Source organism: Pseudomonas sp. Irchel 3F6 (assembly GCF_900187595.1).
Classification (GTDB): Bacteria; Pseudomonadota; Gammaproteobacteria; order Pseudomonadales; family Pseudomonadaceae; genus Aquipseudomonas; species Aquipseudomonas siliginis.
In genome coordinates this window covers 854,792-911,910 of record NZ_FYDP01000002.1, presented here as the reverse complement: position 1 = coordinate 911,910, position 57,119 = coordinate 854,792, and the positions used below count along the sequence as shown (strand labels likewise).

Here is a 57,119-nt window from a genome sequence, read left to right as displayed (position 1 = left end):
GACGGTTGGAGCTGGAAGTGCCGGCGTCGGCGGCCAGCAGTGCATCGATGTCAGCCTGGCCGGCGTCACCGGTTTCTTCCAGGGCCGCAGCCCATTCATCGGCCAGTGCCTGGTCGTCCTGCGCGTTCATATCGTCGTTCATCATGTGTCCTCGGCGGGCAACAATTCGGTTAAATACGGGGGTGAAAAGCGCCGCCTCAGCGACGCTCGATCGGCTCGATCACCTGCAACGCGAGGTTGCCTTTGTGCGAGCCCATCTTGACCTTGAAGGCCGGCACGCCGTTGGCGCGCATGATCATGTCTTCCGGCATCTCGACCGGGATCACATCCCCCGGTTGCATGTGCAGGATGTCGCGCAGCTTCAACTGGCGGCGGGCCACGGTGGCGCCGATCGGCACGTCGACATCGAGCACGTCCTGGCGCAGGGCGTTGACCCAGCGCTCGTCCTGATCGTCGAGGTCGGACTGGAAACCGGCGTCGAGCATCTCGCGCACTGGCTCGATCATCGAGTACGGCATGGTCACGTGCAGATCGCCGCCACCGCCATCGAGTTCGATGTGGAAGGTGGAGACCACAATTGCTTCGCTCGGGCCGACGATGTTGGCCATGGCCGGGTTCACTTCCGAGTTGATGTACTCGAAATTGACTTCCATGATCGCCTGCCAGGCTTCTTTCAGATCGACGAAAGCCTGCTCGAGCACCATGCGCACTACGCGCAACTCGGTCGGGGTGAACTCACGCCCTTCGATCTTGGCGTGACGGCCGTCACCACCGAAGAAGTTGTCCACCAGCTTGAACACCAGTTTGGCGTCGAGGATGAACAGCGCGGTGCCGCGCAGCGGTTTGATCTTGACCAGGTTGAGGCTGGTCGGCACGTACAGCGAGTGCACGTATTCGCCGAACTTCATCACCTGCACACCACCGACAGCCACGTCCGCCGAGCGGCGCAGCATGTTGAACATGCTGATGCGGGTGTAGCGGGCAAAGCGCTCGTTGATCATTTCCAGCGTCGGCATGCGTCCACGGACGATGCGATCCTGACTGGTCAGGTCGTAGCTTTTGACACTGCCGGGTTCGGCAGCATTATCGGTCTGTACCAGACCATCATCGACGCCATGCAGCAGCGCATCGATTTCATCCTGGGACAGCAGATCCTGCACGGCCATGTCGTGTTCCTACTGCAGTACGAAATTAGTGAAAAGCAACTGTTCGATGACCACTTTGCCCAGTTCTTTCTGCGCCACTTCCTGGACGCTGGCGGTGGCCTTCTGGCGCAACATCTCTTGGCCGACCGGTGTCGCCAGTGTGGCGAAATCCTGACCGGAGAAGAGCATTACCAGGTTGTTGCGGATAACCGGCATGTGCACTTTGAGCGCGTCCAGATCGGCCTGATTCCGCGCCAGCATGGTGATGCTCACCTGCATGTAGCGCTGACGGCCGTTCTGGTTGTAGTTGGCCACGAAGGCCGGCGCCATCGGCTCGAAAATCGCCGCCTGCTTGCCGACCGGCGCTGCTTCAGCGGCCTCGGCAGGCTTGCTTTGCGCGCCGTGCATGAAGAACCAGGTCGCCCCGACGGATGCACCAATGGCCACCAGCAACGCCAGCACGATCACGATGATCAGCTTGAGTTTGCCTTTGGTTGCGGGGTCTTTTACTGCTGCAGCTTCGCTCTTCGCCATGCCAATAATCCGTCACTAATCGGGGGTTTCACAGTCGCACGGCAAGGCAAGAGCAAGTGTTATGCCAGAAGTGTCGGAGGTCGAGAACGACGCTAAAGTCAAAAGCACCCTCACCCCAGCCCTCTCCCTGAGGGAGAGGGGGCCGACCGAGATGTAATGGGGCTGGACATCGACCTGCACAACCGAGGTGATTGCAAGTTCAGGGCGGGAATCAACAGGTCGCCGAATGTCGAACGGATTCAGCGATGCTCGTTCAGGTCGGCGTAGTTCTTCAAGATTCCCCAATCGGTCCCCTCTCCCTCTGGGAGAGGGCTAGGGTGAGGGGGCTCTTGATTTTCTCAGGCGTAATAGTCGACCGCGCTGCTGCCAATTACGCTGGTAGTCTGCGCCGCCACTTCAGCGACAGTAGCCGGTGCCAATTCCTCATCCGCCGAATCCAGGCGGCCACCCGCAGCGCTGGTCCGGCCACTCTGCCCCTGCTGCGCCTGTTCCTGACCTTGCTGCCCCTGCCAGCCACGGTTCTGGTCGGCGACATTGACATCCACCTGGCCCATGCCCTGCTGGTTGAACATGTCGCGCAGGCGGTGCATCTGGCTGTCGAGCGCTTCACGCACGCTTGGGTGTGCGCTCATGAAGGTGACCTGGGTCTGCTGATCGGGAACCATGTTCACGCGGATATCCAGACGCCCAAGCTCCGCCGGCTGCAACTGAATGTCGGCGGCCTTCAGGTTGACGCTGGACAGGTACATGACGCGGTTGACCACTTCTTCGGTCCAGCCGCTCTGGTGCATGGCGATCGGCTGATTCACCGGCAGCGCATTGGCGGTTTTCGGCGTAGCGGCCTGGGTCAGTGCCGCCAGACGGTTGGCGAAGTCATCGACGCGAGTGTCGCTGGTAGCCGATTTCAGATCCTTCAGACCATCGTCGATCAGCCCGCTGAAAGCTTGTTCGCCGCCCTGACTGGTGCTGTCCTTGTCGGCCTGCACGTCGAGCATGCTGGCCATGCCGGCGGCAAAGTTCTGCGCGGCGGTCAATTCACCGTCAGCCTGAGCTTGAGCAGGCGTGGCTTTCGGTTGCGCCTGACTGGCGGCGGAAATATGCCCGCCCTGCTCCATCGCCATGCGCACGGCCGGCATCGAGTCGAGCGGGTCGGCCGATGGATCGAAATCGCTGTCGGTTGCCGCCGGATCTTTGACCATGCCCGACACGACCGCCAGTGCAGGCGTTTCGGTTTCCGGCTGGGCTGGCGTGGCGACTGTTGGCGTTTGCACCACAGGCGCTGCCACCAACGGCTGAACGACTTGCGCCAAGGCCGGATCAAGGGCCGGGTCTACAGGCGCGGCATCGGCCACAGGGGGTTGTATGGTTTCAGCGGTGTCATCGGCAGTGGCAGTCGCGTCGTCGCTCGCCGCCGCTTTGTCGGCAGGCAACGCTTTGCCGCTATCGGCAACTGCTGGCTGGGGCGCGGCAGATTGATCTTTGCCGATATCCTTTTTGCCGCTGCTGTCCGCGACCTTATCGCGTGCCGGCCTGACTGAATTGTCAGCGCTCACGGCGGGCTTGGCCGGCGCCTGATCGGCAAACACTTTGGCGAAGCTGGAGGCCTTGTCCCCGGCGTCTGCGGCCATTGCCGACGATTTGGCAGAGGCGGCTTGCGCCTTGGCCTGAGCGGCGGTCTGAAGAAGAATGTTGGGGGTCGCAGGCATGACACGGTCTCCGCTGCACTGGGATCGTAGGTACAGTTGAGCAAGTTGACTGCAAGTGCCGGGCCAGTTTGGCCAGACACTTGCGAAAAGCGCCGGACGGCAGCTTCAGTGGATGTGGGCGTGGTGCTTTTCGCTTTCGTACACCGGACGTACTTCGGCGAATTCAGAATGGATATCGGCGACTAGCTGAGCGAGCGCTTCCGGGCTTTTGTCCTTCGCGTTCGACTCCAGGTCCTGGCACAACTCGGCCAGTCGAACCGCGCCCATGTTGCTGGCGCTGCCCTTGAAGCTATGCGCTACATCGGAAAGCGCTTTGGCGCTGGTGCTGTCCTGCAACTCGTGCAGGCGGCTTTGCGAATCTGCCAGAAAAGTCTCCAGCAATTCCGTATAGCCGTCCTCCATCACCTCGCGCAAAGTATCGAGGACTTCGCGATTTACATGTGGGTCTGTCACTTGCTCACTCCTTGATCAAGAATGGGCGGATTATGCCTCAATCTCCCAGAAAAACTCCACGCTGGCACTACGACCTTGGTCCGACCAACTGGCGTTGCGCCCCAGTTGCCGGACCAGGCTGATGCCGCGACCCGACAAGCGGACGTGATCCAGCGGGCGATCCATGACCCGCGTTACATCGAAGCCCTTGCCGCTGTCCTCGACCCGAATGACCAGGCGCCCACCCTCGCCTTGCGGTTGCACCTGCAGATGCACTCGCACGAAACCGTCTTGCAGCGCCTCCAACCGCGCCGCGCGCATTTCATAGTAGCGGGCGAAACCTGCCGCATCGCGTTTGAGGCTCGAGTCCAGCCCGAGCACGCCATGCTCCAGGCCATTGGAATACAACTCGGCGAGCACGCTGTACAGCGCCCCGCTTTGCGCGCGCAGGCCATGCACCTCAAGCAGCAACTGCAAGAGGAACGGCAATGGATTGAAGCGCCTGAGCGTGGCGCCGCGAAACTCGAAACTGGCCGACCAGTCCAGCGGGCACGACTGGCCGCTGTCGGAATACACCGGCGCTGCGCCGTGGGCCTGCGCCGACTCGAGCAGACTGACTTCGACCATGCTCACATCATCACGGGCCTGCCCACGAAAATCGCGCAACGCTTGCTCGATATCCTCGAATAACCGATCCGGCTCACGGTTCGCCGCAAACACCTGCTGCAAGCGTTCGACGCCGAACAACTGGTCATTGGCATCGCAGGTATCGATCACGCCGTCCGATAACAGAAACACTCGATCATCGACGGCCATCGGATACACATCCGTACGGTCATCGAAGGCTTGCGCGCTGAGAATCCCAAGGGGCAAATGCCGCGCCGGCAAGGGCACACGCTCGCCGCTGGCCATGCGGTGCAGGTAACCGTCGGGCATGCCACCATTCCACACCTCCACCGAACGGCTCTGGAAACTCAGACTGAGCAAGGTGGCACAGCAGAACATGTCCACCGGCAGGATGCGCTTGAGCTTGGCGTTCATCTCGCGCAGGGTTTCGGCCAGGCCATAGCCCTTGGCGGTCATCCCATAAAACACTTCGGCCAGCGGCATCGCCCCCACCGCTGCCGGCAAGCCATGCCCGGTGAAATCGCCGAGCATGACGTGCATGTCACCGGCAGGCGTGTACGCCGCCAGCAACAAGTCACCGTTGAACAGCGCATACGGCGATTGCAGGTAACGGATGTTCGGCGCACTCAGGCAACCGGAATGTGCGACCTTGTCGAACACCGCTTTGGCCACGCGTTGTTCGTTGAGTAGATAGTCATGATGTTTTGCGATCAGATCACGCTGCTGCAGGACCGTTGCCTGAAGGCGCCGCAAGCGATCCATCGCCTTGATTTTGGCGGCAAGGATCACCTGGTTGTACGGCTTCGCCAGAAAATCGTCGCCGCCAGCCTCCAGACACCGAGCCAGCGCTTCACTCTCGGTCAGCGACGTGAGGAAAATGATCGGCACCAACGCTTCACCCGCCAGCGCCTTGATCTGCCGCGCCGCTTCGAAGCCGTCCATCACCGGCATCAGCGCGTCCATCAACACCAGATCGGGTTGTTGCTGCTGGAAGCATTCGACCGCCTCCGCACCATTGGCCGCCGTCAGCACCTGATGACCTTGACGGCGGACAATGGTCGACAGCAGCAGCCGGTCGGCGGCGCTGTCTTCGGCGATAAGAATGGTCAGCGGCTCTTGCGCCTGCATGGGCGTCAACTGATGTCGAAGAGTTTGTCGAAGTTGGAAATCGCGAGGATTTTCTTCACATCGGAGCTGCTGTTGACGACACGGATATCCGAATTGTCGCCACCGGCGTGATCACGCAGCAGAAGCAACATGCCCAGCGCGGAGCTGTCGAGGTAAGTGGCCTCTTTGAGATCGACCACGATGGATTCGGGTTTGTGTGGGAGCCGTTCATACGACTCGCGAAATTCCTGATGGCGACCGAAATCGAACCGGCCTTTGACGGCGATCGTGAGCTTTTTCTGGTCTGGAGAGACTTCTGTAACGACTGACATTGACTGGCTTCCTTGTCATTGACGAACCTGTACAAGGTTTAGCACCTGGATAGGCTTGGGGCAAGGCGCAACAGTGGAACAAGTGTGGGAGCGAGCCTGCTCGCGAAGGCATTCTGTCAGTTGACTACAGGATTGACTGACACGGCGCTTTCGCGAGCAGGCTCGCTCCCACAGGGTTTGGCGGTGAGGTTTAGAAGGCATCACGCCTTGGCAACCGCTGCGACAGTTCATCGAGCAGCTTCTGCTCCCGCTTGTCTTCCAGGCGTTGCGCTTCATCACGATAGCGCTGCACCAGTTTGCGCAAGCCCTCGACGCGGGCGAATGCCTGTTGCCACTCTTCACGCGCCTTGTCGAGCTTGTTCTGGTGCCAGACCAGGCTCTGCCGTTGCTGGTCGACGGCGGTGTCGAGTTGCGCCAGGAAACCCTGAAAGCCCAGCAGCCATTGCCCGGTCACGCCGGTGCTGCCGCGCACGATCCACTGCTGCGAGTAATCCAGACGAAAGGCATTGAGGTCGGCCAGTTTGCTTTCGGCAACTTTGACCTGGCCCTGAAAGTAGGCGAGGCGCTGCACGGCGGCTTTCTCGGCCTTCTCGGCCATGTCCACCACCGGTGCCAGGCGCGCAGCGCGGCTGACGGCCATGGCCGGTTACCCGCCCGCCGCAGGGGCGAACAGGGTTTCCAGATAGGCCTGGCTTTCACCCAGATTGATTTTGTCGTTGAGGCCCTGGCGCTGATACCTGACCAATTGCGGCTGCAGGGAAATCGCCAGATCGGTCTCGCGATCACCACCGGCCACATAGGCACCGACGCTGATCAAATCACGGCTCTGCTGATAGCGTGACCAGAGCTGTTTGAAATACTGCGCGCGCTGCATGTGATCCGGCGAAACCACTGCTGGCATTACCCGGCTGATCGAGGCTTCGATGTCGATCGCCGGATAGTGGCCTTCCTCGGCCAGGCGCCGCGACAGGACGATGTGGCCGTCAAGCACGCCCCGCGCCGAGTCGGCAATCGGGTCCTGCTGGTCGTCGCCTTCGGACAGTACGGTGTAGAACGCCGTGATCGAACCGCCGCCCTTCTCCGCATTACCGGCGCGCTCCACCAGTTTCGGCAGTTTGGCGAACACCGAGGGCGGATAGCCCTTGGTTGCTGGCGGTTCGCCGATGGCCAGCGCGATTTCCCGCTGGGCTTGGGCGAAACGGGTCAGCGAGTCCATCAGCAGCAGAACGTTCTTGCCCTTGTCGCGGAAATACTCGGCGATGCGCGTGCAATACATCGCCGCGCGCATACGCATCAGCGGTGCATCGTCCGCTGGCGAGGCAACCACTACCGAGCGTTTGAGGCCTTCTTCACCGAGGATGTGCTCGATGAATTCCTTAACTTCGCGACCACGCTCACCGATCAGGCCGACGACGATGATGTCGGCTTCGGTGAAGCGGGTCATCATGCCCAACAGCACCGATTTACCGACACCGGTACCGGCGAACAGACCCAGACGCTGGCCACGGCCGACCGTCAGCAAACCGTTGATGCAACGGATGCCGACATCCAGCGGTACGCTGATCGGATCACGGTTGAGCGGGTTGATGGTCGGGCCGTCCATCGGCACCCAGTCTTCGGCCTTCATGCCGCCCTTGCCGTCCAGCGCGCGGCCAGCACCGTCAAGAACACGGCCAAGCATGCTCATGCCCATCGGCAAACGACCGGTATCGGCCAGCGGCACCACGCGCGCGCCCGGGGCAATCCCGGCGACGCTGCCGACCGGCATCAGAAAGACTTTGCTGCCGGAAAAACCCATGACTTCCGCTTCCACCTGAGACGGATGGTAGCTGTCGTCATTGATCACCATGCAGCGGGTGCCCATGGCGGCGCGCAGGCCTTCGGCTTCGAGAGTCAGGCCAACCATGCGCAGCAGCCGACCTTCAAGGATCGGCGCGCCGGCAATCTCGGTGGCCTCGGCGTAGGTGCTCAGGCGCTTGGCGAAACTGGTGCGTTCAAGGCGCATCGCTGGCGTCCGCGCGCGGCTCGTCAGAGTCGACAGCCGCTGGGGTGTCTTCGGGGATTTCCAGACTCAAGTCAGGTGCTGCCGGATGCAGGGCTTGCTCGTGCAATTGGTCGAACAGTTTGGCCATGACCTGGGTCACCCGCGATTCGACACTGGCGTCGATGCGGCTGTGTTCGGTTTCAACCCGGCAGCCGCCCGGCAACAGCGACTCGTCTTCAACGATGCGCCAGGTTTCTTCGTGGCGTTCGCGCAGGGCTTTGACCTGGGCGAAATCCTGCGGATTGACGTACAGGCGCACGTTTTCCACGCCCAGCGGCAATAGCTTGAGGGCATCGCGCATGACGTGTTCGATCTGCGTTGAATCGATGGCCAGTTCGCGCTTGATCACCTGCTTGGTGATGTGTTGCACGAGGTCAACCAGCGACTTTTCAATCTGGGTGTCTTGCTCGGCGATCGGTTCGAACAGGTTGGCCATCAGCAGCTCAAGGCTGGCGATTTTCGCCGCCAGCGCTGTTTCAGCCTCCTGACGCACCTTCAGCGTGGTGCTGTGAAAACCTTCCTTTTCACCAATGGCGAAGCCCTCGTTGTAAGCCTCCTGACGGATGCTTTCGAGTTCTTCCAGGGTCAGTGGCTGGACTTCTTCCAGCGGCACTTCTTCCATTTCCGGCGGTTCGGGCTCGGGTTCCGGCTCGGGTTCCGGTTTCGGCGGGTCGAAGCTGGGCAGCGCCCAGGATTCGAAACCACGAACATCGCGGGCGCGGATCAGATCCGTCACAGACTCGTCAGGCTTATCCATGGGCTTAGATCATTTCCTCGCCGCCCTTGCCACCGAGCACGATCTCGCCGGCTTCGGCCATACGACGGGCAATAGTGAGGATTTCCTTCTGCGCGGTTTCGACGTCGCTGACGCGCACCGGGCCTTTCGCCTCGAGGTCGTCGCGCAACAGTTCGGCGGCACGCTTGGACATGTTCTTGAAGATCTTTTCCTTGACGCCCTCGTCCGAGCCCTTGAGGGCCAGCACCAGCACATCGGAAGAGACTTCGCGCAACAGCGCCTGAATGCCACGGTCGTCGACGTCGGCAAGGTTGTTGAACACGAACATGAGGTCTTCGATCTGACCGGACAGGTCTTCGTCGACTTCGCGGATCGAGTCCATGAGCTGGCCTTCGATCGAGCTGTCGAGGAAGTTCATGATGTCGGCCGCACGCTTGATGCCACCCAGGGTGGTGCGCGAGGCGTTCGAGTTGCCGGAGAACTGTTTCTCGAGAATCTGGTTGAGTTCTTTCAAGGCGGCCGGTTGCACGGTGTTCAACGACGAGACGCGCAGGATGATGTCCAGACGCACTTTATGGTCGAAGTTGCCGAGCACTTCACCGGCCTGATCCGGGTCGAGGTACGCGACCACGATTGCCTGGATCTGCGGGTGTTCGTAACGGATGACGTCGGCGACTGCGCGCGGCTCCATCCATTTCAGGCTGTCGAGGCCACTGGTGTTGCCACCGAGCAGGATGCGGTCGATCAGGCCGTTGGCCTTGTCTTCGCCCAGGGCCTGGGTGAGCATCTTGCGTACGTAGTCGTCGGAACCGACGCCGAGGCTGGTCTGATCGCCGACGATGTCGACGAACTCGCTCATCACCTGCTCGACCTGTTCGCGATGGACGTTGCCCATCTGCGCCATGGCCACGCCGACGCGCTGAACCTCTTTGGGCCCCATGTGGCGCAACACTTGCGCAGCATCGGTCGAACCCAGGGACAGCAGCAGAATCGCGGCTTTGTCGACCTTGGTCAGTTTGACGGTGGCGGCTCGGTTATCACTCATCTGCGTTAATCCACTCTTTCACGACCTGAGCCACGCGACCCGGGTCTTCAGCTACCAGACTCTTGATTGCATTCAGCTGCGCGTCATAACCCTCGCTCGGGCTCGGCAACAGAATGCTCTGCGGACCACCGAGGCTCACGCGGTCGTTGGCCAGTTCGCCGTCCAGGCCGCCCATGCCACCGAGTTCCACGTCGCTGCCCAGACCGGCCAGCTCCTTGCCTTTGCCACCGCCGGTGATGTTGTTGAGCACCGGACGCAGCACACCAAACACCAGTACGAGGATGAACAGCACACCCAGCACTTGTTTGACGATGTCCCAGAACCAAGGCTGGGAGTAGAACGGAATATCGGCAATCACTTCGCCGCGCTCGGCGGAGAACGGCATGTTGATCACGCTGACGCTGTCGCCACGGCTGGCGTCGAAACCGACGGCGTCCTGCACCAGACGGGTGAAGCGCGCCAATTCGTCGGCGCTCCACGGCGCACGGCTGGTTTCGCCGTTGGCCGGGTTGATCTTGACCTGATCGTCGACCACGACCGACACCGACAGGCGATTGAGACGGCCCTGCTGCTGCTTGGTGTGGCTGATCGAACGGTCGAGCTCGAAGTTCTTGGTGGATTGTTGACGCTTGTCCGCCGGGTACGGTGCGAGCATCGGCTGGCCGGTGGCCGGGTCCATGATCTGCTGACCGTTGGCGTCAACCAGTGGCTGACCCGGCTGGATCATCCCGGCCGGTGCGGCGGTGCCACCGGTGGTCTGCGGCGCCGAGGCAGGCGACGGCGGCTGGTTGCTCAGGGCACCCGGCACACCTTGCGGGCCATTGCTGGCGGTACGTTGTTCGTTGACCGACTGCTCGCTGCGCAACGCCGGTTGGTCCGGGTTGAACTGCTCGGCAGTCGATTCGACGGCACTGAAATCGACGTCGGCGGAGACTTCAGCCTTGTAGCGATCGTTGCCCAGTACCGGTTGCAGAATGTTGTGCACGCGCTGGGTGAGCATGCTTTCCATGCGGCGGCTGTAATCGAACTGCTTGCCGGCCATGGTCATTTCCGAGTTCTCCGCCTGATCGGAGAGCAGGTTGCCCTTTTGATCGACGACGGTGATCTGCGATTTGCTCAACTCGGGCACGGAAGTCGCGACCAGATTGATGATCGCCACCACCTGACCCGGCTCCAGCGAACGCCCGCTGTACAGCTCGACCAGTACCGAAGCGCTCGGCTTGCGCTCGTCACGGACGAACACCGAACTCTTCGGAATGGCCAGGTGCACGCGGGCACCCTTGACGTTGTTCAGGCTGGAGATGGTCCGCGCCAGTTCGCCTTCGAGGCCGCGACGATAACGGGTCGCTTCCATGAACTGGCTGGTGCCCAGACCCTGTTCCTTGTCGAGGATTTCGAAACCGATATTGCCGTCGCTGGGAGTGACACCAGCGGCAGCGAGTTTCATCCGCGCACGGGACAGGTCGTCGGCCTTGACCAGCAAGGCGCCGGAATTGGGTTCTACGTTATAGGGAATGTCAGCGGCGGCCAGGGTTTCCATGACCTGCTTGGCGTCCATGCCGGCAAGGCTGCCGTACAGTGGACGGTAATCCGGCTGCTGCGACCACAGCACCACGGCAAAGCCAATCGCCACGCTCGCCGCCAGACCGACCAACAGGCCGACCTGACGCAGCACGGTCATCTGGGAAAGGTTTTCCAGAAAGGACAGGCCGAACAGCGGCGGTTTGCCGTCGATCGGGGTGGCCTTGGCCGGAACGTTATCAGCGACTGCTTCTGCCATGACTTATTTCGCCCTTAAACCGGCATCTGCATGATGTCTTGGTAAGCCTGGACCAGCTTGTTGCGCACCTGGGTCAGAGCCTGGAACGACACGCTGGCTTTTTGCGACGCAATCATGACGTCAGTCAGGTCGACACCGCTCTTGCCGATCTCGAACGCGTTGGCCAGTTGAGTCGACGCCTGCTGGGTATCGCTGACTTTATTGATCGCCTGACCGAGCATGTCGGAAAAGCTGCTGCCCGCGATTTCAGGGACAGCGGCAGTCGATTTACGCGCAGACATGGCATCCACTTTCATGGCCTGCATGTCCATCATCAACCGATTAAATTCAATACCTTGGCTCATGGTCTACTCTCTTGGGCGGCCCGCAATTTTTTGACACTCACTCGGCGGGTACACAGGTATTAGCAACAAGGGTGCCAGCTAGTGGGCACCCTCCTGAGAAAAGCATCTGGAATGTTTTGCAGCATCGATCAGGTGGCGAACAGATAACCTTCGACATCCATCCCGGCATCGCGCATTTGCGCCAGTTTGTAGCGCAGGGTGCGCGGGCTGATGCCGAGCTTTTCGGCAGCTTCCTTACGGCGGCCACGCTCGGCGCGCAGGGTGTCGATGATCATCTGAAACTCCCGGCGGCGCAGGTCATCGCCCAGCGCGCCGGAAGAATCCGCCTCGATTTCCACCTCGCGGATCACCGGTGCCGTGATCGGCAACGGCGCAAATGTCACCGCACCGCTCAGGCAGAAATCCTGCGGCTGAATCAAACCGCCCTGCTGCAGAATCAACGCGCGCTGAATGGCGTTGTCCAGCTCCCGCACGTTGCCCGGCCACGGGTACGCGGTCAGGCAAGCTTGAGCTTCGGGGGACAGCTTCGCTGCTGCGTGCTTCATTTTATTGACGTGTTTGGCCAACAATTTTTCCGCCAGCGGCAGGATATCGGCAGTGCGCTCGCGAAGTGGACGCCAGGCCAAGGGGAAAACCGACAAGCGGTAAAACAGGTCTTCGCGAAAACGCCCCGCCGCCACCTCGCCGGCCAGATCACGATTGGTCGTGGCGACCACGCGAATATCCAGACTGATCGGCTTGCGCGCGCCCACTCGCTCCACTTCACGCTCTTGCAGAACGCGCAGCAACTTGGCTTGCAGGGCCAGGGGCATTTCGGAAATTTCGTCGAGCAGAATGGTGCCGCCGTCCGCCTGCTCGAACTTGCCGGCCTGCGAAGCGATGGCGCCGGTGAACGAGCCCTTCTCATGGCCGAACAGTGTTGCTTCGAGCATGTTGTCGGGAATCGCCGCGCAGTTGATCGCAATAAACGGCTGGCTCGCCCGTCGCGATTGCTGGTGAATGTAGCGCGCCAGCACTTCTTTACCGGTGCCGGACTCGCCGGAGATCAACACAGTCGAGTCACTGCGCGCGACCCGTGCCGCCAGCTCAAGCAACTGCGCACTGGCCGGTTCAACGGCGACGGGGCCTTCCGCTTCGCCAGCATCAATGCAGCCCAGCGCATGCCGCGCCACCAGATCGAGCAATGCCTTGGGCTCAAACGGCTTGACCAGATAATCCGCCGCGCCTTGGCGCATCGCATCGACCGCACGCTCGACGGCGCCGTGGGCGGTCATCAATAGCACCGGCAATTGCGGCTGGCGTGCGCGCAGCAACGCAAGCAATTGATGACCGTCCATGCCCGGCATGTTGACGTCGCTGACCACCAGGCTGAAAGCTTGCTGCGCGACGGCCGTCAGCGCTTCTTCGGCGCTACCGACGGCGTGATAGTCGTGGCCGGCGAGCAGCAGCGTATCGGCCAGCGCCTCGCGCAACGAACGGTCATCCTCGACCAGCAACACCTTGATGCCCATGACGTTTATTCAACTCCTTGTGCAGCGGAAAACAGCGGCAGACTGACCTGCGCGCAAGTGCCTCGCCCGACTCGCGAACGCAGGGTCAATTCTCCCTGATGCGCACGGACCACCGCTTTGACCACGGTCAGGCCGAGGCCGGTGCCGGTGACTTTGGTAGTAAAAAAAGGCTCGCCGAGGCGCGCCAAAACTGTCGGCTCAATGCCGCCGCCACTGTCGCTGACACACAGACGCAGGGTGTTGCCTCTGGTGTAGCAATGCACTTTCAGGCGCGCTTCGCCGGCGCTGGCCTGAATGGCGTTTTCAATCAGATTCAGTAATGCCCCGACCAGTGTGTCGCGGTTGCACAGCAGCTCACCGGCATGGCTGTCGCACTGCCAGCGGATCGGCAGATCCTGCACATGGGTCAGCGCCGCTGCCTGCAGCGATTGCATCAAGGCATTGGGCGAAATGCGGTCGGTCAGCGGCAATTCACCGCGAGCGAACACCAGCATGTCGCGCACTTGATGTTCGAGTTCGTGCAGACGCTCTTTCAAGCGGCCGGCAAAGCGTTGCTGGGTTTCCACTGGCAGTTGCTGTTCAGTCAAATGACTGGCGTAGAGCAAAGCGGCGGACAGCGGTGTTCGAATCTGGTGGGCCAGCGAGGCAACCATGCGCCCCAGCGATGACAAACGTTCGTGGCGCGCCAACTGGTCTTGCAGATGACGTGTTTCCGTCAAGTCGTTGAGCAGCACCAACTGCCCCGGCTCAGCATCCAGCGAGCGGGTGGAAATCGACAGGCGTCGACCGTTTTTCAAGGAGATTTCATGACCGTCGTCTTCACGGGGAGCGAAGCAGCGCGCGATCACATGGCGCCAGAGTTCGCCCTCGAGTGGTGAGCCGAGCAGATCGATGGCGGCAGGATTGGCTTCGCGCACCAGACCGTGGCCGTCAATGACGATGACGCCGCCGGGCAACAGGTCGAGAAGGTTTTGCAGGCGATTGGCCAGGCGTTCTTTTTCCGCCAGTTCCTGCATGCGCTGGGCGCTGACCACGGCCAGCTCACCCTTGAGCTCGGTGACCCGCGCTTCGAGCAGGCTGTAGGAGTCGGTCAGCTGGCTCGACATCTGGTTGAACAGCTGGAAGGCCTGCTCAAGTCCCTGACGACTTGCCTGCTCTACGGACGAGGGTTGCCCCACGATATTGGAGGCAGAAGAGATCTGGGCGGCTTGGGGCATTGGGCTCTCTCGCTTGGCTGACCGTCAGTGAAACGGAACGTTGCGAGGGCTATAGCAATACCCGTGCCTAAAAAAAACCGCTTATAAATGAAGCGCTTGAAAAACAGGCGTCAATCATCCGCCTGTTCATCTCCTCCAGCACGGCTCATGCCGTACTTGCGCATCTTCTCGACCAGGGTGGTGCGACGAATACGCAGACGCTCAGCGGCACGGGCGACAATGCCATTGGCATCGTCCAGCGCTTGCTGAATCAGGCCCTGCTCCAGGCCCCCGAGGTAGTCCTTGAGGTCGAGACCTTCCGGCGGCAGCAGTGCATTGGCGCTGAAGTCCGGCGTATGGCCGTTGATGGCCACGCGTTCTTCCAGATCGCTGCGCAGGCTGTCGACCATCTGCTCGTCTTCGTCGTCGACGTAGCGGAATTTCTTCGGCAACTCGACCACGCCGATCACCCCGTACGGATGCATGATCGCCATGCGCTCGACCAGGTTGGCGAGTTCGCGGACGTTGCCCGGCCAGCCGTGACGGCACAGCGACATGATCGCCGCCGAGTTGAAACGGATCGAACCGCGCTTCTCGTGCTCCATGCGCGAGATCAGTTCGTTCATCAGCAGCGGGATGTCTTCGACGCGCTCACGCAGTGGCGCCATTTCGATCGGGAACACGTTCAGGCGATAGTAGAGGTCTTCGCGGAACGAGCCGATCTCGATCATGCTTTCGAGATTCTTGTGCGTTGCGGCAATGATGCGCACGTCGACGCTCTGGGTCTTGTTGCTGCCCACGCGTTCGAAGGTGCGCTCTTGCAATACGCGCAGCAGCTTGACCTGCATTGGCAGCGGCATGTCGCCGATTTCGTCGAGAAACAGCGTGCCGCCATTGGCCAGCTCAAAGCGCCCGGCACGGCTGGTGATCGCGCCAGTGAAGGCGCCCTTCTCGTGGCCGAACAGTTCGCTTTCCAGCAGTTCCGCCGGAATAGCGCCGCAGTTGACTGGTACGAATGGCGCGTCGCGGCGTTTGGAGTGATAGTGCAGGTTGCGCGCGACCACTTCCTTGCCGGTGCCGGACTCGCCGAGGATCAGCACGCTGGCGTCGGTGTCGGCCACTTGCTGCATCATCTGCCGGACGTGCTGAATCGCACGGCTGGTGCCGACAAGACTGCGGAAAAGATTGGGTTCGCGATGACGGCCGCGTTCGCGGGCTTGGTCGTACATTTCGCGATAGACCTGGGCGCGATGCAGCGAATCGAGCAATTTGCTGTAGCTGGGCGGCATTTCCAGGGTCGACAGCACGCGGCGACGCTGGTCTTCAGGCAGGTCAACGGAAGAATTATCGCCCATTAACAAAACCGGAAGGAACTCATCCCAGGTTGCGAGTGTCTTTAGCAAGCCCAAAAGCGCGCCAGGAGCATTAACGGTCCCGATCAGTACGCAAATGACTTCACGACTAGACGACAAAGAGCCGACTGCCTGCTGCCAGTCATGGCTGCCGCAGGGTAAATTTTCTTCGCCAAGAAAATTTAGAATCACCGCCAGGTCGCGGCGGCGGACGCTATCGTCATCGATCAGCAGAATTTTGGTTTCACGCCACATGCAATAGCAACTTCCCTAGTCAACTCAATGCCCGAAAAATGGGGCAAGCGAGACGCTTGCAGGACACCTTGTGCCTGTAGACGCCCTAAACCTGATAATAGCCACTAGTTAAGTCAAAAAACCGTGCACAGTCAAATTTATGGCGCACATCTCTGGTTCAACTGACGGTTAATCAACCAAACAGATGGTAAACCTTTGCAGCCTTTTGCGCTTGGGTGATCTGCGACATCTCGTTGGCTATCGCCTGCCGCTCGCCCATTGCCACCTCGAGAAGCTCTTTGTAGACGAATAGCAGCTCTTCAAGGTTATCGCGTAACGCAACTTCGTCCAGCGAAGCTTCCGCCATGACGTCTTCCATGCAGGAACGGCAAGCCAGATCCAGCTCGCCAATGGCTTCCCAGTTTCGCTCGGCCAATGCTCCGACCAACGCTTCACGGGTATCGGCAATTCGCTGCAATACAAGACTCATGGTGATCTCCTTCAGAACTGCGGAGCCGGCACGGGCGCGATGGCGTCCCAACCTTCTTTGACCGTGGTCAGCAGGCCGGCGACTTCGTCGAGTACACGGGGATCGCTGCTGATGTTCGCCTCGGCGAGGCGCTTCATCATGTAGATGTACAGGCCATCCAGATCGGCCAGTGCCTCTGCATTGTTTTCAAGGTCGAGACCTTCACGCAGGCCACTGACAATGCCGATGGCCTTGCTGATCGCCGTGCACTTGCCGGGAATATCCTTGCGCTCAATGGCGCCCTTGGCCTGCGCAATCCGGGCCAGGCCACCTTCCATCAACATTTGCACCAGGCGGTGCGGGCTCGCTTCGGACGTCTGCGCATGGGCGCCGACTTTCTGGTACTGCCGAAGGGCTAACATCGGGTTCATGTTCTACCTCATTGCCACGTTGACTCGTATAACCAGTGTATCGCCAACCGGCCCGAAAACTTTAGATCAAAAGACAAAAACCCGGCGCACGCCGATAAAGCGTAGCCGGGTTTTTGTCGTTACTGACTGTTACTTCGCCGACTGCTGAGCGTTCAGCGAGCTGAAGAACGACGTGATGTTGCTCGCCGTTGCCTTCATCTGCCCTACCAGCAAGTCCATGGCGTTGTACTTGGCGGTCAATGTCGACGTCAGGTTGGCAACCCGCAGATCCAGCGCCGCCTGCTGCTTCTGCAAGCCGCTCGTCAGACTCGCCAAGTTGGAGCTGCGCTGATCCAGCAGCCCACCGGTCTTGACGTACGGATCAACCGCCGCAGTCATACGCGCCAACAGACCATTCTTGGCGTCGGTGCCGCTGAAGAGCTGCTGAACCTGGCCAGCCATGCCTGGGATTTCCATACGCTTGTTGAACACTGCAGTATCGAGCGTCAGCAAACCGGTTTTACTGTCAGTCAACACACCCATCTGTGAAAGCACGGACAATTGGCCTGCTCCGCCCGCCCCTGGATCTGTCAACTGAGCGCGCACGTCCGCCATCAACGAACGCGGCAGAGCGTCACCAGTGAACGCCGCCGAAACGGTCAGATTGCCATCGGCATCCGGCGTTGCCTTGGACAAGGTGTCGATGGTTTTCTTCAGGGTGTTATAGGAATCGATGAACGATTGCAGCGATGTCTGGATGCCGGCGGTATTGGTCGCAACCGATACAGTAGCCGGCGTTGGCACGCCGCCCACGACGGGACTCGCAGTGACCAGATTCAGCGTCATGCCGCTGATCGCACCGGTGACGGTGTTGGTCTTGCTGGTAACGGCCAGTCCGTCGATGGTCAGGCTCGCGTCCTTGGCCACATCACCGACCGCACCGGATGCCCCTGCCGCAGGACTGTCACCCATCTTCTGGGTGCCATCGATCTCGAGACCGGCGATACCGCTGACCTGCAGGTCCATGCCGGCGCCCGTCTTGTTGGAGCTCAGTACCAGACGCGAGGCGCCGGTACTGTCAGTCACGATGTTCGCGGAAATGCCATTGCTGGACTGCGCGGTGTTGATCGCATCGCGCGTGGACTGCAAGGTGGCATTGGCCGGAATCGCGACATTGTAATCAATGCCATTCTGACTGATTTTCAGAGTACCACTCGGAATGGCACTGGCGGCCCCGCCGGCAAAGGCGGCACTGGCAACTTTGGAGCCGGTGGCCAGGTTTTTCACGACTACGCTGTAAGTACCCGGCACGGCGGTTTTATCCGAAGTGGCACCGACGACAGTTGGCGTATCCGAGGTTGCAGTAAAACCGGCAAACGCCGGGCTTGTTGCCTTGTTCAGATCACCCATCGCTTTCTGATAGGCCGCCAGTGCACTTTTCAGCGAACCAACGCCGGAAATCTTCAGGCTGTTGCTTTTGGTCGCGGTATCGATCTGCGTCTGCTTGGCAGACTTGTCGGCGTTGACCAGCGCGGTCACGATCGCGCCGATGTCCAGGCCGGAACCCAGTCCGGAACCCGGTAAAATTGGACTTGCCATGTGCATCTCCCTTCAGATTGCTGCCATTCTTTTGACCGTTACACGCGTCCTGAGAACGAACAAACACTATTCATGCCATTTATCAGACCTTGGCGTCGAACAATACATGACTTGCATTGGCGAGGCTGTCGGCCAGTTTGAGGGCTTCGGCGGAAGGAATCTGTCGAACGACTTCACCCGTCTCGCTCGCGATCACCTTGACGATGACCTTGCCGGAATGCTCGTCAATCGAGAACTCCAGATTACGCTTGATCGACTGGACGAACTTTTCGATCTCTTGCACCGCCAGCTTCAACTTGGCGCCGTCCGAATCCTGATCCTTGGCAGCGACCGGTGCTTCAGTCTTTTGGACTTTAGGCAGCTCTGACGGTTTGTCAGCAACCGGTGTCACTGGCTTGGGAGCCGGATAAGACACGTTAAGCTTTACGCTCATGTCCATGCCCATCACCTCTTAACGTAAAAAAGCGAGAGAGCACGACAAGCGCACTCCCCCGCCTAAACTTGTTCCGGATTACTGAAGCAGCTTCAGTACAGCGGAAGGCAGTTGGTTGGCTTGAGCCAGTACGGAGGTCGAAGCTTGCTGCAGAGTCTGCTGCTTGGTCAGGTTAGCAGTTTCTGCGGCGAAGTCGGTGTCCTGTACACGACCCTGAGCAGCGGTGGTGTTTTCAGTGATGTTCTGCAGGTTGGAGATGGTGCTGGTCAGACGGTTTTGCGAAGCACCCAGGCTGGCACGGGTTGCACCGATTGCAGCGATAGCGGCGTCGATTGCAGTGATCGCGTTGTCGATGTTCTGCGAAGCAGAACCAGCACCAGTACCCGAAGTACCGGTCAGAACTACAGTACCGCTACCTACCGACAGGCTGACGGCGTCGAACTTGGAGCTCAGTACCAGGTCGATGTGGTTAGCCGAACCGGTGTTTGCGCCAACTTGCAGGGTCACAGTACCAGCCGAACCGTCCAGCAGGTTTTTGCCGTTCAGGTTGGTAGCAGCCGAGATACGGGTGATTTCGTCAGACATCTGAGCGAATTCAGCGTTGGTAGCGGTCTGGTCAGCGGTGCCGTTGGTACCGTTACGAGCTTTAACAGCCAGTTCACGCATACGCTGCAGGATGTCGGTCGAAGCTTGCAGAGCGCCTTCAGCGGTCTGGGCAACGGAGATACCGTCGTTGGCGTTCTGGATGGCCTGGGTGTTACCGCGGATCTGCGAGGACATACGGTTGGAGATCTGCAGGCCAGCGGCGTCGTCTTTGGCGCTGTTGATTTTCAGGCCGGAAGACAGGCGCTGCATCGAGGTGGACAGAGCGTCGGAAGCGCGGTTCAGGTTTTTCTGAACGTTCAACGATGTGGTGTTGGTGTTTACTGTTAAAGCCATGACGAATTCCTCGTTGGTTGGGTACTGCGGCTTCCGGCCCTGGCAACCGCCGGGTATGGCCTAGAGAACCTTCGTAATAGTTATCGTCGGGTTTGCAGGTTGCTTGAGGGCTTTTTGAAAAAATTTTGCCATCACCACGCCACCCCCGAGAAAACAAAGACTTAGCAGCACATCCAGCGCGAAAAAATGACGTCATAAAACCGCCTGTAACGCAAAGCCGCGGGCCAGCGCTGCGCAGCGGTTCAGCGCCTGGCACTTTCCAGCAATTCGACCAGTTCGTATTCCATATAGTCAGCCAGGCCCAACCAGTCCTGGCGCTCCTGACAGTCGAGCATTTGCGTGAGCACCTGTGCCCACGCTTGCTGGATATCCACTGAGGCAGACGACAGACATTGCTGGGCCTGTTCGAACACATCGACCATGGTCAACGCCGCCTCGACATCACGCCCCAGGCGAAACAAAGCCGCGCACTGACGACACTGATCCTGACACTGACTCAGCGCACTCATTGCACGAACTCCGGATTGAAAGCGGTCCCGGCAATCGATGCACCGGCGCGGCTGCTGTTGAGAAACTCGACCTGCGGATGCGCAGCGATATAACGCTCAAGCACACACAGGTAACCGCGAAAATTCAGCTGAGTGCTGACGCGCTGACCATGACCATCGCGCACCCAGTGCCGCGCCTGGGCCAGCGGCGGGCCTAAATCGCCGTCGTCCCAACCGGCGTGGGTCTTGTTCATCGGGAAGGCGAAGTCAGCGCCAAACAAAGTGATTCGGCTCGCGCCCATTTTTACCGCGAGATCCACCGCCGGATGAATCACGCTGCCGCCGACGTGCAGCTCACCACGTGGATACTGTTCTCGCAGGTCGCTGTAGATCGGGCTGGCCGAATAGCCGCCATAACGCTTGCCCTTCCATGCCTTCAATACCTGCGGATCGCTCATTGGCAAGTACACCAGCGCAATGTTCTCGGACGCCTCGCACGGCAGATGCCGAAAGCCGATGCGCTGATCGATGCTCACCACCAGATCAGGCTCGATGCCGTGCTCACGCAATGGCCGATAGGCCGTATCAACGCAGATGAACAACGGCCGCTCAGCAAGCTGACGGATCGCCGCCAGACGTTCGAAATGCTGCTCCAGTGTCGGCCCGGTGGCGATCACGTAGATTTCACGTCCAGCGCAACTGCCGAACAGCTGCGCGGCATCGTTATCGCCAAGCAGCACCGGCAGACATTCCTGCAAGCGTTGCTGGATTTCTGGCGACTGCGGATCGAAATCGCGATTGTTGAATGTCAGGTGTACTTCATTGATCAGCCGGTCGCGGATCTTCGCGTTGAAGTCATCGGCCAATAACATCTCGGCCGGCAGGGCAAAGAACGGGGTGAAAAAGTCCGGGTGATCACCCGCGTAAAACAGTTCGACCCGGGGATCCTGCAGCCACTGGCGCTGATCGAGCAGTTGCAGTACCAGCGCGAACAGCGCGCCGTTGAGAATGTGCACGTACAGACGCTCCAGCCCTGCGCGCTCAAGCAGCACACCGGGCAAATCGCCGAGGCCAGTGCCATAGACGTGAACATGCGGTTTTTCCGGCAGGCTCGCCGCCTGGATTTGCGCCTCATGCAGACGATCATGGCGACTGGTGAGCTGAATGCCATCGACGCTCAGCGTCGAGCCCAGTCCTTGCACGAGTTCGGCCTGCACGGACGCGCTGTCTTCAGCCATCAATCGCTCAAACAGCGCCGGCCAGCGCCGTTGCAACACCTCGGCATTGGCTTGGAAAAACTCGCTCATGGCGCCTCGCGCTCCTTCTCGGGCAAAAAAATAGCGTTCAAGGTTACCCTTGAACGCTATTTTTGTATCAGTGGTTTTTCTGCAGTTTACGGACGATAGATGATCGCCGAGCCCCACGACAGACCGACACCAAAACCGCTCAGCGCAACGCGCTGCCAGTCGGAATCGAGCACGTGTTTTTCCAGCAGTAGCGGAATGCTCGACGACACGGTGTTGCCGGTTTCGACCATGTCCTTGATGAACTTCTCCGGTTCGCCTTCAAAGCGTCGCGCCACGGCGTCGACAATCGCCGCGCTGCCCTGGTGAATGCAGAATGCGTCGATGTCATCGGCCTTGAGATTGGAATCGTCGAGCAACTCGTGCAAGTGCGCCGGCACTTTCAGCAGAGCGAAGTTGAACACCTGACGACCATTCATGAAGAACACGCCGTTGCTGACTTTCAAATGCGGTGCGCCGGAACCGTCGGTGCCGAACTTGGCCTTGCCCAGCGCCCAGGTCGGGTTTTCGCCCATCCAGGTGGCGGTGGCGGCATCGCCAAACAGCATGGTGGTGTTGCGGTCTTCCGGGTCAACGATTTTCGAATACGGGTCAGCGGTGATCAGCAGGCCGTTCTTCAGACCGGCGGCTTCCATGAAGCCCTTGATCGCGTAGATGCCGTAGACGTAACCGGAGCAGCCCAAAGAGATATCGAACGCTGCGACATTGGTCGGCAGGCCGAGCTTGTCCTGGACGATTGCCGCTGTGTGCGGCAGGCCTTCTTCATCACCGTTCTGAGTGACGACAATCAACGCGTCGATCGATTCACGCTTCAGTTCAGGATTGCTGGCAAACAGCGCATTGGCCGCTTCCACGCACAGGTCAGAAGTTTCCTGCTCAGCGTCTTTGCGCGGCAGGAACGCCGAACCAATCTTGCCCAGGATGAACTCTTCATCCTTCTCGAATTTTGCACCTTGTGCGTAATTGTCCACGCCGGCTACAGGAACGTAGCTCGCAATGCTTTTTATGCCAATCATTACGGCTTCCCAATAAAAAACAGCCCAAAACCACCGCTCGCAAGGATTCGAGGGGCGCCGACAAACAGAAAACGGCCGCCACGACGGGCAGCCACGGGAAGCGCAAAGGGCTATCACTGGAACCGCAAAACGGGCCAGGCGCCATCTCCCCGGTCAATACAATACAGTGAAGATGCGCGTTATGACTCGCAGGTCACGCTATTTTGCCGAATCGATGGCAGATTGGCTTATTCGATCAGCGACCAATCCAACGGCGTGCCACGCTTGATTGCGGTGCGCGCGCGGCGTCCGAGGACGGCATCGGTGTGCTTGGACGGCAGGCCGAGGCCGGGACGAATGGCGCGCAGATTGTCCCCGGTAAAGGCTTCACCGGCAGCCATGTCAGCGGTGACATACAGCGAACGGCGATAGACCAGCGACTTGCGCTCGGCCTCGGTGACGCCGTAATGCACCTGGCCCATGGCCTGCCAGGCACGCTCTGTTTCGACGACCAGACTGGCCAGCTCCGCAGGCTCAAGGGAAAAACTCGCGTCGACACCACCGGCCGAACGATCAAGGGTGAAGTGTTTCTCCACCACCGTCGCGCCCAGCGCCACCGCCGCCACCGACACGCCAACGCCCATCGAATGATCTGACAGCCCCACCTCGCAACCAAACAGCTCGCGCAGATGCGGGATCGTGCGCACATTGCTGTTGAGTGGCGTGGCCGGATAAGTGCTGGTGCACTTGAGCAACACCAGATCCTTGCAGCCGGCCTCGCGGGCGGCACGCACGGTTTCATCCAGTTCGGCGATGCTGGCCATGCCGGTGGAGATGATCAGTGGTTTGCCGGTCGCTGCCACTCGACGGATCAACGGCAGATCGGTGTTTTCAAAACTGGCAATCTTGTACGCCGGCACTTCAAGGCTTTCGAGAAAATCCACCGCGCTGTCATCGAACGGCGTCGAGAACGCGAGCATCCCAAACTCCTTGGCCCGAGCAAAAATCGGCGCGTGCCACTCCCACGGTGTGTGGGCTTTTTCGTAGAGATCGTAGAGCGACGTGCCGGCCCACAGACTGCCCGGATCCTTGATGAAGAATTCGCCTTCAGCCAAATCCAGGGTCATGGTTTCGGCGGTGTAGGTTTGCAGCTTCAAGGCATGCGCCCCGGCCTTGGCTGCCGCCTCGACGATTTGCAAAGCGACGTCGAGAGACTGGTTATGGTTGCCACTCATCTCGGCAATGATGAACGGCGGCGCATCGGCACCGATGGTGTGGTGGCCAATCTTGAAACTAGACATGCGGGTGATCCTTCAAAACACGGCTGAACGCGCAGGTTTCCTGGATGAACCCGGCGTCGCGAAAAACTTTCAATGAGGACTGATTGGCGGGCATGACCCGGGCAGTGATGCGTGTCAGTTGCGGCCAGTGCGCAGCGACAAACGCTTCGCCACGGCTGAGCACTGCCCTGCCCCAACCGAGGCCGAAACGCCCTTCCAGCAGATAGATCGACACTTCGGCTTCGAACCCGCGCAAGTCGTAACGCAGCACCCCGACCGGGCCGTCGTCCGCCTCGGCAATCAGTAGCAGTCGTTGCGGGTTGCGCAAACTTGCCGTTAGCCAGTTCAGGTGTTGCGCCCAGTCGATGACGCCGGTTTCCAGCGACCAGCGCCGCACTGCTTCGGCATTGCGTCCATCGAACAGCAACTGCGCATCGTCCTGGGTTGCCGGGCGCAGTTTCAGCACCGCCCCGGCCAGCGCCGCCGCCACGCGTTCGGCACCGCGTCCGTCGACCAGTTGCCGCGAGCGCTCGGCGAGGCTGCGGCGTAGAAAATGATTGTTCACGACGAAGCCGACCGCATCACGCAACTGCTCGACGCTGACCTGCTCGCGGGCACCCATGAACACATGCGCACCGGCAGCGGCCATGACTTCGCCGTTGGCCTGCTGATTGTTCGCCACGGCGATGCAGATCGTCGGCAAACCCAACGCCGCGCGCTCCCAACTGGTGCCACCGCCGGCGCCGATAAACAGATCGGCCTCAGTCATGCGCTGATGGAAATCGCTGACGAAACTGTGCAGGCGCCAGTTCGGTCGCGTCTCGGCCAACGCTTGCATCTGCGTCCACGCCGGGTTGTCGGCGCCAGCGACGAAGTCCACCTGCAACTCAGTGAAATCAGCCAGCGCCAGCATCGCATGATGAGTCTGCCTCGCCGCGTCGAAACCGCCGAAATTCACCAGCACGCGCCGGGCCTTCGGTTTGATCTCGATGGCATCGCAGTTGAATTCTTCGCGCAGCATGGCGTAGCGCGGGCCGAGCAAGGTGCGACAGCCTGGCGGCAGCAGCGCCGCGTAGTTTTCACTCAAGCCCGAGAGGTTCTGATTGAGCAGCAGATCGACGCTGTAACGCCGCGTGGCCAGATCATCCACGGCGGCGATTCGATGCGCCCAGCGCCGGGCAGCGGTTTGCCAGTGATGATCGAGGCCGTAATGGTCGACGATGATCCAGTCGAACGGTGCCTGTCCATCCAGCAGCAGGCCCAGTGCATCAATATCGAACTGCCACGGCAACATCGATTCGATGGCCTGCAGCGGGTCTTCGTCGCGATAGCGCTCGGGCAGTGCAAAGGTCTCGAAGCCTTCGGCATTCAAGGCTTCGAGTCGATGCCCCGGCAAACGCCGACAGGCAAACGCAACATGACTGCCCTGCCCGCGCAGCATCCGCGCCAGGGTCAGGCAGCGGGCAATGTGGCCGCTGCCGATGGTTGGCGAGGCGTCGGCGCGGATCAGCACTCTCATTGCAGTTCTCCGCCGGCTCTGAGTGCGGCGTACAGATATTCGGCGCGTTGCCAGTCTTCGGGCGTGTCGATGTCCTGGACCAAATGACGCGGCAGGATCACCGGCAGGCTCGCTGGCGAGAACAGCGTCTCGCCACGCAGCCACGCTTCGCTGCGCCCCCAGTAAAATTGCCCGGCATCCTGAAACGCTTCGGGCAGATCCTGCGAACGGGTGGTACGAAATTCGGGGTACATGGACATCAAAGCGCCCTCCTCGTCGAGGGTCAGTGCGCGCTGCACCGGGAAACCGAAACCGCACACCGAAAAGGCAAACGACTTGTGCGGATGCTGCTTGAGCAAATCCAGACCCTGACGCAGATAACGCGCCTGCAACAACGGCGCGGTCGCGTACACGCAGCAGGCGTAATCGAACGTCGGCAATTGCTGCAAGGCATGCACGATCACCGCAGCGGTACCGGTGAAATCATCGGCCAGATCGGCCGGTCGCATGAACGGCACTTCAGCGTCATGTGCTCGTGCGACGTCGGCGATTTCGTCATCGTCGGTGCTGACCACAACGCTCTCGAACAGCCCTGACTCCAGCGCCGTGCGAATCGAGCGGACGATCATCGGTACGCCGTCGAACGGTTTGAGATTCTTGCGCGGAATGCGCTTGCTGCCACCACGGGCGGGGATGATCGCGACGCAGCTCACGGTGCCTTACTCCTCAAGCAGCAGCCGACGCAGTTGCTCGACCACCTGGTCCTGTTGTGCCTCACTGAGCAAAGGGAACAGCGGCAAACTGATCGCTTCGGCGTAATAGCGCTCGGCCTCGGGGAAATCGCTCTCGGCAAAGCCCAGCTCGCGATAGTAAGGCTGCAAGTGCACGGGAATGTAGTGCAGATTGACGCCGATGCCAGCGCTGCGCAAACCTTCGAACACCTGACGATGACTGAGGTTGCAGCGCTCGGTCTGCACGCGCACCACATACAGGTGCCACGCCGAATCGGCTTCCGGCTGCGCGCTCGGCAAGGTCAGCGGCAGGTAAGCAAGCAACTGATCGTACCGTGCGGCCAGTTCGCGCCGACGTGCGACAAACTCATCCAGCTTGCGCAGCTGCGACAGACCCAGCGCCGCCTGCAGATCGGTGATCCGATAATTGAAACCCAGCTCGATCTGCTGGTAATACCACGGCCCGTGGCTCGGCTCGGTCATGTGCTCGGGATCGCGGGTCATGCCGTGGCTGCGCAGGCGTCGCAGACGTTCGGCCAGCGCCGGGCGATTGGTCAGGACCATGCCGCCCTCGGCGCTGGTGATGATCTTCACCGGATGAAAACTGAACACCGTCATCGCCGCGAAGTCGCCACAACCGACTGGACGCCCGGCGTAGCTGGCGCCCACCGCGTGCGAGGCGTCTTCGATCACGGTGAAGTTGTAGCGCACCGCCAGGTCGGCAATCTTGCGCATATCGCAGCTCTGCCCGGAGAACGCGACGGCGACCAGGACTTTGGGCAGCGTGCCGTCGCGTTCGGCCTGTTCGAGCTTTGCTTCAAGGGCGAAGGCATCGAGGTTCCAGGTCAGCGGATCGATGTCGACGAAATCAACGTCAGCGCCGCAATAACGCCCGCAATTGGCCGAGGCAAGAAAGGTGTTTGGCGAAGTCCACAAGCGATCGCCCGGCCCCAGGTCGGCGGCCAGACAGGCGATGTGCAGCGCCGCCGTGGCGTTGCACACCGCCACGGCGAAATCGGCCTGACAGCGCTCAGCCATGGCCTGCTCGAAGCGTTCGATGGTCGGACCCTGGGTCAGCCAGTCCGATTGCAGCACCTCGACTACCGCGTCGATGTCCGCCTGATCAAGGCTCTGCCGACCGTAAGGAATCATACCGACAGCTTCGCGTGCAGATCGGCGATCTGCCCCACTGAAAGGAAATGCGGGTTGGTGTCCGAGCGATACTCGAAATCCTCGCCCACCGCACGCCCACGTTCGCCAAGTTTATCGACGGCAAAATCGACGTCGACGCTGGTAAAACGAATCGACGGCTGAATCGTGTAGTGATCCTCGAACTCCAGGGTCATGCGCGCATCGTCCAGCGGCACCATCAACTCATGCAGCTTCTCGCCGGGACGGATGCCGACGTTCTTGTGCGGCAGATGTTCAGCCATGCCGCGCGCCAGATCGACGATGCGGATCGACGGAATCTTCGGCACGAACACTTCGCCGCCATGCATGCGGGCGAAGCTGTCGAGGACGAACTGCACGCCGTGGTCGAGGGTGATCCAGAACCGCGTCATGCGCTCGTCGGTGATCGGCAATTCTTGCGCGCCGTCAGCGATCAGCTTGCTGAAAAACGGCACCACCGAGCCGCGCGAGCCAGCGACGTTGCCGTAGCGCACCACGGCGAAACGGGTCTGCTGCTCGCCGGCAATGTTGTTGGCGGCAACGAACAATTTGTCCGAGAGCAACTTGGTCGCGCCGTACAGATTGATCGGGCTGGCCGCCTTGTCGGTGGACAGCGCGACGACTTTCTTTACGCCGTTATCGATCGCAGCGGCGATGATGTTTTCCGCGCCGTTGACGTTGGTGCGGATGCATTCGGTCGGGTTGTATTCCGCCGCCGGCACCTGCTTTAGCGCGGCGGCATGCACCACGTAATCGATGCCGCGCATGGCCTGACGCAAGCGGTCGGCGTCACGCACGTCACCGATGAAATAACGCATGCACGGCGCATTGAAGGTCTGCTGCATCTCGTACTGTTTCAGCTCGTCGCGGGAGAACACCACCACACGCTTGGGCTGGTATTGCTCCAGCAAGCGACGGATGAAGTTGCGCCCGAACGAGCCGGTGCCGCCGGAGATGAAGATCGATTTACCGTTGAACATTTTTTCAATTCCGTCCCTGTCGCCAGGCTTAAGCGAGCAACTGTGCCCAGTCCAGTGAAGCATTGTCATCGAGCACGAAGCCTTTGCCCTTCAGGCTCAGGTTCGCGTTGTAGGCCTGATCCTGAACGAATGCCGCCGGCCATTTTTCGCGCAGGGCCAGCAGCGCTTGCGGGGCGTCAGGCATACCGCCCTGATGGATGACTTGCACCGCCGGAGTCCATACCGTCAGATAACCGGCTTGCCCGGCGCTCAGGCACAGATCGACATCGCTGAAGCCTTCGGCAAATGTGCTTTCGTCCAGACCGCCGAGCGCCTCGTACAACTCTTTGCGGACCATCAGGCACACGCTCGATACCGCCGAGTAGTTCTGTTCCACCGCCAAGCGGTGCAGGTAACCGTCGGCATCGTGATCTTCACCGACGAAGGGCGAATCGACCCCGCCATTCATGCCCAGGATCAATCCCGCCTGGCTGATCTTGCGATCACGGTCGATCAGTTTTGGCCCGACCACGCCGACCTCCGGACGCAGAGCATGGTTGAGCAAAGAGTCGAGCCAGTTCGGATTGACCACTTCCGCATCGGCGGCGAGCAGCACCAGGTACTCGCCACGCGCCTGACGACTGCCCGCGTTGAATAATCCTGCTGCGCTCAACGTCCGATCAGTACGCAGCACCTGCACTCTGGAGTGCTTGTAAGTCCCGAGCCAGTCATTGATCTCAGCCGTCTGATCCGCAGTGGCGGCGATCAGCACTTCATAGTGATGGTAACGGGTACGCAGCAACACACCTTCAAGGCAACGTTGCAGCACCGCCAGATCGCTGCCCGCCGGAATAATGATCGACACCAGCGGACGATCACTGTGGTGGTAGTCGATCTGGTAAACCCCCGGAACCGCTGACGTCACTTTGCCCTTGTAACCGCGATTGCCCAAATGGCGCAGCAGCGCCAGGCGCTCGTCAGCATTCTCGACCAGCTCTGGTGCCTGGCTGATCAATAGCGGCTCGTCGAGGTGAGCCAGGCTGTTGAGGCCGTGTTCTTCGATAAGACGCAGCAGCACATCGAGCTCCAGTGCCTGACTGAAATCAGCGCGATAGCCGCCGATTTCGACCAGCGCATCGCGCCGTACCAGCCAGTGCCGCGCCATCAGCGTTGGCAGGCTCAGCAGCAGATCAAGGTTGAAGCCCGGCCGGAACACGTCGGTCAGGGCACCGTTTTCCTGACGCTGGATTTCGTCGGTGGATACCGCGCGGCAATCGCCGGCGTTCATCAACTCCAGGCTGGCGCGCAACAATCCGCTGGCAGTGAACTCATCACCGGCTTCAGCCAACAGCAGCCAGTCACACGGTGATTGACGAGCGCTTTGATTGAGCTTGTCGATCAGATTGCCCGCGGTCACTCGGACAAAATGCAGGGTGTTCTGTGCCGTGGTCGCGGCGGGCGCTTCGCCGGTGGTGAACACGACAATGCGGAAGGCCTTGCACTGCCCTTCCAGCAAGCTGTCGAGAGACACCTGAAGCTTGTCGATGTCGTCGTCCAGATCCAGCAGAAAAATGCCGAACTGCGGCCCGCCGCCATTCACCGCCAGATGTTGGCCGATTGCCTCGAGGTGAGCGCCGGGCGCACGTGCGGCCAGCCAGTTGAGCAGGCGACCGGACTGCATCTTGTCCATGACCGCATGATGGTCATCGACGGTCAACGCTTCGAGACGCTCGATCCAGGCCTGCATCGCTTGCGCCTCTTCGGCTTGGCCCATCGCAGTCAGCTGAGCCGCCAGCCGCTTGATCACGGTGCGATTGAACGCATTGAGATCGTGAGCCTGCCACAAACGGTCGAGAACGCTTTCCGGCGTGTCGTTGTTGCGTGCTTGCAGCAAGTGCGCCTGACGGGTCCAGACGCCCTCCAGGCCTTCAAGTTGGATGCGCCCCGCCGGCATGGCGTGCAGCATGAATTCGAACTGCGCCAGGCGGTCGAAAAATGCCTCGTTGTAGAACGGCATTTCCACGTACTGCAAAGGCCCGAAACGACGATCCGGGTACTTGAGCTCCTGATTCCAGGTGGACTGGATGATCAGCTCCGCAGTCAGCGCTCGATTCGATTGCAGGCTGTCGACCATTGCCTCGAAGCTTTGCAGGGCAAGCGCTTTTCCCTGCTCGGCGTTCAGCCCTTTGATCTGGGTTGGCAGCGCGGCAAGGAACTCGGCAAAGGCTTCACGCTCGGCCACCGATTTGGCATCGACGTAGGTCAGCGAGTGATACACCTCGGTGCTGTGTTCGGAGGCACCGTAGTTGATCTCCCGAACCACATAAGGGATCGGCAGAATCCGTGCTTTGGCACTGGCCAGCAGGAAATAGACATGGCCGATTTCCTGCCACTGGAAGCTGGTGCCGGGTGGCAATGCCGAGTGCCAGGTCTTCATCAGATCAGTACGGGTCACCGCATAGAACGGCGGGATGTACTGGCTCATGTAATCGATGACCCGCTCCTGAGCCTGTTCAGAGCAGTAGTCTTCCTGGACCTTTTTGTCGCGGCGGTAGTAGCTGACGCCACCGGCCAGCGTCAGGTACATCAGGCAGTAGCCGTGGCACATGCCGTAATCCGGATTGGCCTGCAGGAAACCCACGGATTCGGCCAATGAATCATGCAGGATGAAGTCGTCATCGGCCGCCAGCACCATGTACGGCGTGGTCAGTTGCTCGACACCATAGGCCAGTTTGGCCTGCATCCCCCAGTACGCGAATTGCGGCACATGATGGTAATCGACGGCGGAAAAATCGCCTTCCGGACGTTCCGGCGAGGAGTCGAGCACCATGATCTTGCAGGGCAAGTCGCTGTAATACTTCACAGCCCGACGCAGGAACGCCGGTCGGTTGTGGGTAATGAGCACCACCGTCAACAGCTCATCTAGCGGTAGCGTCAGTTCAGAACTGTACTTGCCTTGCATAACTTCTCTCCACAACCGGCGACTCGCCGAAACAACTCTGGGTAAATGTTGCGAATTAACGAACGCGACGCAGGTAGCCGTCCGGCGCCACGGTGATCAGCAGTTTGTTCTGCAATTGCTGGTCGATTTCGAAGTCCTGGTTCTCTTCCAGGTACTTCCACACGGCGGTTTTCGGGTTGTCGCCCGGGCCCCATGGACGATCCGGGAAGAAATCGGCCGGCATGTCTTCAACCACGGTGTCCATGACCACGCAATAGCTGTCGACCGACACCAGCGGCGCGTAGAGGCGCAGCTCTTCGAGCACGTGATCGTGGGTGTGGTTGGAGTCGAGGACCAGAATGACTTTCTTGCCTTTGGCGGCGGCCTGCACCTGAGCGGCAATGGCCGGGTCGATGCTTGAGCCTTCGATCATCTTGATGCGCTTGGCCATCGGGTGGCTTTCGATGGCTTCACGGTTGTGCGGACGAATGTCGAGGTCGATGCCGAGCACTTCGCCGTGGCCTTGCAGCTCGAGCAGCGAGGCGTAGTAGATGATCGAACCGCCGTGGGCAATGCCGCACTCGATAACCAGGTCCGGCTTGACCTGCCAGATGATCTCCTGCATGGCCATCATGTCTTGCGGCAGCTGGATGATCGGGCGGCCCATCCACGAGAAGTGGTAGCTGTATTTGTGCTTGGCCGATTCGTTGAAGAAATCGCGGGCCAGGCCGGTCAGTTTCGGGTCGTCACCTTGCTGGGCGATCTGCTCGCGGCACTCGGCTTCGAAGGCTTGGTTGATGCTGTTGTCGGTCATGTTGGTCATCTCAAGGGTCACTGAAACGAAGCGCTGTCGACGGCGTGATAGACGTAGCGTCCACCGGTCATCCGCTTGATCTCTTCGAGGTAATTGGAATTCATCACAAACAGGTGCGCGCCTTCCGGCAGCGCATCCATGGCCTCTTGCGGCGAGGACACGCGCGCACCGCTCAGCGGCAGATAACGCCCCTGCTTGGCCGGGTTGATATCGACTACGCGATCGACCGCAACGCCGGCGCGTTGCAGGTACAGCGAATAGATCACGCCTTTGGACGAGGCACCCCAGATCGCCGAACCCTGCGCAGGCGCCGAGCGGATGATCTGCACAGCACGGTCGAGGCTGGCGCTGAAATCTTCAGGCAGAGTCAGGCGCGGCACCGGTTGTTCGGGTATCAGGCGCAACGTCGACAGATCAGCGACGATGTACAGATATTGGCCGCCGAACAGATGCCCGGCCTCGTGCACCGTGCCGAACATCCGGCGCAGGTCATCGAGGCGGAAATAATTGACGTGTTCGTAGAACAGGTCGAACCAGGCCTTGTGCTCGAGGATCCAGTCCAGGCACGGCACTTCGATATAGATCTGCCCGCCCTGATTGGCCTCGGCGATCACGGCCAGAAAGCTCACCGGGTCTTCGATGTGCTCCAGCACATGACGCAGCACAATGGCATCTGCCGCCAGGCCGAGGCCGCGCGTAAACGGCGCCTTGATCACCTCGCGGTTTTCGCCTTCATAAGCCGGGTCGATGCCGGTAATCGAATAGCCAAGGCTTTTGAGCAGCTCGAGAAAGTAGCCCTTGCCGCAGCCGACCTCGATCAGCTCGCGGCCCTTGAAGTGCTTGCCGATGATGCCTTCGACGTCACTTAAATGCTTCTGGAACTGACCGGAGTGCGCCTGCTCGTTCTGATAGTCGGCGTCATAACTGAGCTTGTCGGCATCGAACGCGGCGTTGAAGACCAGACCGCTACGCTCGTCCTGAACCAGGACCATGTCGGCGCTGGCCGAGGCCCGCGCCGATTCGGCATCGGCGAAAGTGCGGTTCTGCAATACCGGCAGGCCGGTGGCCCGGTACAACTCGTGCCTCATGGCGACTCTCCCAATAACTGTTGCAAGCGCTCGGTAACGGCCCAGAACGCCAGCGGTTCGTGGGTCGGATACGGGTAATGGCCGAGGTTCAGAGCCAGGGTTGCGCCACGCTCACGCAAGCGCCGTTCGACCAGCGCACGCACCGACACCGGTTGACCGCTGGCGCAGTTGACCACGCCACCAAAGTCGCGCTGATGGAGGATCGCGGCGAGATGACTCGCGGCGGTTTCAATCGCGAGGAAATCGCGCAACTGCTCACCGGCCGACATGTTGAACGACGCCTCGCCGCTATCGATTGCCCGGTCCAGCGCGGCCAACAGGCTGTTGGGGTTCTGCCCTTCGCCGTGCAGATAGAACAAGCGCGCCCATTGCAGGGTGAACGGTTGCTCCTGCTGCAGATTCTGCAGAAACAGGTGCAGCGTATGTTTGGCCAGACCGTAGGGATTGCTCGGCCGTGGCTCGGTTGACTCGCTGAGCGGACCGCTCTGCATGCCGTATTCGAAGCAGGTGCCGGTCACCAGCACCTGCGACACGCCCGCCTCTATCGCGTTTTTGATAAAGCGGTAATCGGCCATCAGGTTGTGCTCGAAATGAAACAGCGCCCGATAGTTCGGCAACCCCGGCCAGGCCAGATGCGCCAGCGCGTCGATGCCTTCGGTCAGCGCGACGACATTCAGGTCGGCAGCGTGAATGTCTGCCGCGACGAATTCGACGTGGTTGATCCATGGCATGCCCTGCGCGGGTTCTGCGTTGCGCGCCACCGCGCGGACTTCGCAGCCGCGCTCAAGCAATGCAGCAACCAGATGCCGACCGACAAAGCCTGTGGCGCCAGTGACCAGAACTTTCACAGCACTTTCAACTCAGGCACGGCGATGACGAAGCGCCCGTCCCACTGACGCACCTGCGCCAGTTGCTGACTGACTTCGTGCAGCAGGTTCCAGGGCAGCACCAGCACGTAGTCCGGTTGCTCAATGTCGATCTGCGCTGGCGCAACAATCGGGATGCGACTGCCCGGCAAGAACTTGCCCTGTTTGTGCGGGTTGGCATCGGCCACCCAGGACAGCAGATCCGCTTTGACTCCGGCGTAGTTGAGCAAGGTATTGCCCTTGGCCGCCGCGCCGTAACCGACCACACGTTTGCCGTCGGCTTTGGCCTGCAACAAGAAGCGCAGCAGGTCATGTTTGATGCGTTCGGCAGCAGGCGCGAGGGTCGCGTAGTACTCAGGGGTTTTTACCCCGGCAGCGAGTTCGGCCTGCAGTTGTTGCTGAACTGCCGGGAGAACAGCGCGGCGCCGGCCGTCCTTGCGCTGCACGAATACGCGCAGCGAGCCGCCGTGAGTGCTCAACTGGCTGACGTCGAACACTTCCAGGCCATTGCGCTCGCACAGGGTCTGCACGGCGGTCAGCGACAGGTAGGAATAATGTTCGTGATACAGCGTGTCGAACTGCGCGCCAGCCATCAGCGTCAGCAGTTGCGGAAACTCGAAGGTGGCGACGCCGGTCGGCTTGAGCAACGTCGCGAAGCCGGCGAGGAAATCGTTGATGTCCGGCACATGGGCGAGCACGTTGTTGGCCGCCATCAGGTCGGCGCTCCAGCCTTCGTTGCGCAATTGCGTGGCGGTGTCGCAGCCGAAGAACAGCTCGCGAATTTCCAGGCCTTTCTCGCGTGCAGCCTGTGCGGTGCTGCGAGTCGGCTCGACGCCCAGGCATGGGATCCCGCGCGCGGCGACGTATTGCAGCAGGTAACCGTCATTGGCGGCGATCTCGACCACACGACTGTCGGCGTTAAGCCCGAAGCGCTCACTCATCTCGGCGACATAGCGCTCGGCGTGATTCAGCCAAGTGCTGGAGAACGAACTGAAGTAGGCGTACTCGGCATCGAACAGGCTGTCGGCACTGGTGTAGTCCTCGGTCTGCACCAGCCAGCATTGCTGGCACACCGCGACTTTGAGCGGGACCCATTGCTCGGCCTGCTCCAGGCGATCGGCGTGCACGTAGGCGTTGGACGGCGGCGAAGTGCCGAGGTCGATCAGCGGCAGATTCAGCGGTGCGGCGCACCCACGGCAATTCATAGACGCACTCCAGCAAAGTGTTGATCGAGCGCAGGATGGCTGGAATCGCGCGCTGACAAATTATTGACAGGCAACGGCCAGGCAATCGCCAGCCGAGGATCGTTCACCGACAAGCCGCCCTCGTGCTCCGGCGCGTAATCGGCGCTGTGCAGATAGAGCAATTCGGCGTCTGCGGTAAGCGTCTGAAAGCCATGAGCGAAACCGGCCGGAATCAACAGGCTGCGGCCATCGCCCGCCTTCAAGTGCTCGGCGTGCCAGTGCAAAAATGTCTCCGAGTCCGGGCGCAGATCCACCGCCACATCCCAGACCTCACCGCGCAGGCACGTGATCAGTTTGGCTTCCGGTGCGTTGGCATTTTGATAATGCAGGCCACGCACACTGCCCTTCTCGCGGGTGCAGGAGTGGTTGATCTGGCGGATATGAAATTCATTGCCGAACGCAATCAGGCTGCCCTCGCAGAACAACCGGGCGAAGTGCCCGCGCTGATCTTCGAAACGTTTGTGCTGAACGCTGAACAGACCGGCCAGTGGCAACGCTTTCAGGGAAAACTCGCTCACAGCGCGCCTCGGTACAGATTCAATTGGCCCAGAGTTACAGCGCGCATGTCATCGCCGTTCTGCCAGGCCAGGTGCCAATCCAGCGTCTGCGCCAGGCACGCCCGCAACGACCAGCGCGGCTGCCAGCCGAGCACCTGCCGCGCGCGACTGCTGTCCAGACGCAGCAGACCGGCTTCGTGCAGTTCACTCGGCTCGATACGCAGACCACGGGCCTGCGGCCAGCGGTTGGCGAGCAGCTCGACCACTTCGCCGACGCTGCACATGTCTGCCTCACCCGGGCCGAAGTTCCACGCGCCAGCATATTCCGGGCCGTATTCGTAGAGCGCAGCAGCCAATTGCAGATAACCGGCCAGCGGCTCCAGCGCGTGCTGCCACGGGCGCACCGCTTGCGGGTAACGCAGGGTTACCGGCTCGTCGGCGGTCCATGCTTTCAATACGTCGGGAATCAGTCGCTCTGGCGCAAAGTCACCGCCGCCCAGCACATTGCCGGCGCGTGCGGTCGCCAGGGCCAAACCATGCTCGGCATGTTTGTCCGCCGGGAAGAACGACGCGGCATACGACTGCGCGAGCAACTCGCAGCAGGCCTTGCTGCTGCTGTAAGGATCGTGGCCACCGAGGGCTTCGTCTTCGCGGTACGGCCACAGCCATTCCTTGTTGGCGTAGACCTTGTCGGTAGTCACAAGCACGCAGGCGCGCACGCCGCCGACCTGACGAATCGCTTCGAGCAGGTTCAGCGTGCCCATGACATTGCTTGAATAGGTGCCGAGCGGATCGCGATAGCCCTCGCGCACCAAGGGCTGGGCGGCCAGATGCAGGACGATCTCCGGTTCGGTCTCGGCGATGATTTCCAGCAAGGCGCCGAGGTCACGCAAATCGCCGCGCTGGTCGTTGATGCCTTCGTGTACGCGCGCCAGTTCGAACAGGCTTGGCTCAGTCGACGGATCCAGGGAAAAACCGCTGACCTGCGCGCCGAGGCTTTGCAGCCAAAGGGTCAGCCAACTGCCTTTGAAACCGGTGTGTCCGGTGACGAGAACACGCTTGCCACGCCAGAACTCCGCACTCAGGCCCATTGCTTCCATGGGGCCTCCCCGCTCTGCCACAGCGCTTCGAGATGGTTCTTGTCGCGCAGGGTGTCCATCGGATGCCAGAAACCTTCGTGCTCGAAGGCTTTCAGTTGTTCGTCCTGAGCCAGACGGGCCAACGGCTCGGCTTCCCAGGTGGTGCTGTCATCGCTGATGTAGGGCAGCACTTTTGGCGACAGCACGAAGAAACCGCCATTGATCCAGCCACCGTCACCACGAGGTTTTTCAGTGAAACCCAGCACCTGGTCACCTTGCCGTTCAAGCGCGCCGTAACGACCTGGCGGCTGCACCGCAGTGACGGTCGCCAGGCGGCCGTGAGCCTTGTGATAGTCGACCAGCTCAGCAATATTGATGTCGGAAACGCCATCGCCATAGGTGAAGCAGAACGCCTCTTCATCCTTGAGATAACGCGCGGCACGCAACAGGCGGCCACCGGTCATGGTTTCCTCGCCGGTGTCGATGAGGGTCACACTCCACGGCTCGCTGTAGTTCTGATGGACGTCCATGCGGTTGTTGCGCATGTCGAAAGTGACGTCGGATGTATGCAGGAAGTAGTTGGCGAAGAAGTCCTTGATCGCGTAGCCCTTGTAGCCCAGGCAGATGACGAAGTCGTGGATCCCGTGGGCGGAATACTGCTTCATGATGTGCCAGAGAATTGGCTTGCCGCCGATCTCGATCATCGGCTTGGGCTTGAGGTGCGACTCTTCACTGATGCGCGTGCCGAGGCCACCCGCCAAAATTACTGCCTTCATCGTCTCCCCTCTCGTACGTCACCGGGCTGCGCACTGCTTTTTTGAGCGTCGCAGGCCTTCTGGCCAAACCTTCTGCCGCTACGGGCGCAGGAGGAAACACCGCGAGCGCTCGTTTTATGGCGATTTGCGGGGCACTTGCAGGAAACGCGCCAGCTCAGACTCGGGTTTTCGGAGATGGCTGATAGAGGCGTCGGTGGAAGTGGCAACAGAATGACGGACGGGCTGAGGGCGTGGAGGGGCAAGAGATCAAAAGCCAGAGCAAAGATCGTCCGATCGCGGCCCGAGCCTTCGGCAGCTCCAGTTGGATCGCGTGCATCCAGCAAGAAATGGGTCGGCTGTCAGGCCGCCTTCGCGAGCAGGCTCGCTCCCACAGAACAGCAAGAGCAAGAGCAAGAGCAAGAGCAAGAGCAAGAGCAAGAGCAAGAGCAAGAGCAAGAGCAAGAGCAAGAGCAAAAGATCGCAGCCTTCGGCAGCTCCTACAGTTGGATCGTGGGCATTTGGGAGAAACGGGTTGCTCGGCAGGCCGCCTTCGCGAGCAGGCTCGCTCCCACAAAAGCAAAAGCAAAGCAAAGCAAAGCAAATCAAAGCAGCGCAGCTGCCCGCGGCAAAGCCGCCCCACTCAACAATGAGCGCAAGCTCGAGTACCGCTTTTGATCTTGATCCACCGGCGACGTCGGAAGGCTGAGTGGAGGGATTGATCCGGGCGTGGGAGCGTAGCGACCGTTCGACGAAGTCGAACACAGCGGAAGGAGGTGCAGCGAAGCAAACCGGAGCCGCTGCGCCCGGATCAGTCCCGCAGCGAAGGAACCCGAGCCTGCGAGGGCCGAACGTAGGAGCAAGCCTTTTGGGTTACCTTTTTGGCGTTTGAAAAAGGTGACCCGCCGTAAGGGCGGAACCGTAATCAGCAACACCCGCAGAAACGGATCTACACCCAAAACCCCCAACAGCCTGGTCGGCCCAAAGGCCGCCAAGGCCGCCAAGGCCGCCAAGGCCCCAAAAAAAAGGCAACCCCAAAAAGCCGCCTATATAAACGATCAATCCGCCAGCCAGCCATTCTCCCAATACCGCAGATTGTCACCACGCAACACATAATCGCGCATGACCACCTCGTGCAGCTCTTCACCCATGCGATAACTGGCGTCAGGGTCGGCCAGATGCATGCGAATCGCCTGCAGCCATTCATCAGTGCTGTTGGTCTTCACCCGCGTGCACGGCAGATAGCCCTGATAGGCTTCGGTGTCAGTGCAGATGACCGGGTAACCGCAGGCGCCGTATTCCAGCAAACGCAGATTGCTCTTGCAGTCATTGAAAATGTGAAACTCCAGCGGTGCCAGGGCCAGGTCGAGGTTCAGACTGGCCAGCTTGGCCGGATAGACGTCCAGAGGAATCACACCGTGGAACTCGTGCATGTACGGACGCAGGTCATCCGGGCACATGCCAAAGAATACCCAGTCGACTTCGTTGGCCAGCTCACGCACGACATCGGCAATCACCGCCAGATCGCCATGGTGGCTGGTGCCTCCGCCCCAACCCACGCGAGGTTTTTTCGAGGTACGGCGCTGCCCCCGCAAACCGGTCCAGAGGTTTTGCGCGAGCATGTTGGGGACTACGCGAATGTCGTGGTGCATGTCCGACAGCGCATTGGCCAGTGGTTGAGTCGACACCACCACGCGGTCGCACAGGCTGATCGCCTGGCGCACCATCCGCTCCATTTCCTGCTTGCTGGGCATGTTGCGGATATGCGCATTGCGATGCGGAACATCAATCACATAGTCATCCAGCTCGAAGATGCGCCGGGCATGGCAGAATTTTTTCAGCGGCGGGATTTCATCGATCGCGCCCTGGGAATAGCGCCCTTGCAGGACGATGACATCCGGCGACTGACGCTCGATTTCAATGATCGACGGCAAGCCGTAACGAATACACCCTTCGGCCCGGTTCGCCGCTTCCAGCTCTATCAGCGGCTGACTCATGCGGTAATGGCCAATGGCTGAGGCATTGATCGGCACAGCGAGTACGTTAGGCAATTGCGGCCTGGAAAAAGCAGTCCACCCCGTACGCAGGCCCGGCTCAAGGCTGAAACTCGTCGCGCCGACGCCCTGCAAGGACAGGTTGACATTGAAGGCCGGATCGCGAGCAATGCGCGGCAGCCAGCGCTTGTAGAAGATCTCCTGCTCGTGCAAATGTTGCTGGCCTTGCTCAGCTGTCGACTCGACAGTCGGGCGCACGCCCTGAGCCAGCAATGCATAAGGCGTCCACACTACCAGGTAGCCTTCCTGGCCGATGCGCAGGCACAGATCCACCACGTTCAGCGCCTGCTTCAAATCCTCTTCATCAAGCCCTGCCACCGCCTCGAAAACCGCCTTGCGCACCATCAGGCAATCACCGCCGACCGCACTCAGATCGTGGGCGGCCTGCAGCCGGAACATATAACCGTCCGACTGCAGCGACTGTCCATAAAATGGCAACCCGACCGCGCCCTGCATCCCCAGAATCATGCCGGCATGCAGCACATAACCATCCGGGTTGAACAACTTGGCGCCGACCACGCCGACTTCCGGGCGCTGCGCATGATTGAGCAGTTCGTCCAGCCAGTCGGCGTGGGTAACCACCGCAAAGGTATTGAGCAGCAGCACATATTCGCCACGAGCCTTGGTCACGGCAAAATTGTGCAGGGCAGCCATGTTGTCCGGCTGCGGGTACGTCAGCACGCGGATTCGGTCACCACCCAATTGCGCGATGCCGTCCAGCCATGCTCTGGCCTCAGCAGTTTCGCTGCCGTTGTCGACCAGCAGCAGTTCGTATTCGGCGTAGGCGGTTTTTTCCAGCACGGTCTCGACACACCGCTGCAAGGCAGCGGTCTGATCCCGGGTCACGATGATGATCGACACAAGCGGACGGCGCGCGTGCCGATAGTCGACACGATTGAGCAATTGGCAACTGCCACGGCGGATTTCATGGGCAACGCCAATGCGTTGCAGATGCGCTTCGAGCACACGAGGGTTCTGTTCGATGACGCCTGGCTCGGCCAACCACCGCGACAGATCGAATGGCGACTCCAGCAGAACTTCGGCGACATGCCCGATCACCTGGGTGCCGTCGCTTTCGACCATGCGCCACAGCATGTCGTGAGGAGCCAGTTCGGTGAACGTCGTGTCAAAACCACCCAGCGCCAGAAAGCGTTCGCGCTTGAACGCCAAGGCGCGCCCGACATACGGGTAGCTGCGCATCAGATCAAGGTTGAAATCGGGTTTGAAGGCGGGTTCCACGGACTCACCATCGCGCAGACCGCCTTCATCGCTGTACACGCAACCGAGCGACGGCGAGTGCGCGATCCGGTCAGCCATGACCAGCAAGGCCGGCACCATCAGCCGGTCACCGGCCTGCAACAGGTAAAACCAGTCGGCGCCCTCCAGTTGGGGCAGCAACGCGTTGATCTGACCCAGCCCGTCACCTTCCAGTGGCATGTGGAACACGCGGCCATCCAGCGTCGCCTCGTTACAGGAAGCGGACAGCACCAGAATCAGTTCAGGGGCATAGTCCTGCCGAGCAAGCGCCTCAAGCGTGCGCTCGACTCCATCGCGACTGCCCTGGGGATCAATGACGATCGGCACTATTCGCGGCTGTTGTGGCCAGGCGGCCAGAGTTTCCGGCAGTAACTTGCGCTGCCCTTCAGTGAGGCTGCGGCATTGCAGCCAGTGCGCGTAGAGTTCGGCGAAGCTCCAGCTATCGATGCCGACGCACCACTCCTGGCGACTCTGCTTGGTACCCAGCGTACGGCTCAGGGGCAGCTCTTCCCAGACGCGCGGCATTACGTCAGCCTTGGTCAGCGGGACATAGCGCACCCAACCCGGCGCTGGCGCCGACTCGCCGCTGCGCGCCTTGAGCATTTGCAGAATCCACTCGCGCTCGACCTCGACCGCGTCTTTCATCGGCTGCTGAGCACTCAAGCGCTCCGGATACAGCCGCTCGGCACTGAGCACGGTGTTCGACATCGCCAGATTGCCGCGCCGCAGCAGGCATACGTACAAGGCGAAATCCAGGGTGGCGACAAAGCAGTGGCCGTCCTGAGTCAGCGCCGGCAACAAGTCGACGAGGTCCGAACGACGAAACAAGGCGCTGGAGAAACCGCCCAGCACATTGACCGGAAATTTTTCGAAGATGCCCAGCAGGTCGTCACCCTTGAACAGACCGCTGGCCGGTGACAACGAAGTGTTTTCAAGGCGCGCCGGCAGAATGATGTCGTCGGCGTCCCAGAACAGCCGCTGAGCCAGCACCAGGCTGACTTCCTCACGCAACATCTCGTGCGCCTGCTGCTCGATGCAGGCGGCATAGAGATGGTCGTCGTCATACATGAACTTGACGAATTCACCCTGCGCCTGATCAAGGCACGCCTTGAGATTTCCGACCATGCCCAATGTGCGCGGGTTGCGCACATAGCGCACGGCAACACCCGAGCGCTCGGCCACAGCGCTGACAATCCCTTCGATCTCATGACCACGACTGTCGTCGCAGACAATGATCTCAAGAGGCGCGTATGTCTGGCTGACGGCGCTGTTCAATGCCCGCTCGAAAAAGCGCGGATTGAACGCAGGGATGGCAATGCTGACGAGGGGGAGTGAATTCACGGCGGGCTCACAGGCGGTACGAGCCCGCTCGCAAAAACGAGCCCTTGATACCGCAAAAAATCATTAACAGAGGGACAACGTTGGCGGGCGTGCACGCGCCCGCCAATCATCAGATCTTGTTGAACAGCCCCAACTGACTGATCTTGCTGAACGCCAGTTGCGCGGCTTGCAGCATGGTCTGTTGCAGCGTCAGACGGGTCATGACTTCAGCCGGATCGGAATCACGGATCGAACCCTGGGTCGTGCTGTTCGCCGTGGTCAGGCTGTCATTGGTGATGGTCTGCATGTCCAGCGCCTGGCCGCGCGCACCAATGGTGGTCACCGCCGTGCCGATCTGGTTGGAAGCTGCATCGATGTTGCCGAGGCCTGCCTCCATCGCGCCCTGCAATTTCTGCTTGGCAACCGGGTCACCGTCGACTGGCGTATTCAGCGCGGTGATCATCTGGCCCAGGGTGTCGAGCACGTTCTGGGTCTGATGATTGTTCGGCTGGATCGAGAACTGATCACCAGCGGCCGGCGCGCTGCCCAGGGCGAAAGTCACACCGGCAGCGGTGGCGTTACCGCCGGCAACCGTGCCCGAGGAAACCGGCATGCTGTCGGCCGTCACCGGCGCGGCATACAGATCGAAATCGGTGGCGCTGGTGAACTTGAGCACCGCGCCGCCCTGCGGGAACGCTGCGGTGTAGGCTGCCTGATCGGTGATGGTCGAACCGGTGATCACGCTGGTCGACGGGTTACCCGGATTACGCGTGGTGGTGAACGAGTCCGGCGAGGCCGACAGCTGAAAACTGTGCCCTGCGATAACGGCGTCCGGATTGGTATCGCCTGCCTTCAGGTTGACGTTCAGTTTAAGGTCGACACCACGGAAGCTGACGGTCTGGTTGGCGCCGCTGCTGTTGCTGATCAAGCCGTTCTGGCTGGCCTCGGCGGTCACATCGTTACCCAAGGCATCGGTGATTTTCAGCTGGGTGCTGCTGACGAAATCGATGGTGTACGGCTGCCCGGCGGTGAACTTGGCGTCGTAGGTGGCGGCAGTGCCGACGGTGCCGTTGGACAGCACGACACGGCCGTCATCCACAGCTGGCGCAGTCATTTTGGTGTTGGTGCGGCCGGTGTTGATGGTCTGCTGGAACGCGTCCCAACCGGTGGTGTTGGTACCCACGGTCATGCCGTCGCCGATGCCCAGATCGATGGTGGTCTGGTCGCCGTTGTAGCTGAACGTGCCGTCAGAATTCTTCGAATACGGCGCGGTGTCGGTTTTCGAACCGGAGAACAGATAGTTGCCGTTGGCATCCTTGGCGTTCATCAGGCCCAGCACTTGCTGCTGGATCTCACCCAGTTCCGAGGCGTACGCCTGGCGATCCTTGTCGGTGATGGTGCCGTTGTTCGCGGCCAAGGCCAGCTCTTTGGCTCGCGCCAACGCCGTGGTGATCGAATCCAGAGTGGACTCCTGCACGGTCAAGGCGCTTTTGGTGGTGTTGACGTTGGTCTTGTACTGATCGAGCATCGCCGCCTGCTGACCCAGCTGCAGCAAGCGCCCGGCACCGATCGGATCATCGGCGGCGGTGTTGATACGCTGCAGGCTGCTCGCCTCGCTCGCGGTAGCGACAGCCTTGTTGAAGTTACGCTGATAATCCGAGGCTTGCGTTCCGTAATACTGGGCGGTGGAAATGCGCATGAATTACGACTCCTTAAAGGCTGTTGATCAGCGTGGCGAAAGTTTCCTGCGCAGCTTTGATGATCTGCGAAGACGCTGTGTAGTACTGCTGGTACTTGACCAGGTTGCCGGTTTCTTCGTCCAGGTTGACCCCGGAAAGCGAATCGCGGGCACCCTTGGCGTTCTCCAGAATCGCCGTGGTCGCGGCGCTGTCGGACTTGCCTTGGGCGGTCTTGGTACCGACGTTGGTCACCAGGGTGTTGTAGGCGTCGGTCAGGCTGATGCCCTTGCTCGCCGAACCGGTGTCCACGGTCTGTTTGGTTTGCAACGCGACCAGTGCCTGGGCGTTGCGGTTGTCCGAAGACGCCGCACCGGTCAGGTTCATGGTGAAGGTCTCGCCGGTTTTCGGCGTGCCGCCCACGGTGGTCTGCACGGTGAAGGTCTTCTGCACGTTCGGCGTGACGGTAGTGTCCATCACCGGGTTGCCGCTGGCATCGACGATGCCGACTTTCAAATTCAGCGTGTTCGACTGGCCAGGCACGATGGTGCCGGTGCCGATGGTCGCGCCCTTGGCGTCGACCAGGTTGTACGACTGGCTGCCACCGCTGGCCGCGCCGAATACCAGTTTGACCGGCGTTGAATTCTTCAGCGCCGCCTGCATGTCAGCCTGGGCGGTCGGGTTGTAGATGTCGATCTTATTGCTGAGCGTCGGCTGGGTGTACGTGCCCAGACCGTTGGCGCTGGCGACGCCGGTCAGCGGACCTGCCGCAGCGATTTTCTTCGGATCGGTCAGGACCGTCTGAATGCTCGCCGCCGCGTTGCGGGTCGGCGTGATCTTGAACGAGTCACCCGCGCTCAGCGCGCCGCCATTCAAGGCCAGGGTGAAACCGTCGATCACTGGCGGCGGATTGGTCGTGGTGCTGAATGCGCCCAGATCGGTGCCGTCGGAACGTTTGACGGTGTAATCGGTAGCGCTGGTGAAGGTCACCTGATAATCGCTGGTGGTCAGCTTGCCGGTGTCCTTGATGGTCACATCGAGGTTGCCCGAACCGGCGCTGTTGCCATCCTTCGCAATGCTGCGCTGACTGATCAGGGCGGCACTGTTGATGTTGTTGAAAATCGCCGCACCGAAGTCACCGTTCTTGTCGATGCCCTGGGCTTGCTGGCTGTTGATCTGATCGGCAATCACCAGGGCCACGCGACCGAGCTCGTTGAGCGATGGGTCGAGGACTTCCTTGCGATAGGTCAGCAGACCGCCGATTTCGCCGCCGCTGATCACCGAAGTGATGTCGATGGTGCTCGAACCGCGATCCATCTGGATCGACATGCGCGACGGGTCGGTCTTGCTCGCGACCATGCTCAGGCTGTTGGTGGTGTTGCCGATGACCAGCGGCTGACCGCTGCCGACATAGATGTCGAAGCTGGTGCCGCGCTCGACGACTTGCGCACCGGTCAGTTCGGAGAGCTGACGCACGGCTTCGTTACGGCTGTCGAGCAGGTCGTTCGGCGCCCCGCCACTGGTGGAGATTTCGCCGATCTTCTGGTTGAGATTGGCGATCGCCGTGGCGAGTTTGTTCACCTGGGCAGTCATGTCGCCGAGGCTGCCGTTGATCGTGGTGTTCTGATCGTTGAGCTGCTTGGCCAGGGTATTGAAACGGCTGGTCAGCGCCTGCGCGCCGGTCAGCACCGACTGACGCGAAGTGTCATCGGTGGCCGACGTCGATACGCCCTGCATCGAGGTGAAGAATTTCTGCAGCACACCGGTCAGGCCGGTGTTGGTGTCCGACAGCATGGCATCCAGCGGCGTCGCCTGCTTGAGAAACGCAGCCGATTCGCTGTCCAGCGAAGTCGCGGTGTGCAGCTGCGATTCCAGGTACGAGTTGTACACCCGGCGCACGTCAGCCAGGGTCGTGCCCGTGCCGATGAAAACGCTGCCGTACTGCTGCGAGGACTTAGTGCCCTGCACGGTTTGCTGACGTGAATAACCGGCGGTGTCGACGTTGGCAATGTTGTTGCCTGTCGTAGCCAGAGAGGACTGGCTGGCCGACAGTCCCGACATCCCGATATTGAGCAAACTCATGGTTCAGACCTTATTACCTGGTGCCTTATAAAGGCGTGGTGGAGACACCCGCCGCAGCGTAGTTTTCAAAACTGTTCATCTGCTTGGCAATTTGCGAAATCTTCGTCGCGTAGTTCGGGTCGGTGGCGTAACCGGCCTTCTGCAACTCGCGTACAAACTGTTCTGGGTTATCGGCCGACTTCAGCACTTCTTGATAGCGATTGTTGCTCTGCAGCAACGTCACCAGATCGTGGAAGCTGTCCTTGTACGAGGCATAGGAACGGAACTCGGCCGTCTCCTTGACCATCGCGCCATTGCGGAACTCGCTGGTGATCGCGCGGGCCGAATCGCCCTTCCAGTTGCTGCTCGCCTTGATGCCGAACAGGTTGTGGCTGCTGCTGCCATCCTGGGCGCGCATGACCGATTTGCCCCAACCGGTTTCCAGCGCCGCTTGCGCCACCAGATAACGCGGATCGACGCCGATGCGGTCAGCGGCTTCCTTGGCCATCGGCAGCATGGTGTTGACGAATTCGTCGGCGGAACTGAAGGCCTTCTTCGCCGGTGCCAACGGAATCTGCGCCATGGCGCGGCCGTAAACCTGCATCTGCCCGCCAGCGGCTTTCTGCTCTTCGGCACGGGCCAGCCAGTCGCCGTTGTACAAAGCGCCGGAGCCTGTGACGGCGGTAGTCGCAGCACGTTGCGGCAAGGCGTTGGTCGCTGCTGCAGTGGTCGCAGTGGCCACGCTCGGCGCCGACGGCACCAGACCGGCGAGCAAGCGATCGGCCAGTTTCGGCGGCAATGCCAGACGCCGCTGGTTGATCAGCGCCATGTCGTTGCGATGGGCAATATCGGTGTTGTTCGGCGCATGCACCGAGCGCGATGCCCACAACGGACGCTCGCCGTTGACGCGGGACAGCGGACCGGTGGCGACGGTGCCAGCGGCAATCGGCGTCGGCACGGCGGCGGCCTTGGCCAGCGCTTCCTGCTGCTTGGCGGCGGACGCGGCCGCAGCCTCGCCCGGCGCCATCGGTTTGTTCTTCGACATCTGCCGGATGAGCACGTCGGCCAGACCGATACCACCGCCCTCGCGGGACATGGAAACCGCCAGTTGCTGGTCGTACATTTCCTGATACTGCTTGGCCGCCGGCGTGTTCAGCGGGTTGTCCTGACCAAGCGCTTCGGTGGCCGAGCGCATCGACTTGAGCATTTCGCCGAGGAACAGCGACTCGAATTCCTGCGCAACCTTGCGCATGTTTTCGTCGCTGTTCTTGTCGCCGACCTTGAGCTGGTTCAGACGATTGAGGTCGGAGTAGGAACCCGAATCGCTGCTGCTGACCAGACCGCTTTTGCGCATATCCATGGTGTCCGGCCTCAGATCACGATCAGGTCGGCTTGCAATGCGCCGGCCTGCTTCAAAGCTTCAAGAATCGCCATCAAGTCACCCGGTGCTGCGCCGACCTGGTTTACCGCACGGACGATCTCGTCGAGGGTGGTGCCCGGGCCGAACTTGAACATCGGTTTGGCTTCCTGTTCGGCATTCACCCGCGAGCGCGGTACGACGGCGGTCTGGCCGTTGGACAGCGGGCCCGGCTGGCTGACGATCGGGTCTTCGGTGATGGTCACGGTCAGGCTGCCGTGGGTCACGGCGGCTGGCGACACTTTCACGTTCTGGCCGATGACGATGGTGCCGGTGCGCGAGTTGATGATGACTTTTGCCACCGCCTGCCCCGGATCGATTTCGAGGTTTTCCAGGATCGACAGGTAGTCGACACGCTGGCTCGGATCCAGTGGCGCAGTGACCCGCACCGATCCGCCGTCGATGGCTTGGGCGACGCCAGGGCCGAGCATGTCGTTGACCTTGTCGACGATGCGCTTGGCGGTGGTGAAGTCGGAGCGGTTGAGGTTCAGCGTCAGGCTGTTGCCCTGGTTGAAACCGCTCGGCACCGCACGCTCCACCGAGGCACCGCCAGGGATGCGACCGGCCGACGGAACGTTGACGGTAATCTTCGAACCATCGCGGCCTTCAGCGTCGAAACCGCCAACCACGAGATTGCCCTGAGCGATCGCATAGACGTTGCCGTCGATACCCTTGAGCGGCGTCAACAGCAAGGTGCCGCCGCGCAGGCTCTTGGAGTTACCGATCGAAGACACGGTGATGTCGACCTGCTGACCTGGCTTGGCAAACGCTGGCAGATCGGCGCTCACCGACACCGCCGCGACGTTCTTCAACTGCACGTTGCCCGATCCCGGCGGCACCTTGATGCCGAACTGCGAGAGCATGTTGTTGAAGGTCTGCAGGGTGAACGGGGTCTGCGTCGTCTGGTCACCGGTGCCGTTAAGCCCGACCACCAGGCCGTAACCGATCAACTGGTTGGAGCGCACGCCGGAAATGCTGGCGATGTCTTTCAGCCGCTCGGCGTGTGCGGTGAACGCCGCAGACATCAACAACGCGGCCACCATAAGGCTTTTCAGATTCAACGTAGCCACCTAGAAAGGGAACAGCGGGCTGAGGAAGAAACGGTCGAACCAGCCTGGCTGACTCGTATCGGCAAACGCGCCGGTACCCGAGTAGGTGATGCGCGCATCGGCGACACGGGTCGACGACACGGTGTTGTCGGTCGCGATGTCATCGGCGCGGACCATACCGGCGATGCGCACCAGTTCGTCACCGGTGTTGAGCGTCAGCCACTTCTCGCCACGCACGGCGATGATGCCGTTGGGCAGCACGTCGGCCACGGTCACGGTGATCGAACCGGTCAGGCTGTTGCTCTGCCCGGACTTGGCGTCGCCCTTGGTCGAACGGTCGGCGCTGTAGCCGGCGTTGAGGCTCAGGTCACCGCCACCAATCGGGTTGTTGGTGGTCAGGCTGGAGCCGAACAACGAGGTCAGACCGATCGAGTTATCGCTGTTCTTGTCCATCTGCGAGTTGGCGTTCTTGCTCGCCTGGGTGCGCTCGTTCAGGGTGATGGTGATGATGTCACCGACCCGGAACGCCTTGCGGTCGCTGTACAGGTTCTGCTCGAAGCCGGCCTGATAGATCGAGCCGTTATTGGCAGCCGCCGGCAACGGTGTGCGCGGCAACACCGGGGCGTAGTAAGGGTCATTGGGCTTGGGCGTCGGGGCGACGCAGCCCGCGAGCGAGACGACCCCACTCAATGCCAGAACAGATACAAAGCGCTTCATGACCCTACCTCACGGTGTTGCTGGCGACCTCAGGCCACCCCAAAGACTGGATTACAGATTCTGCGTTACGAACGAGAGCATCTGGTCGGCGGTGGAGATCACCTTGGAGTTCATCTCGTAGGCGCGTTGAGTGGTGATCATGTTGACCATCTCTTCAACGGTGCTGACGTTCGAGGTTTCCAAAGTGTTCTGCAGCGTGGTACCGAAACCGTTCAGGCCCGGGGTGCCGATCTGTGGCGCGCCGGAAGCAGCGGTTTCCAGGAACAGGTTGTTGCCCACTGCTTGCAGACCGGCCGGGTTGATGAAGTCGGCGGTCTGCAGGTTGCCGATCACTTGCGAGGCCGGGTTGCCGGCGATGGTGATCGACACGGTGCCGTCACGGCCAACAGTGAAGGTCTGCGCATCGTTCGGGATGATGATCGCCGGTTCCAGGGCGAAACCGCTGGCGTTTACGATCTGGCCATTGGAGTCGAGGTGGAAAGTACCGTCACGGGTGTAGGACGTGGTGCCGTCCGGCTGCAGGATCTGGAAGAAACCGCGACCGTCGATGGCCATGTCCAGCGGCTGCTCGGTGGTTTGCAGGCTGCCGGCGGTGAAGTTTTTCTGGGTGCCCACAATGCGCACACCGGTACCCACTTGCAGACCCGACGGCAGTTCGCTGTCCTGGGTCGACTGAGCGCCTGGCTGACGCTTGATTTGATAGAGCAAGTCCTGGAACTCGGCACGGTCACGTTTGAAACCCGTGGTCGAAACGTTCGCCAGGTTGTTGGAAATGGTGGTCAGGTTGGTGTCCTGGGCGGACAGACCGGTTTTGGCAACCCATAGAGCCGGAAGCATTCGATTCTCCTCGTGCGCCTGTTTTACGGCGCGACGTTCTGATAATTAGCTGATCTGCAAGACCCGAGCCATGGCCTGGTCGTCGTCTTTGGCGGTGTTCATCATCTTGACGTGCAACTCGAATTGCTTGGCCAGGGCCAGCACCGAAGTCATTTCTTCCACGGCATTGACGTTGCTCGACTCAAGGAAACCCGAGACCAGTTTGACGTTGGCGTCGGCTTGCGCCGGCTGGCCGTCCTTGGTGTAAATCGAACCGTCGAGGCCTTTGTTCATGTTCTTGATGTCCGGGTTGACCAGCTTGATCCGGTCGACTTCGGCCATGACGCGGGGGCCTTCGCCCATTGCGCGAATGCTGATGGTGCCGTCTTCGCCGACTTCCACCTGCTGCTCGGGCGGCACAGCGATCGGGCCGCCATTACCGATCACCGGCATGCCGTTGCCGGCGCGCAGTACTCCGAGGGCATCGATGTTGAGGCTGCCGGTACGCACGTAGCTTTCACCACCGCTGGGGTTTTGCACGGCGATGAAACCGTTGCCGGATACCGCGACGTCGAGTTCACGACCGGTCTGCACCAGCGAGCCCGGCGTGAAGTCGGTGGCAGGACGTTCGCTCATGGCAAACGCGCGCGCCGGAAAGCTGTCACCGAATACCGGCATCGAACGCGCCTGCTCGAGGTCGCGCTGGAAGCCGTTGGTGGAAATGTTCGCCAGGTTGTTGGCATGCGCCCGCTGCGCCAGTGCGTTCTGGCTGGCGCCGGTCATTGCCACATAAAGGTACTTGTCCACAGTGTTTCCTCTGCATGCCGGACGTTTGCCGCCCACCGCTGTACTGCTCAGCCATAAGCAATTTGCAGACCAACTTTTTATTGGCGGGCGAAGGCCCGGTAAACAGGGGACTTGAGGGGATCGGAGGGGGAATCGGAAATGGGTCGAAGACGAAAAACCGGCGGTGTCATGCCGGTTAGTGGCAATCCTGAGTTCGGCGGGGATGGAGATCCTGTGGCGAGGGGATTTATCCCCGTTCGGCTGCGCAGCAGTCGCCAAGCCTGCAAATGAGGTCGCTGGGAAGAAAAAGCGGGGCGGCTTCGCCGCCCATCGGGGATAAATCCCCTCGCCACAAAGGCTCTATTTAGCTTTCGGAGGTTTTGCCAACCTCATACTCACGCAACTTGTTGGCAATCGTCGTGTGCGAAACACCGAGCCGCTTGCCCAACTGCCGACTGCTTGGATGCTCGGAATACAGCCGTTCCAGCACCGCTTTCTCGAAGCGCCCGACGATCTCGTCCAGACTTCCGTCGAGGGAAAAATCGCCAAGCGGCTGACGCACGCCGTAATCCGGCAGGCGAATATGTTCGGCCTTGACCGTGCCGCCGTCGCACAGGGAAACCGCCTGGAACAGTACGTTCTCCAGCTGCCGCACATTGCCCGGCCAGTGGTAATGGCTGAGGCGATCCATCGCCGCCGGGGCCAGTTTCGGCAGCGGACAGCCGATCTGCCGACTGGCCTGGTCGAGAAAGTGTTCAACCAGCGGCGTCAGGCCGTCGAGGCACTCGCGCAGCGGCGGGATGTGCAGCGACAGCACGTTCAAGCGGTGATAGAGATCCTGGCGAAACTCGCCGCGCGCGCACAATTCGGACAAGTCCACCTGCGTCGCGCAGATCACCCGCACGTCCAGATACACCTCTTCATCACTGCCGACGCGACGGAAGCAACCGTCCTGAAGAAAGCGCAGCAATTTGACCTGCAAACGCGGACTCATCTCGCCGACGCCATCGAGAAACAGCGTGCCGCCAGCGGTCAATTCGAGCAGGCCAAGCTTGCCTTCGGCCCGCGCACCTTCGAAGGCGCCGGGGCCGTAGCCGAACAACTCGGTCTCGGCCATCGACTCCGGCAGTCCGGCGCAGTTGAGCGCCATCAACGGTGACTGTCCGCGCGGGCTGGCGAGGTGGCAGGCGCGCGCCAGCAATTCCTTGCCGGTACCGGTTTCGCCTTCTATTAATAGCGGCGCATCCAGCGGCGCCATGCGCCGCGCTTCGCGGACCACGGCGGCCATGACTTTCGAACTTTGAAAGATGCTGTCGAACCCGCGCAGCTCTTGCTTGCGCACATTGTAGATTCGCTCGCCGACCCGATCGGCGCGGTGCAGGGTCAGTACGGCGCCGGCCATGGCCTCGCTGTCGTCGTGTTCCGATTGCAGCGGCGCGATGTCGGCGAGAAAGATGTCGCCCTTGACCTTGACCCGCATGCCGTTGATCCGCGATTTGTTGGCGCGCACCAATTCCGGCAAATCGAAATCCTCGGCGTAGCGCGACAGCGGAATCCCCGGCACCTCATCGACGCGCACCCCGAGCAACTGCGCCGCCGCGCGATTGGCCGCAACGATCGAACCGCCCATGTCGATCGACAGCACCGGAAATTCCAGCGCGCCGAGCAACGCATTCAGTTCCATGTGCCGGCGCTCGCTGGGCATCAGCCCGACGCGTTTGACCCCGAACACCCCGCCGATCGCCTCGAACTTGGGGCGCAACGCCTGGAACTGGATGTTGATCAGGTTCGGGCAGTGCAGGTAGATCGCATTGCCATGCTCACCACCCACCTCGCCGCGTGCGACGTTGATCCCGTACGCCACCAGCAGATTGAGGATGTCACGCAAGATGCCGATGCGATTCTGGCAGTGGACTTTGATGCGCATAGAAAAAGGTCCGACAGGTTTGAAAGATAAACACATGTCCTTGTGGGAGCGAGCCTGCTCGCGAAGGCGCCAGCACATCCAGTATCGATGTGTCAGACAGACCGCTTTCGCGAGCAGGCTCGCTCCCACAGGGTTCTCTGGCGCGCCCGGGGCAGATGTTTCTGTCGAGGCACGCAGATAGTTGTCAAGATTATGTGACAGCCCCGACCCTTTTCAAACCCGCCAATCACCGTAAATGCGCATTACCCGACAAAGCGTAACGATAACTTTACGAAATACGCAGAATTTTCCTACGCACACACCGGTCAACATGCTGCACGCCCTGTCACTCTCGGGTATTCCTTTAGCCATCGCTGGACATAACAAAAACGAATTTCCTAGCAGGAGAGCAGCATGAAGCAGACGCAATACGTGGCTCGCGAGCCCGATGCGCAAGGTTTTATCGACTACCCCGCCGAAGAACATGCGGTGTGGAACACGCTGATCACTCGCCAGTTGAAGGTGATTGAAGGTCGTGCGTGCCAGGAATATCTGGACGGTATCGAAAAACTCGGTCTGCCCCACGACCGCATCCCGCAACTGGCCGAGATCAACAAAGTCCTCGGCGAGACCACCGGCTGGCAGGTTGCCCGGGTGCCGGCGCTGATTCCCTTCCAGACGTTTTTCGAGTTGCTTGCCAGCAAGCAATTCCCCGTCGCCACCTTCATACGTACCCGCGAAGAACTCGACTATCTGCAAGAGCCGGACATCTTTCACGAGATCTTCGGCCACTGCCCGCTACTGACCAACCCCTACTTCGCTGAATTCACCCACACCTACGGCAAGCTCGGCCTGCAGGCGACCAAGGAAGAGCGCGTGTATCTGGCCCGGTTGTACTGGATGACCATCGAATTCGGCCTGGTCGACACCCCGCACGGCAAGCGCATCTACGGCGGCGGGATTCTGTCTTCGCCGAAAGAAACCGTTTACTGCCTGTCGGACGAGCCCGAGCATCAGCTCTTCGATCCGCTGGAAGCCATGCGCACGCCGTATCGCATCGACATCCTGCAACCGCTGTACTTCGTCCTGCCCAATCTCAAGCGCCTGTTCGATGTGGCCCATGAAGACATCATGGCCATGGTCCGTCAGGGCATGCAGCTGGGCTTGCACGCGCCGAAATTTCCGCCGAAACCCAAAGCCGCCTGAACCGCGACTTTTGCTGACACTTGCGTCTGTCCGTCGCCGCCACTTTGCTTTAGCGTGACGGCATTGACGGCACACGCGCTTTAATAAAAAACACACTCGTTTTCAGGAATCCACCATGTCGACTTTGAACCAAGCCCACTGCGAAGCCTGCCGCGCCGATGCGCCACAAGTCAGCGACGAGGAACTGCCGATCCTGATCAAGCAGATCCCTGACTGGAACATCGAAGTACGCGACGGCATCATGCAGTTGGAGAAAGTTTTCCTGTTCAAGAACTTCAAACACGCGCTGGCGTTCACCAACGCCGTGGGCGAGATCTCCGAGGCCGAAGGTCACCACCCGGGCCTGCTGACCGAGTGGGGCAAAGTCACCGTGACCTGGTGGAGCCACTCGATCAAAGGCCTGCACCGCAACGACTTCATCATGGCTGCGCGCACTGACGAAGTAGCGAAGACCGCAGAAGGACGCAAGTAATGCACTTCGACGCCATCGGCCGGGTCCCCGGCGACCCGATTCTCGGTTTGATGGAGGCCTATGCTCAGGATGCCAATCCGCGCAAGTTCGACCTTGGCGTTGGCGTCTACAAGGATGCCCAGGGCCTGACGCCGATTCCCGAAGCGGTGAAAATCGCCGAAGCGCGACTGGTCGAAAGTCAGGACACCAAGACTTACATCGGTGGTCACGGCAACCCGCTGTTCGGCAAGGTCATCAATGAACTGGTGCTCGGCGCCGACTCACAACTGATCACCGAACAACGCGCCGGCGCCACCCAGACCCCGGGCGGCACCGGCGCCCTGCGTCTGGCTGCCGACTTCATCGCGCAATGCCTGCCGGGCAAAGGCGTGTGGTTGAGCAACCCGACCTGGCCGATCCACGAAACCATTTTCGCCGCCGCCAAGGTCAAGGTCAGCCACTACCCCTATGTGGGCAGTGACAATCGCCTCGACGTCGAAGCGATGCTCGCCGTGCTCAAGGAAGTGCCGAAGGGCGACGTGGTGCTGCTGCATGCGTGCTGCCACAACCCGACCGGTTTCGACCTGAGCCATGACGACTGGAAGCGCGTGCTTGAAGTGGTGCGCAGCCGCGATCTGCTGCCGCTGATCGACTTTGCTTATCAGGGTTTTGGCGATGGCCTGGAGCAGGACGCGTGGTCGACCCGGTTGTTCGCGGCGCAAGTGCCGGAGCTGCTGATCACCAGTTCCTGCTCGAAGAACTTCGGCCTGTATCGCGACCGCACCGGTGCGCTGATCGTCTGCGCGACCAGCGCCGACAAGCTCATCGACATCCGCAGCCAACTGGCCAACATCGCCCGCAATCTGTGGTCGACGCCGCCGGATCACGGCGCGGCGGTGGTCGCGACCATCCTCGCCGATCCAGAGCTGAAAGCGCGCTGGGCCGATGAAGTGGAAGCGATGCGTCTGCGGATCGCCCAGCTGCGCAGCGGTCTGGTCGAAGCGCTGGAACCCCACGGTTTGCGCGAGCGCTTCGCGCACATCGGTGTGCAACGCGGGATGTTCTCCTACACCGGCCTGTCGCCGGAACAGGTGAAAACCCTGCGCGAGCGGCACAGCGTGTACATGGTCAGCTCCGGCCGCGCGAACGTCGCCGGCATCGACGCCACCCGCCTCGCAATGCTCGCTGACGCGATCGCTGACGCCTGCAAATAGTTTTTGCAGTACACAACCCGGTCGGAGCGGGCCCTTGTGGCGAGGGGATTTATCCCCGCCCGGCTGCGCAGCAGTCGTACACTGTTGCTCGCGGAGTGTCAGACATTCCGCGTATGCAGGGTCTGGGGCCGCTTCGCAGCCCAGCGGGGATAAATCCCCTCACCACAGGGCCCGTTCCCACATTTAGTTTTCGGTTGATCTCGCGCCCTGCGGCCATCTGTCGCATTAATTTGAATTAAAAGTCTGATTGTCATTTTTCCTGCTGTATCCTGCGCAGGCTTTGTAAAGCGCGGAGCACCTGATCTATCAACAGACTTAGCGAGGAGCGCACCCATGCACGAGATTCCCAATCTCCCCTTCCCAAGCCTGCACGTACCTGAGCAGACGACCCCGCAACACGCCGGCGCTGAAAAGCCCGAGCCGCAAGAAGCCGCTGACAGCCGCAAGGCCGACAGCGAAGAGTAAGACCCGCCGTACAGACCGTGTGGAAAGCGCTAACATGCGCTTTCCACACTGCCTGAAACCCGAGCCCGCCATGACCGACGAATTCTCCGAAAGCCAAGCTGCCGTGCTGATCGGCGCCACCGAGAAAATGATCGAGATCTGGAATCGCCTCTCGCCCGAGAAGCAAGCTGCCCTGCTCGAACGTTTCGGCAGCGAAGAAAACGCCCTCGCCGCCCTCGTCACCACGCAACTGGTCGCCCCGGCGAAATCCTGAAAGCGCCGCCCGGCAAATAGTTTCACTTTTCCCCGCCCCTGAACGGTTCACGCCGGTATCATGAGCAGCCTATCTAATCTGCTGCTCCCGTGGATCGTTACCCATGTCGTCTATATCCGAGCCCCAGCGTCCGCTGGCGGTTACGCTGCAAGTAGTCTCCATCGTCCTCTTCACCTTTATCGGTTACCTGAACATCGGCATCCCGCTCGCCGTGTTGCCGGGCTATGTCCACAGTGACCTTGGTTTCGGCGCCGTGATCGCCGGGCTGGTGATCAGCGTGCAATACCTCGCCACCCTGCTCAGCCGTCCATATGCCGGCAAGATCATCGACAACCAGGGCAGTAAACGCGCAGTGATGATTGGCCTCGCTGGTTGCGGCTTGAGCGGTGTGTTCATGCTGATTTCCGCGTGGACGCCGAACCTGCCGCTGCTCAGTCTGATCAGCCTCTTAATTGGCCGTCTGGTGCTGGGCAGCGCGGAAAGCCTGGTCGGTTCCGGTTCGATTGGCTGGGGCATCGGCCGGGTCGGCGCGGCGAATACGGCGAAAGTGATTTCCTGGAACGGCATCGCCAGTTACGGCGCCCTGGCGATCGGCGCGCCGTTCGGTGTGTGGCTGGTAAGCAGGTTGGGGCTGTGGAGCATGGGCGTGAGCATCATCCTCCTCGCCCTGCTCGGTCTGGCGCTGGCATGGCCGAAGACCGCCGCGCCGATCGTCGCCGGTGAACGCCTGCCGTTCATGCATGTGCTGGGCAAAGTCTTCCCTCACGGCTGCGGACTGGCGCTGGGCTCG

Annotated in this window: 53 protein-coding genes (2 of these 53 running past the window's edge); 7 read left to right on the top strand and 46 right to left on the bottom strand. The window is 60.7% G+C overall.

Annotation, left to right across the window (positions count from 1 at the left end; genetic code table 11):
- The 37 genes from fliN to rfbF all read right to left on the bottom strand — a co-directional run.
- Positions 1–142 carry the start of a flagellar motor switch protein FliN gene (gene fliN / locus CKW30_RS10250; protein WP_016771070.1) on the bottom strand. It extends 317 nt beyond the left edge of the window, so 142 of the gene's 459 nt are visible here — the first part of the coding sequence; it begins with the start codon at positions 140–142; its stop codon lies off the left edge, out of view.
- A gap of 55 nt (positions 143–197) precedes the next feature.
- On the bottom strand, positions 198–1,166 hold the full coding sequence (gene fliM / locus CKW30_RS10245) for a flagellar motor switch protein FliM (protein ID WP_003222890.1): 969 nt from the start codon (positions 1,164–1,166) through the stop codon (positions 198–200).
- A 9-nt stretch (positions 1,167–1,175) separates the two neighbouring features.
- Complete coding sequence (gene fliL / locus CKW30_RS10240; protein WP_016771071.1) at positions 1,176–1,679, bottom strand: flagellar basal body-associated protein FliL; 504 nt, start codon at positions 1,677–1,679, stop codon at positions 1,176–1,178.
- A 338-nt stretch (positions 1,680–2,017) separates the two neighbouring features.
- Positions 2,018–3,385 (bottom strand): flagellar hook-length control protein FliK, encoded by a 1,368-nt coding sequence (locus CKW30_RS10235; protein ID WP_095180719.1) that lies wholly within the window; start codon positions 3,383–3,385, stop codon positions 2,018–2,020.
- A gap of 105 nt (positions 3,386–3,490) precedes the next feature.
- Positions 3,491–3,838, bottom strand: a complete 348-nt coding sequence (locus CKW30_RS10230) for an Hpt domain-containing protein (protein ID WP_041479021.1) — start codon at positions 3,836–3,838, stop codon at positions 3,491–3,493.
- Between the two features lie 30 nt (positions 3,839–3,868).
- Complete coding sequence (locus CKW30_RS10225; protein WP_095180718.1) at positions 3,869–5,572, bottom strand: fused response regulator/phosphatase; 1,704 nt, start codon at positions 5,570–5,572, stop codon at positions 3,869–3,871.
- A 5-nt stretch (positions 5,573–5,577) separates the two neighbouring features.
- Positions 5,578–5,883, bottom strand: a complete 306-nt coding sequence (locus tag CKW30_RS10220; protein WP_056783805.1) for an STAS domain-containing protein — start codon at positions 5,881–5,883, stop codon at positions 5,578–5,580.
- A 190-nt stretch (positions 5,884–6,073) separates the two neighbouring features.
- A complete protein-coding gene (fliJ, locus tag CKW30_RS10215; RefSeq protein ID WP_016771076.1) occupies positions 6,074–6,523 on the bottom strand; it encodes a flagellar export protein FliJ in 450 nt (149 codons plus the stop codon).
- A 6-nt stretch (positions 6,524–6,529) separates the two neighbouring features.
- Positions 6,530–7,888 (bottom strand): flagellar protein export ATPase FliI, encoded by a 1,359-nt coding sequence (gene fliI / locus CKW30_RS10210; RefSeq protein ID WP_016771077.1) that lies wholly within the window; start codon positions 7,886–7,888, stop codon positions 6,530–6,532.
- A complete protein-coding gene (fliH, locus tag CKW30_RS10205) occupies positions 7,878–8,684 on the bottom strand; it encodes a flagellar assembly protein FliH (protein ID WP_095180717.1) in 807 nt (268 codons plus the stop codon). Before fliH ends, fliI begins: the two co-directional genes overlap by 11 nt.
- A gap of 4 nt (positions 8,685–8,688) precedes the next feature.
- Entirely contained in the window at positions 8,689–9,708 is a 1,020-nt protein-coding gene (fliG, locus tag CKW30_RS10200) for a flagellar motor switch protein FliG (protein WP_016771079.1), read from the bottom strand.
- Complete coding sequence (gene fliF, locus CKW30_RS10195) at positions 9,701–11,488, bottom strand: flagellar basal-body MS-ring/collar protein FliF (protein ID WP_041479017.1); 1,788 nt, start codon at positions 11,486–11,488, stop codon at positions 9,701–9,703. Before fliF ends, fliG begins: the two co-directional genes overlap by 8 nt.
- A 14-nt stretch (positions 11,489–11,502) precedes the next feature.
- Positions 11,503–11,832 (bottom strand): flagellar hook-basal body complex protein FliE, encoded by a 330-nt coding sequence (gene fliE, locus CKW30_RS10190; protein WP_016771081.1) that lies wholly within the window; start codon positions 11,830–11,832, stop codon positions 11,503–11,505.
- 128 nt (positions 11,833–11,960) lie between these two features.
- On the bottom strand, positions 11,961–13,343 hold the full coding sequence (locus CKW30_RS10185; protein WP_056783797.1) for a sigma-54 dependent transcriptional regulator: 1,383 nt from the start codon (positions 13,341–13,343) through the stop codon (positions 11,961–11,963).
- A gap of 5 nt (positions 13,344–13,348) precedes the next feature.
- Complete coding sequence (locus CKW30_RS10180) at positions 13,349–14,560, bottom strand: PAS domain-containing sensor histidine kinase (RefSeq protein ID WP_056783796.1); 1,212 nt, start codon at positions 14,558–14,560, stop codon at positions 13,349–13,351.
- 110 nt (positions 14,561–14,670) lie between these two features.
- Positions 14,671–16,146 carry a sigma-54 dependent transcriptional regulator gene (locus CKW30_RS10175; RefSeq protein ID WP_041479014.1) on the bottom strand — a complete coding sequence of 492 codons (1,476 nt, stop codon included), beginning with the start codon at positions 16,144–16,146 and terminating at the stop codon, positions 14,671–14,673.
- A gap of 172 nt (positions 16,147–16,318) precedes the next feature.
- Positions 16,319–16,615 (bottom strand): hypothetical protein, encoded by a 297-nt coding sequence (locus CKW30_RS10170; protein WP_016771085.1) that lies wholly within the window; start codon positions 16,613–16,615, stop codon positions 16,319–16,321.
- A gap of 11 nt (positions 16,616–16,626) precedes the next feature.
- A complete protein-coding gene (fliS, locus tag CKW30_RS10165; RefSeq protein ID WP_041479013.1) occupies positions 16,627–17,025 on the bottom strand; it encodes a flagellar export chaperone FliS in 399 nt (132 codons plus the stop codon).
- Positions 17,026–17,154: 129 nt separating this feature from the next.
- A complete protein-coding gene (gene fliD / locus CKW30_RS10160; protein ID WP_095180716.1) occupies positions 17,155–18,603 on the bottom strand; it encodes a flagellar filament capping protein FliD in 1,449 nt (482 codons plus the stop codon).
- Between the two features lie 82 nt (positions 18,604–18,685).
- Positions 18,686–19,042 carry a flagellar protein FlaG gene (locus CKW30_RS10155; RefSeq protein ID WP_041479011.1) on the bottom strand — a complete coding sequence of 119 codons (357 nt, stop codon included), beginning with the start codon at positions 19,040–19,042 and terminating at the stop codon, positions 18,686–18,688.
- 72 nt (positions 19,043–19,114) lie between these two features.
- The gene (locus tag CKW30_RS10150; protein WP_016771090.1) at positions 19,115–19,975 is read right to left on the bottom strand and encodes a flagellin domain-containing protein; all 861 of its coding nucleotides are present in this window, start codon (positions 19,973–19,975) and stop codon (positions 19,115–19,117) included.
- A 242-nt stretch (positions 19,976–20,217) separates the two neighbouring features.
- Positions 20,218–20,484: a hypothetical protein gene (locus CKW30_RS10145; protein ID WP_095180715.1), complete on the bottom strand. Its 267-nt coding sequence runs from the start codon at positions 20,482–20,484 to the stop codon at positions 20,218–20,220.
- Entirely contained in the window at positions 20,481–21,770 is a 1,290-nt protein-coding gene (locus tag CKW30_RS10140; protein WP_095180714.1) for a motility associated factor glycosyltransferase family protein, read from the bottom strand. The genes CKW30_RS10145 and CKW30_RS10140 overlap by 4 nt, the downstream gene beginning before the upstream one ends.
- Before the next feature lie 86 nt (positions 21,771–21,856).
- Positions 21,857–22,783 carry a ketoacyl-ACP synthase III gene (locus CKW30_RS10135; protein ID WP_016771093.1) on the bottom strand — a complete coding sequence of 309 codons (927 nt, stop codon included), beginning with the start codon at positions 22,781–22,783 and terminating at the stop codon, positions 21,857–21,859.
- 227 nt (positions 22,784–23,010) lie between these two features.
- Positions 23,011–24,063, bottom strand: coding sequence for a pseudaminic acid synthase (gene pseI, locus CKW30_RS10130; RefSeq protein WP_095180713.1), 1,053 nt, complete (start codon positions 24,061–24,063; stop codon positions 23,011–23,013).
- Positions 24,056–25,561, bottom strand: a complete 1,506-nt coding sequence (gene pseG / locus CKW30_RS10125; protein ID WP_095180712.1) for a UDP-2,4-diacetamido-2,4,6-trideoxy-beta-L-altropyranose hydrolase — start codon at positions 25,559–25,561, stop codon at positions 24,056–24,058. The genes pseI and pseG overlap by 8 nt, the downstream gene beginning before the upstream one ends.
- A complete protein-coding gene (gene pseF / locus CKW30_RS10120; RefSeq protein WP_095180711.1) occupies positions 25,558–26,253 on the bottom strand; it encodes a pseudaminic acid cytidylyltransferase in 696 nt (231 codons plus the stop codon). The genes pseG and pseF overlap by 4 nt, the downstream gene beginning before the upstream one ends.
- Positions 26,254–26,259: 6 nt before the next feature.
- Positions 26,260–27,423, bottom strand: coding sequence for a UDP-4-amino-4,6-dideoxy-N-acetyl-beta-L-altrosamine transaminase (pseC, locus tag CKW30_RS10115; protein WP_095180710.1), 1,164 nt, complete (start codon positions 27,421–27,423; stop codon positions 26,260–26,262).
- Positions 27,420–28,421, bottom strand: a complete 1,002-nt coding sequence (pseB, locus tag CKW30_RS10110) for a UDP-N-acetylglucosamine 4,6-dehydratase (inverting) (RefSeq protein WP_041479004.1) — start codon at positions 28,419–28,421, stop codon at positions 27,420–27,422. Before pseB ends, pseC begins: the two co-directional genes overlap by 4 nt.
- Positions 28,422–28,449: 28 nt before the next feature.
- The gene (locus CKW30_RS10105) at positions 28,450–31,362 is read right to left on the bottom strand and encodes a TIGR00180 family glycosyltransferase (RefSeq protein ID WP_095180709.1); all 2,913 of its coding nucleotides are present in this window, start codon (positions 31,360–31,362) and stop codon (positions 28,450–28,452) included.
- A 55-nt stretch (positions 31,363–31,417) separates the two neighbouring features.
- Positions 31,418–32,155: a cephalosporin hydroxylase family protein gene (locus CKW30_RS10100; RefSeq protein ID WP_038860482.1), complete on the bottom strand. Its 738-nt coding sequence runs from the start codon at positions 32,153–32,155 to the stop codon at positions 31,418–31,420.
- Positions 32,156–32,172: 17 nt separating this feature from the next.
- On the bottom strand, positions 32,173–33,243 hold the full coding sequence (locus CKW30_RS10095) for a class I SAM-dependent methyltransferase (protein WP_095180708.1): 1,071 nt from the start codon (positions 33,241–33,243) through the stop codon (positions 32,173–32,175).
- A complete protein-coding gene (locus CKW30_RS10090) occupies positions 33,240–34,091 on the bottom strand; it encodes an NAD(P)-dependent oxidoreductase (protein WP_095180707.1) in 852 nt (283 codons plus the stop codon). Before CKW30_RS10090 ends, CKW30_RS10095 begins: the two co-directional genes overlap by 4 nt.
- On the bottom strand, positions 34,088–35,314 hold the full coding sequence (locus CKW30_RS10085) for a class I SAM-dependent methyltransferase (RefSeq protein ID WP_095180706.1): 1,227 nt from the start codon (positions 35,312–35,314) through the stop codon (positions 34,088–34,090). The genes CKW30_RS10090 and CKW30_RS10085 overlap by 4 nt, the downstream gene beginning before the upstream one ends.
- Entirely contained in the window at positions 35,311–35,871 is a 561-nt protein-coding gene (locus CKW30_RS10080; protein ID WP_095180705.1) for a dTDP-4-dehydrorhamnose 3,5-epimerase family protein, read from the bottom strand. Before CKW30_RS10080 ends, CKW30_RS10085 begins: the two co-directional genes overlap by 4 nt.
- Positions 35,868–36,950: a CDP-glucose 4,6-dehydratase gene (rfbG, locus tag CKW30_RS10075; protein WP_095180704.1), complete on the bottom strand. Its 1,083-nt coding sequence runs from the start codon at positions 36,948–36,950 to the stop codon at positions 35,868–35,870. The genes CKW30_RS10080 and rfbG overlap by 4 nt, the downstream gene beginning before the upstream one ends.
- Positions 36,932–37,705 carry a glucose-1-phosphate cytidylyltransferase gene (gene rfbF / locus CKW30_RS10070; protein WP_041478997.1) on the bottom strand — a complete coding sequence of 258 codons (774 nt, stop codon included), beginning with the start codon at positions 37,703–37,705 and terminating at the stop codon, positions 36,932–36,934. The genes rfbG and rfbF overlap by 19 nt, the downstream gene beginning before the upstream one ends.
- A gap of 210 nt (positions 37,706–37,915) precedes the next feature.
- Here rfbF and CKW30_RS27225 point away from each other — a divergent pair, with 210 nt between their 5' ends.
- The gene (locus CKW30_RS27225; RefSeq protein WP_159894657.1) at positions 37,916–38,359 is read left to right on the top strand and encodes a hypothetical protein; all 444 of its coding nucleotides are present in this window, start codon (positions 37,916–37,918) and stop codon (positions 38,357–38,359) included.
- A 380-nt stretch (positions 38,360–38,739) separates the two neighbouring features.
- Here CKW30_RS27225 and CKW30_RS10060 read toward each other — a convergent pair whose 3' ends face one another.
- From CKW30_RS10060 to CKW30_RS10020, 9 genes are all read right to left on the bottom strand, one after another.
- Positions 38,740–42,333, bottom strand: coding sequence for a glycosyltransferase (locus tag CKW30_RS10060; protein ID WP_095180702.1), 3,594 nt, complete (start codon positions 42,331–42,333; stop codon positions 38,740–38,742).
- Between the two features lie 109 nt (positions 42,334–42,442).
- The gene (locus tag CKW30_RS10055; RefSeq protein WP_095180701.1) at positions 42,443–44,011 is read right to left on the bottom strand and encodes a flagellar hook-associated protein 3; all 1,569 of its coding nucleotides are present in this window, start codon (positions 44,009–44,011) and stop codon (positions 42,443–42,445) included.
- Positions 44,012–44,024: 13 nt separating this feature from the next.
- Positions 44,025–46,070, bottom strand: coding sequence for a flagellar hook-associated protein FlgK (gene flgK, locus CKW30_RS10050; protein ID WP_056783753.1), 2,046 nt, complete (start codon positions 46,068–46,070; stop codon positions 44,025–44,027).
- Positions 46,071–46,095: 25 nt separating this feature from the next.
- Complete coding sequence (gene flgJ / locus CKW30_RS10045; RefSeq protein WP_071171414.1) at positions 46,096–47,409, bottom strand: flagellar assembly peptidoglycan hydrolase FlgJ; 1,314 nt, start codon at positions 47,407–47,409, stop codon at positions 46,096–46,098.
- A gap of 11 nt (positions 47,410–47,420) precedes the next feature.
- Positions 47,421–48,509: a flagellar basal body P-ring protein FlgI gene (locus CKW30_RS10040; protein ID WP_024012083.1), complete on the bottom strand. Its 1,089-nt coding sequence runs from the start codon at positions 48,507–48,509 to the stop codon at positions 47,421–47,423.
- Between the two features lie 27 nt (positions 48,510–48,536).
- Positions 48,537–49,232 (bottom strand): flagellar basal body L-ring protein FlgH, encoded by a 696-nt coding sequence (gene flgH, locus CKW30_RS10035; RefSeq protein WP_016771110.1) that lies wholly within the window; start codon positions 49,230–49,232, stop codon positions 48,537–48,539.
- 51 nt (positions 49,233–49,283) lie between these two features.
- On the bottom strand, positions 49,284–50,069 hold the full coding sequence (gene flgG / locus CKW30_RS10030) for a flagellar basal-body rod protein FlgG (protein WP_016771111.1): 786 nt from the start codon (positions 50,067–50,069) through the stop codon (positions 49,284–49,286).
- 45 nt (positions 50,070–50,114) lie between these two features.
- Positions 50,115–50,855, bottom strand: coding sequence for a flagellar basal body rod protein FlgF (locus tag CKW30_RS10025; protein ID WP_016771112.1), 741 nt, complete (start codon positions 50,853–50,855; stop codon positions 50,115–50,117).
- A 343-nt stretch (positions 50,856–51,198) separates the two neighbouring features.
- The gene (locus CKW30_RS10020) at positions 51,199–52,761 is read right to left on the bottom strand and encodes a sigma-54-dependent phenylalanine hydroxylase transcriptional regulator PhhR (RefSeq protein WP_016771113.1); all 1,563 of its coding nucleotides are present in this window, start codon (positions 52,759–52,761) and stop codon (positions 51,199–51,201) included.
- A 393-nt stretch (positions 52,762–53,154) separates the two neighbouring features.
- On the opposite strand from CKW30_RS10020, the gene phhA reads away from it, so the two are divergent.
- The 6 genes from phhA to CKW30_RS09995 all read left to right on the top strand — a co-directional run.
- Complete coding sequence (phhA, locus tag CKW30_RS10015) at positions 53,155–53,946, top strand: phenylalanine 4-monooxygenase (protein ID WP_041478990.1); 792 nt, start codon at positions 53,155–53,157, stop codon at positions 53,944–53,946.
- Between the two features lie 115 nt (positions 53,947–54,061).
- On the top strand, positions 54,062–54,418 hold the full coding sequence (locus CKW30_RS10010; RefSeq protein WP_016771115.1) for a 4a-hydroxytetrahydrobiopterin dehydratase: 357 nt from the start codon (positions 54,062–54,064) through the stop codon (positions 54,416–54,418).
- Positions 54,418–55,611, top strand: coding sequence for an amino acid aminotransferase (locus tag CKW30_RS10005; protein WP_095180700.1), 1,194 nt, complete (start codon positions 54,418–54,420; stop codon positions 55,609–55,611). The genes CKW30_RS10010 and CKW30_RS10005 overlap by 1 nt, the downstream gene beginning before the upstream one ends.
- Positions 55,612–55,944: 333 nt before the next feature.
- Entirely contained in the window at positions 55,945–56,076 is a 132-nt protein-coding gene (locus CKW30_RS27505; RefSeq protein ID WP_016771117.1) for a hypothetical protein, read from the top strand.
- Between the two features lie 70 nt (positions 56,077–56,146).
- Complete coding sequence (locus tag CKW30_RS10000; protein WP_039761215.1) at positions 56,147–56,329, top strand: hypothetical protein; 183 nt, start codon at positions 56,147–56,149, stop codon at positions 56,327–56,329.
- Positions 56,330–56,441: 112 nt separating this feature from the next.
- Positions 56,442–57,119: the 5' portion of an MFS transporter gene (locus tag CKW30_RS09995; RefSeq protein WP_095180869.1), read on the top strand. It continues 510 nt past the right edge of the window; 678 of the gene's 1,188 nt are visible here — the first part of the coding sequence; the start codon lies at positions 56,442–56,444; its stop codon lies off the right edge, out of view.

What these genes read in the sequence shown, in the direction of transcription:
- fliM (WP_003222890.1), bottom strand. Translation starts at nt 1,166, where the DNA reads ATGGCCGTGCAGGATCTGCTGTCCCAGGATGAAATCGATGCGCTGCTG.
- fliL (WP_016771071.1), bottom strand. Translation starts at nt 1,679, where the DNA reads ATGGCGAAGAGCGAAGCTGCAGCAGTAAAAGACCCCGCAACCAAAGGC.
- CKW30_RS10235 (WP_095180719.1), bottom strand. Translation starts at nt 3,385, where the DNA reads ATGCCTGCGACCCCCAACATTCTTCTTCAGACCGCCGCTCAGGCCAAG.
- CKW30_RS10225 (WP_095180718.1), bottom strand. Translation starts at nt 5,572, where the DNA reads ATGCAGGCGCAAGAGCCGCTGACCATTCTTATCGCCGAAGACAGCGCC.
- CKW30_RS10220 (WP_056783805.1), bottom strand. Translation starts at nt 5,883, where the DNA reads ATGTCAGTCGTTACAGAAGTCTCTCCAGACCAGAAAAAGCTCACGATC.
- fliJ (WP_016771076.1), bottom strand. Translation starts at nt 6,523, where the DNA reads ATGGCCGTCAGCCGCGCTGCGCGCCTGGCACCGGTGGTGGACATGGCC.
- fliI (WP_016771077.1), bottom strand. Translation starts at nt 7,888, where the DNA reads ATGCGCCTTGAACGCACCAGTTTCGCCAAGCGCCTGAGCACCTACGCC.
- fliH (WP_095180717.1), bottom strand. Translation starts at nt 8,684, where the DNA reads ATGGATAAGCCTGACGAGTCTGTGACGGATCTGATCCGCGCCCGCGAT.
- fliG (WP_016771079.1), bottom strand. Translation starts at nt 9,708, where the DNA reads ATGAGTGATAACCGAGCCGCCACCGTCAAACTGACCAAGGTCGACAAA.
- fliF (WP_041479017.1), bottom strand. Translation starts at nt 11,488, where the DNA reads ATGGCAGAAGCAGTCGCTGATAACGTTCCGGCCAAGGCCACCCCGATC.
- fliE (WP_016771081.1), bottom strand. Translation starts at nt 11,832, where the DNA reads ATGAGCCAAGGTATTGAATTTAATCGGTTGATGATGGACATGCAGGCC.
- CKW30_RS10185 (WP_056783797.1), bottom strand. Translation starts at nt 13,343, where the DNA reads ATGGGCATCAAGGTGTTGCTGGTCGAGGATGACCGTTCGTTGCGCGAG.
- CKW30_RS10180 (WP_056783796.1), bottom strand. Translation starts at nt 14,560, where the DNA reads ATGCCCCAAGCCGCCCAGATCTCTTCTGCCTCCAATATCGTGGGGCAA.
- CKW30_RS10175 (WP_041479014.1), bottom strand. Translation starts at nt 16,146, where the DNA reads ATGTGGCGTGAAACCAAAATTCTGCTGATCGATGACGATAGCGTCCGC.
- CKW30_RS10170 (WP_016771085.1), bottom strand. Translation starts at nt 16,615, where the DNA reads ATGAGTCTTGTATTGCAGCGAATTGCCGATACCCGTGAAGCGTTGGTC.
- fliS (WP_041479013.1), bottom strand. Translation starts at nt 17,025, where the DNA reads ATGAACCCGATGTTAGCCCTTCGGCAGTACCAGAAAGTCGGCGCCCAT.
- fliD (WP_095180716.1), bottom strand. Translation starts at nt 18,603, where the DNA reads ATGGCAAGTCCAATTTTACCGGGTTCCGGACTGGGTTCCGGCCTGGAC.
- CKW30_RS10155 (WP_041479011.1), bottom strand. Translation starts at nt 19,042, where the DNA reads ATGGACATGAGCGTAAAGCTTAACGTGTCTTATCCGGCTCCCAAGCCA.
- CKW30_RS10150 (WP_016771090.1), bottom strand. Translation starts at nt 19,975, where the DNA reads ATGGCTTTAACAGTAAACACCAACACCACATCGTTGAACGTTCAGAAA.
- CKW30_RS10145 (WP_095180715.1), bottom strand. Translation starts at nt 20,484, where the DNA reads ATGAGTGCGCTGAGTCAGTGTCAGGATCAGTGTCGTCAGTGCGCGGCT.
- CKW30_RS10140 (WP_095180714.1), bottom strand. Translation starts at nt 21,770, where the DNA reads ATGAGCGAGTTTTTCCAAGCCAATGCCGAGGTGTTGCAACGGCGCTGG.
- CKW30_RS10135 (WP_016771093.1), bottom strand. Translation starts at nt 22,783, where the DNA reads ATGATTGGCATAAAAAGCATTGCGAGCTACGTTCCTGTAGCCGGCGTG.
- pseI (WP_095180713.1), bottom strand. Translation starts at nt 24,063, where the DNA reads ATGTCTAGTTTCAAGATTGGCCACCACACCATCGGTGCCGATGCGCCG.
- pseG (WP_095180712.1), bottom strand. Translation starts at nt 25,561, where the DNA reads ATGAGAGTGCTGATCCGCGCCGACGCCTCGCCAACCATCGGCAGCGGC.
- pseC (WP_095180710.1), bottom strand. Translation starts at nt 27,423, where the DNA reads ATGATTCCTTACGGTCGGCAGAGCCTTGATCAGGCGGACATCGACGCG.
- pseB (WP_041479004.1), bottom strand. Translation starts at nt 28,421, where the DNA reads ATGTTCAACGGTAAATCGATCTTCATCTCCGGCGGCACCGGCTCGTTC.
- CKW30_RS10105 (WP_095180709.1), bottom strand. Translation starts at nt 31,362, where the DNA reads ATGCAAGGCAAGTACAGTTCTGAACTGACGCTACCGCTAGATGAGCTG.
- CKW30_RS10100 (WP_038860482.1), bottom strand. Translation starts at nt 32,155, where the DNA reads ATGACCGACAACAGCATCAACCAAGCCTTCGAAGCCGAGTGCCGCGAG.
- CKW30_RS10095 (WP_095180708.1), bottom strand. Translation starts at nt 33,243, where the DNA reads ATGAGGCACGAGTTGTACCGGGCCACCGGCCTGCCGGTATTGCAGAAC.
- CKW30_RS10085 (WP_095180706.1), bottom strand. Translation starts at nt 35,314, where the DNA reads ATGAATTGCCGTGGGTGCGCCGCACCGCTGAATCTGCCGCTGATCGAC.
- rfbG (WP_095180704.1), bottom strand. Translation starts at nt 36,950, where the DNA reads ATGGAAGCAATGGGCCTGAGTGCGGAGTTCTGGCGTGGCAAGCGTGTT.
- rfbF (WP_041478997.1), bottom strand. Translation starts at nt 37,705, where the DNA reads ATGAAGGCAGTAATTTTGGCGGGTGGCCTCGGCACGCGCATCAGTGAA.
- CKW30_RS27225 (WP_159894657.1), top strand. Translation starts at nt 37,916, where the DNA reads ATGACGGACGGGCTGAGGGCGTGGAGGGGCAAGAGATCAAAAGCCAGA.
- CKW30_RS10055 (WP_095180701.1), bottom strand. Translation starts at nt 44,011, where the DNA reads ATGCGCATTTCCACCGCCCAGTATTACGGAACGCAAGCCTCGGATTAT.
- flgK (WP_056783753.1), bottom strand. Translation starts at nt 46,070, where the DNA reads ATGAGTTTGCTCAATATCGGGATGTCGGGACTGTCGGCCAGCCAGTCC.
- flgJ (WP_071171414.1), bottom strand. Translation starts at nt 47,409, where the DNA reads ATGGATATGCGCAAAAGCGGTCTGGTCAGCAGCAGCGATTCGGGTTCC.
- CKW30_RS10040 (WP_024012083.1), bottom strand. Translation starts at nt 48,509, where the DNA reads ATGGTGGCCGCGTTGTTGATGTCTGCGGCGTTCACCGCACACGCCGAG.
- flgH (WP_016771110.1), bottom strand. Translation starts at nt 49,232, where the DNA reads ATGAAGCGCTTTGTATCTGTTCTGGCATTGAGTGGGGTCGTCTCGCTC.
- flgG (WP_016771111.1), bottom strand. Translation starts at nt 50,069, where the DNA reads ATGCTTCCGGCTCTATGGGTTGCCAAAACCGGTCTGTCCGCCCAGGAC.
- CKW30_RS10020 (WP_016771113.1), bottom strand. Translation starts at nt 52,761, where the DNA reads ATGCGCATCAAAGTCCACTGCCAGAATCGCATCGGCATCTTGCGTGAC.
- phhA (WP_041478990.1), top strand. Translation starts at nt 53,155, where the DNA reads ATGAAGCAGACGCAATACGTGGCTCGCGAGCCCGATGCGCAAGGTTTT.
- CKW30_RS10010 (WP_016771115.1), top strand. Translation starts at nt 54,062, where the DNA reads ATGTCGACTTTGAACCAAGCCCACTGCGAAGCCTGCCGCGCCGATGCG.
- CKW30_RS10005 (WP_095180700.1), top strand. Translation starts at nt 54,418, where the DNA reads ATGCACTTCGACGCCATCGGCCGGGTCCCCGGCGACCCGATTCTCGGT.
- CKW30_RS27505 (WP_016771117.1), top strand. Translation starts at nt 55,945, where the DNA reads ATGCACGAGATTCCCAATCTCCCCTTCCCAAGCCTGCACGTACCTGAG.
- CKW30_RS10000 (WP_039761215.1), top strand. Translation starts at nt 56,147, where the DNA reads ATGACCGACGAATTCTCCGAAAGCCAAGCTGCCGTGCTGATCGGCGCC.